Origin of the sequence: Nocardia niigatensis NBRC 100131 (genome assembly GCF_000308655.1) — a bacterium.
GTDB classification, from domain to species: domain Bacteria; phylum Actinomycetota; class Actinomycetes; order Mycobacteriales; family Mycobacteriaceae; genus Nocardia; species Nocardia niigatensis.
Genome location: NZ_BAGC01000044.1, coordinates 287,570 through 345,240 on the forward strand (window position 1 = coordinate 287,570; position 57,671 = coordinate 345,240).

A 57,671-nucleotide genomic window follows, 5' to 3' on the forward strand; every position below is an offset into this window, starting at 1 on the left:
GCGATTTCGTAGGGCTCAGAGCTGGCGGTCTGCGACCACAGCACCGCCATCGGGCTCAGATCGCCGAACGGCTCCACCAGCCGGTCCAGCGCGAACGCCATCTGCGAGGGCAGCAGTTTCGTAACGCCGTACAGCAGGAGGGCGCTCATCAGAGCCAGGCGCAGCACCAAACGGAACCACGCGTACAGGCGCGCATAGTCCGGCCGCCGCCGATCCAGCACCGACCACATCACCGCGATCGGCGCCGCGACGACCAGCAGGGTGAATATCGACACCCAGTTCGCGGCGGTATCACCGCTTCCCGTGAACGACCAGTCGACGCGGACGCCGAACACCCGCTCGCCCACCTGGTCCGTGAGCGGATGCAGTGCCGTCCATTTCGCCACGCCCATCACGGCCTGCTGCGAGACTCCCACCGACCGGAGCAGCATGTGCAGCACCCACACCCCGGCCATGCCCACACCCAGCACCACGAATGCGTACCGGAACATCATCCGCCGCCAGGGACTCCAGCAAGGCTCCGCCGGCTCAACCGCCGCCCCGGCCCCCGCTTCGACGTCCAATCGCACAACCACGCCGATCCCTTCGACAGCTACCGCAACCGATTACCTTGCGGCGCTGAACGTTAGGTCAGCGAACAGCCGGGGCGTACCCGGCAAATCCATTGCCACCACACCCCCTGCCCCCGGAACCGGGGCCAAGGGGGTGCGTGACTGACTGGGCGCTTCGCGTGTCCGAGGCTGCCGCGCTAGACCTTCGCGCGGGCGTCCCGCTTCGAGCGGGCGAAGTTGCGCATGATGGGCAGATCGACCCAGTGGTAGAGCAGTGCGGCGAGGGCGGTCGACACGACCAGGCACAGCAGGGAGAAGCCGGACCAGCCGAGGATGCCGAACTCCCTGCCGCCGATCAGGAATCGGGTGACCAGGACCATGACCGGGAACTGGATGAGGTAGAAGGCGAAGGAGACATTGCCGAGCCACACCATGCGCGGGTGGGAGTTGAGGCCGCGAATGCCGGCCAGGTCCCGGGCGGCCATGGTGGCCACCACCGCGGTCATCGGGGGCAGCAGCAGCACCGACATCTTGTAGTTCACCGGCACCACCCAGGTCGCCGCGTACGCGATGGTCAGCGCGACCAGCGGCCAGGCGAGATTGGTGTTGCGCCAACGACCTTCGAGCACCATGCGGGCCGCCAGCACGCCGAGGAAGAACTCCGGCAGGCGGGACAGCGGGAAGGTGTAGCTGAGCCAGTACGACGGGGACACCGGGATGTCGGGCTGCTGGAACCAGGCCGGGGAGGCGTGCAGTTCGTAGTGCGGCGACGCGTTGCCCGGAACCAGCCGCGGCGCAAAGGCATTCGCGATGCCCTTCGGGCCGTCCACCCACAGGAAGTACGAGGTGTGCAGCAGGGCGATGCCCAGCATCAGCAGGCCGGCGGCCAGCAGCAGCCGGCGGGTCGGGATCCGCATGACCAGTGGCAGCAGCAGCGGAAAGCTCAGGTAGAACAGCACTTCCGCGGCCAGCGACCAGGACGGGACATTCAGCCCGCCGACCGTGGTCCATTTCGGCACCCAGGTGTGCACCAGCAGCAGGTTCGGCACCCACACCACCGCGCGGTGCAGGGGCACGCTCGCCACCACGATGAAGGCGGCGGCGGCCAGCAGGTGCGTCGGATAGATCTTGAGCACCCGCCGCCGATAGAAGGCGCGCACCGACATGCCCGGCCGGAACGACCAGTAGATGATGAAGCCGGACAGCACGAAGAAGAAGGTGACGCCCGCGGCCCCGAGCTGCATCGGGATCCACTCGTGGATGTGGCGGAACAGCGCCGACTTCTGGAACGGGTAGACCGGCAGGAACACCAAGGCGTGCAATACGAATACCGCGAACGCCGCCCACCACCGCGCGCCGGTCAGCGAGGGCAGCGCGGGCCGCTCCCGCCGGGCGCGCTCGGCGACGGACTCGGTGAGGCCCTTCGTCCGGACCGGCTCGGCCGTCCGGACGGGCTCGGCGGCTCGGACCGGTTCGGCGGCCCGCGTGGACTGGGCCGGCTGGAGAAGCTGGGTGGTGTACTGCTCCACCCCGAGCGCGGCGGCGGCCTCGCGCGGGGCGACTTCGGGTGGGAGGGTCATCGTGCATACCTCTCGTACAGTGCGTTTGCTACCACGGCGTCGCCCTGCGGAGCGGGGTGGAACGGCAGCCCGGTGATATTGACTTTCGGGTCGAGCACTCCGTTGACCCACTGCTGCGGCGTGCACAGCCCGTGCCCGGCGGTGAGCGCGCGGGCGTCCAGATATTCCAGGTTCAGCTGCGTGGCGGCTTCACGCCCGGCCTGGTCGAGGCGATTGAGGTACTCGACGACGGTGCGGCCGCGCGGCTGGGTGGCCGGGATGCCCGCGATGTCGTAACAGATCGAGTCCTGGTCGGGCCGGAACAGTTCCGGGTAGCCGACGATCACGATGTGCGCGTTGCGGGCGTAGTACCGGATGTAGGTGATGATCTTGCTGATGCGGGCGGCGTACTCGGCGCCGGTCACGTTCTGCGGGTCGGTCATCCGGCCGGCGGCCACCGCGTCGGGACCGCAGCCGCCGAGGACGTCGTAGAAGCAGCCCTCGATCGAACTCCACGGGGACTGCTTCGCGCCGCCCCAGAAGTCGTTGAGCCCGAACTGCAATGTCACCAGTTTGGTGTTCGGCCCGAACGCGCCCGCCTTGTCGGCATTGGCCGCCTGAACCTTCAGGGTGTACCCGTCCCCGGTGTCGAACGACGCGCCCGGACACGACTGGTTCCACATCTGATCCGTGCCCTGCACGCCCATCCGCTCGCCCAGTTGCACCGGCCACGCGGTGTCGCCGTGGTCGCACTTCTTCTCCTGGGACAGCGGGTTCCAGCCGTTGGCCGTGAACGAATCGCCCAGGATGACGAGTTCCTTGCCCTGCGGAGCCGAATCCGCTTGCGCTCCAGCCGTTCCCGTCAGGGCCGCGGCGACGGCGACCACGGCGGCACACAGCCACCGACCGTTGTTTCCCGACACGTGCATACTCCGGTTTCGTCAGTAGCCGGCGCGGGGCTCGAACCCGGGGGCGTCCAGGGTCGGCGGCGCGGGCTTGGGCGCCTGCTGGGTCTGCGGCGCGAGCTTGGGCGCAACCGGTTGTGCCGCAGGGGCTTCGGGCGCCACGGGGGCGACCGGCTGCGGAGCGGGCGCCTCGGTGGCGGGCTCCGGGGCCGCGGCCGGTGCGGGGGCGGCGCTCGGAGCGGGGGCGGCGGTGCTCGCCGGGGCGGTGGTGCTGCTGACGACGGCGACAGTGGTGGTGCTCGCCGGGGTGGCGGGCGTGTCGGCGGCCTTGTCGCTTCCGCACGCCGCCAGCGCGCCGATCAGCAAGACCCCGCCGATGGCGGCCGCCGCGGTGCGCGCGGCCGGAGCGCCTGGGATACGGAACTTCATGGAACCCTCGAATCGCAAATTGAACGGTGAGCTTTTCACTTTTGCGCGGAGTGTACAAGAGGCCCCGAGGGCCAGGCCGCGGCAAGAGCAAACCGCAAAACCCCTGGGCAATCGGGAAACTCGACGAGGACGCTATCAGCGGTCAAACAGCCGATCGGCGGGCGCTGGATAGCATCAGCGCCCGTATCGGTCGTAGATGGCATTGGCGACCACGGCGTCACCCTGGGTGGACGGATGGAAGAACAGGCCGTCGATATCGGTCCGTGGATCGAAGACGCCGTTGAGCCAGGGCTGCGACGAGCAGAGCCCATGACCGGTGGTGAGCGCGCGGGAATCGAGAAACTCGATGCCCAGCAGCTGGGCGGCTTCCCGCTGCGCCTGGTCGATACGGTAGAAGTACTCCACCACCGCGCGACCACGTGACTGGATGAACGGCACCACGCCGCCGATGCTGAGACAGACCGTGCTGGTGCCCGGGGTGAACAACTCCGGATAGCCGACGAACACAATGCGGGCGTTGGGCGCGTAGTACCGGATGTAGGTGACGGCGTTGCTCATGCGCTTGGCCATCAGCGCCCCGGACACGCCGTTGTAGTCGGGCATCCGGCCCTGATCGACAGACTCCGGATCGCAGCCGTCGGCCAGGTTGAACACGCAGCCCTGCAACGACTTCCAGAGCGTCTGGTCGTTCTTGCCCCACTTGTCGTTGAGCCCGAACTGCAGCGTGACGAGCTTGGTGTTCGGCCCGAAAGCGCCTGCCTTGTCCGCTTTCTGGGCCTCCTGGGCCAGGCTCCACCCCGGCCCGCTGTCGATCGACGCGCCCGGGCAGGAGGGATCGGCCATCTCGTCGGTCCCGTACACGCCCATGAGCCGGCCCAGCTGTACCGGCCAGGCCGTGCGGCCGTGACGCAGACAGCTGTTGTCCTGGTCCAGGAAGTCCCAGGCGTTCGCGGAGAACGAATCGCCCAGCACCACCAGCTCTTTGCCCGCGGGGGCGGAATCCGGCGAGGCCGGATCCGCGTTCGCGGCGGTCACGCTCGAGACCGAGGCCACAGTCGAGACCGAGGCCGCGAGCGCCACCGCGGCGGCGCGAAGCCACCGCCCACCATTACCCAGCACGAGACGATCCAGCTTCCTCAGTAACCCGCACGCGGCTCGAACCCGGGCGCGTCCAGCGTCGGCGGCGCGGGCTTCTGCTGCTGCTGCGTCTGCGGCGCGGGCTTGGGAGCCACCGGCTGGGGCGCGACGACTTCGGGAGCCACCGGCTGCGGCGCGACCGGTTCCGTTGCGGCCGGCTGCGGAGCGGGCGCCTCGGTGGTGGGTGCGGGCGCGACGGTGGTCGGCGCGGGAGCGGCCGTCGAACTCGCGGCGGGCGCCGAAGTGACGGCCGAACTACTGGTGCCGCTCTGCGACCCGTCGGACGACTTGTCGCTGCCGCATCCTGTGACCCCCGCCAACAGCAACGTTCCGCCGATCAGCGCCGCGGCGGCACGGACTACGAACTCCCCCGGTGTAGCAGACTTCATGGGTACCTCGAATCTGGATCTGAAGTGTGATCTATTCACTTCAGCGGGCAGTGTACAAAACCCATTCACCCCGCCTGCCCCGATTCGGGAAACTGCCCCGGATACTCGGGGCAGCGAAACCGATAATCCCTGGTCAGGACCACATCACCGAGTGAAACCTGTTCCAGATGGAAGGTCGCCCCGGACCGCCGGTCCGGCCGCCCGGGTCCGCGTATCCAAACACAGATCCCACGCGGGCGGGCCGGTATCGACATCCCCGCCGGGGGCCCGCACCACCCGGGCAACCCTGCCCGATTTGAAGCAATGACACTTCATACCGAGCTCTTACGAACCACAGTGTTCGCGGCCGCCGCGCCCCCTCCCGAGCTCAGCCTGCGAGCTTCGCCAAGTTGGGGAAGTTGCTCAGTTCCCAGCCGCCGTCCACCACCATGTCGATGCCGGTGATGTAGGAGGCGTCCTCGGAGGCGAGGAACAGGCAGGGGCCCGCGATCTGTTCCGGGGTGGCGGGGGCGCCCATCGGGATGCGGTCCAGGAACATCTGTTTGGCGGGCTCATAGCCCATGACCGCGGCGACCAGCGGGGTGTCCACCAGGCCGGGGAGGATGGCGTTCACACGGATGCGGTGCTGGGCCAGTTCCAGGGCCGCGTTCTTGGTGAACATCACCACGCCCGCCTTGCCGGTGGCGTAGGGGCTGCCACCGGGCATGGGGACGCGCGCGTCCAGAGAGGAGATGTTGACGATCGATCCGCCGCCCGTCGACTTCATCAGGCGCGCTTCGTGTTTGGTGCACAGGAAGACGCTCTTCTGGATCAGGTCGATGGTGAAGTCCCAGTCGGCCTCGGTGAGGTCGGTGACCGCGCCGATACGGGACGCGCCCGCCGCGTTGAAGGCGGCGTCGAGACGGCCGAAACGGGTTGCGGCGGTGCCGACTCCGGCCTCGACCTGGGCCTCGTCGGTGACATCGGTGACCACGGGAACGAAGGCCTCGCCGAGCTCGGCGGCCTTCTTCTGCAGGCCGGCCTCGTCGAGATCGAGGCCGACGACATTCGCGCCCTCGGCGATCAGCGCGGCCGCGATGGCCGCGCCGATGCCGGAGGCCGCCCCGGTGACGACCGCGGCGCGGCCGTCGAATCTACGGGCGTTCATAACTATTGCTCCTCAGGGGATTTCGAGGTCGATCGGGGCGGTCAGCGCCGTCCCGCGCGCAGGAACTCGCCGGCGCGTTCCCGGCCCAGGGTATCGGCCTTCTCGCCCAGCCCGAAGACGAACGCGCCGTTCACCAGCACCGCGGTGACGGTCTCGTCATTGCGGTTGACCATGCGGGAGAGATTGTCGAACTCCGGGATCGGGTTCTCGGCATAGGCCTCCAGGCTGTCATCCAGGCGCGCCGGATCGATGATCAGCACATCGGCCCGGTCGCCCTCGCGCAGGTGCCCGGCGTCCAGGTCGTACCAGTCCGCCAGCTCACCGGACACCCGGTGCACGGCGCGCTCGACCGTCATGAACGGCCGACCCGCCTGCTGCGCCTGGTACACCCGCTTCAGCAGCCGCAGCCCGAAGTTGTAGAAGGCCATGTTCCGCAGATGCGCGCCCGCGTCCGAGAATCCCAGTTGCACAGTGGGATCCGCGGCCAGGATATCCAGCACCTCGGGCCGGTGATTGGAGATGGTGGTGCGCCAGCGCACCTTCGGCCCGTACTCCACCACCAGATCCAGGAAGGCGTCCACCGGGTGCACGCCGCCGCGATCCACGCCGACCTGACCGAAGGTCTTGCCGATCACGCTCTCGTCCGGGCACTCGGTGATCTCGGCGTCGAAGAAGTCCCGGTGCCAGACCCGCGGGCCCCACTTCTTGTCGTAGTCCTTGCGGAACCAGCGACGGTAGTTCTCGTCGGCCAGCAATGCCCGCCGCTCCTCCAGCTGGTTCGACAGGTGCAGGGCCGCCGCACCGGAACCGAACTCCTCGAAGACCGGCAGGTCGATGCCGTCGGAGTACACCTCGAACGGCACCGGCAGATGCTGCCAGCGGAAGTCGCCGCCCAGCCCGTTGATGATCTTGCCCAGCAGCGGGAAGATCTTCACAACACCGGGAATCGCCTTGATGTCGGCCGCCGAGAGCAGGCTCACCTTCAGCTTGGGCCGGAAGAAGCCCAGGCTGCTCGCCGCCATGGCGACCAGACTCTGCGGCTTGGCCACGTCGGGACCGCCCTGCAGCGCCCGCTTGCGGTCGCGCAGAATGCGATTCAGCCGCCGCCGCTCCGTGGTGGTGGCATAGGTGGAGGGCAGCGTCCGCGACCGGCACACCTCGCCGTCCAGCTTGTCGAACAGCAGCTGCTGCGAGGACATGCCGACGAACCCGGCGTCCAGCGCCTCGGTCAGCTTGTGCTCCATGGCCGTCAGCTCGGACTCGGTCGGCTTCACGTCCGGGTCGGTGGCCCGCTGCAAACCGAGTTGGGAGGCCCGGATGTCCGAATGCCCGATGAAGGCAGCGACATTCGGGCCGAGCGGCAGCGACTCCAGCGCCGCCACATATCCGTGCGCACTGTTCCAGGTCTTCAGCGCCTCGACCGCCTCGACCACATGCTTGCGCGGGATCGCCTCCACCCGGCCGAACAGGTCACCGGCATCCGAGCCGCCGACATGCACGGTGGACAGCGAGCACGACCCGAGCAGCAAGGTGGTGACGCCGTGCCGCAGCGACTCCGACAGGGTCGGATCCAGCAGCACCTCCACGTCGTAGTGGGTGTGGATGTCGATCATGCCCGGCATCACCCAGCGGCCGGTCGCGTCGATCACCCGGCCGCACCCGGTCTCGTCCAGCGGCGCGGACGACACGGTCGCCACCCGGCCGTCACGGATGCCGAGATTGCGGATAGCCGAGGGCGCCCCGGTGCCGTCGAACCAGCGTCCGTTCTTGATGATGGTGTCGTACACAGGAATTCACTTCCCCAAAGAGAGGTCGCGGCGCAGCACCTTGCCGGTGGCATTGCGCGGCAACGGATCCGCGGTGACCAGCCAGCGGGCAGGCACCTTGAAGTAGGCCAGCTGCCCGGCCACGTGATCGCGCAACTCGTCCTCGGACAGCTGCTCCGGGTCGTCGACCACCACGATGGCGGCGACCTCCTGGCCGAGATCCTCGTGCGGGACACCGATCACGGCCGACTCCCGCACCAGCGGGTGCTCGTCGAGCACGTTCTCGATCTCCTGCGGGTAGACGTTCTCGCCACCGCGCAGGATGAGATCCGAACGGCGGCCGGAGATGTAGAGCTTGCCCGCCCGCAGGGTGCCGTAATCGCCCGTGCGCAGCCAGCGGTTCTCGTCGATGGACGCCTTGGTGGCATCCTCGTTGTTCCAGTAGCCGAGCATGACGTATGGGCTGCGGATGCAGATCTCGCCCTCTTCACCGTCGGGCACGGGCTTGCCGTCGGGGTCGCGAACCTCGAGGGAGACGCCGACCACGGCACGGCCCACGGTTTCGTTGTCGGCGGCCAGTTCCGGCGGGGTCGCGACGGTCGCGGCGGTACCGGACTCGGTGCAGCCGTAGCTGGTGGTGAGGCCCTGCAACGCGACCGGGAACCGCTCACGCAGCCGCTGCACCAGAATCGGCGAGGACGGCGCGGAGTTGAGCGAGAAGGCGGTCAGCGAGGACAGGTCGTACTTCGAGATGTCCACGGCCAGAATACGAGTCGCCAAGGTCGGCACGGCCGCCCAGTTGGTGACCCGCTCCGTCTCGACCAGCTTCAGCAGTGATTCGGCGTCGAACTCGCCCGAGGTCGGGAAGATGACGGCGTCACCGGTGGTGAGGCGCGGGACCGACAGGTTGTGCAGGCTCGCGATGTGGAACAGCGGCATCGTGGCCAGGTAGCGGCGGCCTGCCGGGGAACCGTCCCAGTCCTGGCCACGGAAACCGGCGGCCAGGGCGTCCATGAACCGGTGGTAGTCGGCCACGGCGACCATGTTCTGCTGGGTGTGCACCACACCCTTGGGGCGACCGGTCGTGCCGGACGTGTAGAGGATGATCGCCGGATCGTCCTCGCCCACTTCCGCGCTCGGATTGCCGCCGGTGAACTCCGCGACCAGCGCTGGCAGGTCGGTTTCCATGGTCAGCACCGGAATATCCGTGCCGGTCTCCGCGGCCAGCGCAGCGCGCTTGGCATCGGCGATGACGACCTTCGGGGCGGAGTGCTCGAGGCCGTAGGCGATCTCGCGCGGCACCCACCACGCGTTGAAACCGACCGGGATCGCCCCCAGCCGCTGCGCAGCCCAGAAGGTCAGCACCCATTCGGGGTTGTTGGCGGCCAGGATGCCGACGCGGTCGCCCTTGCCGACGCCGTAGCGCTCGGCCAGCGCGGCAGCGAGCGCGCCGGCGGCGGCGTAATGCTCGGCGAAGGTGTAGTGGGTCCGCGCGGACACGAGATAGTCGCGATCGCCCAGCTCACGGGACGCCTCCAGCAACTCCAGCAGCGATCGGTGGCGATGTTTGAACACCGGCAGCGGTGCGCCGAGCACCGGCTCGACTGTCATCTCGAACGGCCCGCCCGGCCCGGTCAGCTTCCCGGCCACCTGGGCGGCCAGAGCCTGGAGATCAACAGCATTGGTCATGAATCAAGTCCTCGAATCCGATTGCGCGAACCCTCGCAGCTTGCCCGAGTGAGGCCCGTCACGCACGTCCCCTCACTGTGTCGAAGGTCGCCTTCATGTAGGCGTCGGCCCGCTCGGAGCCGATCAGGCCGGGGGCCATGCGGTTCATGGCGTAGGCGAAGGTGACGCGGTGGTCCAGGTCGTTGACGACGTGCGCGCCGCCCAGCCCGTTCCACCAGCAGACGCGGCCGTCCGGCACCTGCGGCGCGGTCTGCGGGTGCGGCAGGCCGTAGCCGATGCCGAAGCGCAGCGGCAGCAGGATGGCCAGGTCCACCCCGTCGGACTGCTGCTCGAAGATGAGGTCGATCGTCTTGTCCGACAGGAACTTCCGGCCGGCCAGCTCGCCGCCATTGCTGATCACCGACTGCAGCCAGGCGATGGAACGGGCATTGCCGTGACCGCCCATGCCGCCCAGCTCCGCCTGCCGCCAGCCCGGGGTCGCGCACTCGGCGAAGTCGAGCAGAGGCTGGAACAGCGTCTTGAACATGACGCTGTCCTGCGGCAGCAGCGACTGGTCGAACTCGGGAAGATCCGGCGGGACGAGGGTGGCGATCCGGTCGAAATCCGCTGCGGGCGTGCCGATGTGGAAGTCAGCGCCCAGCGGCTGCGCCAGCTCCTCCGCGAAGAAGCGGCCCAGCGGGCGGCCGGTGACACGCTTGACCACCGCGCCCAGCAGGTGCCCGTAGTTCATGGCGTGATAGCCCGAGACGGTGCCCGGCTCCCACCAGGGCGCTTGCGCCGCAAGGCGATCCGTGGCCGCGTCGATGTCGTAGATGTCCGGCAGCACGATCGGAGCCTCCCAGCCGGAGACGCCGGAGGTGTGCGAAAGCAGATGCCGCACTTCGATATCGGCCTTGCCGTTGGCCGCGAACTCCGGCCAATAGTGGGCTACCTTCTGGTACACGTCCAGCTCACCGCGGTCGACCAGCAGCAGCACGCTCAGCGCGACCATGGTCTTGGTGATGGAGAAGGTGTTCACCAGGGTGTCCGAGGTCCACGGCCGGGTCTGCTCCGGGTCGGCCCAGCCGCCCCAGAGATCTACCACCGTTTCGCCGTTCACGGTCACGCACACCGAGGCGCCCAGTTCCGCGCCCGACTCCACCTGCTCGGTGAAAGCCGTACGGACCGACTCGAATTCGTCGGCACAGAATCCAGCCACGGTGCGCCCGCCCGTTGCCCCATCGCCGCCCCGATGGGAATCGCTTTGCGATGCCGTGTTCATTTCTCCCCCTCTACGCCCGCGCCAGCGCGCGACTGCGCACCGGCAGCGTGTTGCCCGCGGCGGCGGCCCGGCGCGCGCCGTCGGCGAGTTCCTTCTTCAGCTCGCGGACGTAGACGTCGAAGTCGATCTGAATGGTGTGCCGCGGCGAGTTGTAGTAGCGCTCGGCGCGTTCGGCCTCGGCCTTCGCCATCGCGGTGGTCATATCCGCCTGCGACGGGAAGCGGTAGTTGCCCGACAGATACGCCGCGACCAGCTTGGACTGCTGCTCGGCGAAGTTCACCAGGGTCGGCATCGGCTGCGCCAGGCCGAGATAGAAGAGATTGTCGATGTCCGGCTTCAGTATCTGACGCCACAGCGGCAGCTTGTTGCTCGCGTCCGGCCGCAGCGCCGGATCGGTGAAGAACGGGAAGCTGATGTGATAGCCGGTGGCGCACACCACCACATCCACCTCTTCGGACGAACCGTCGGCGAAGTGCACGGTCTTGCCGTCCAGACGGGTGATGGCCGGCTTGAAATCGATGTCGCCGCAACCGACCCGGTGCAGGAACTCCTCACTCGCCGACGGATGCGCCTCGAAGGGCAGGTGATCGGGCTTGGGCAGGCCGTAATCCTCCATGCGGCCGCGGTTCTTGACCACGAAGCGCTGCTTGAGCTTGAGCGCCACCTTGGGCGGCATCCACGCGGGCACCACCTGCGTGTCGCCGACCTTGCCGCCGACGTACTTGGGCAGCACCCACACACCGCGGCGGGCCGAAACCCACAGCTTCGAGGCGAGGAACGTCTGCGACAGCTCCGAGGCGATGTCCAGGCCGGAATTGCCCATGCCCACCACGACGACTCGCTTGCCGCGCATGTCGATCGGGTCGAACGGGTCGTTGTAGGCGTGCGAATGGATCAGCGTGCCGTCGAACTCACCCGGGTAGTCGGGGGTGCGCGGATCCCAGTGGTGACCGTTGGCCACGATCAGCGCGTCGTAGGTCTCGACGCGGCCCTGATCGGTGGTGAGGGTCCACAGGCCGTCGGCGCCCCGCTCGGCCGAGGTCACCTTGTTGTTGAAGATGATCCGGTCGCGGATGTCGAAGTGGTCGACGTAATCCTTGAAGTACTGGTGCAACTGGCTGTGGTGCGGGAAGTCCGGCCATTCCGCGGGCGCCGGGAAGTCCTCGAATTGCAGCCGGAACTTCGAGGTGTCGATGTGCAGGCTCTGGTAGCAGGCCGACATCCCGTTCGGGTTCTTGTAGTACCAGTTGCCGCCCACCTCGTCGGAGGCTTCGTAGCAGTCGAAGGGAATGCCGTATTCGGCGAGCCGTTTCGCGGCGGTGATGCCGGACGGGCCGGCGCCGATGATGGCGACCCGGGGCAGCTCACGATTTTGTGCAGATAGCGCAGCCAATTCACTCTCCTGGTTCGGCGACGGGCCATTGAGCCCTGCCGGACGTGACGTGCCACACACGCTAACACTCGCTAGACAGTGTGTCTAGTGAGTGAACTTGCGTCTATTATTCAAGCGTGACCCGATCCGATGTAGACCCCGACGCACCCCGGCGCACCTCGCTGCGCGACGAACAGAAGCGGCTCACCCGCAGCCGGCTCATCGACGCGGCCAAACAGCTGTTCACCACGGAGGGTTACGCGCCGGTCCGCGTCGACGACATCGCCGCCGCCGTGGGCTGCAGCCGCGCCACCTTCTACCTGCACTTCACCGGCAAACCCGATGTGCTGCGGGCAATCGCCGAACAGGGCACACTGCCCAGCGTCCAGCACTTCTACGAGGACCTCGACCATGTGCTCGACACCGGCTCACGCGAGGAATTCGCCGCCTGGATGCGCCGCGCCATCGACTGGTTCCAGGAATACAAGGACCTACTCCCCGCGTGGGACGAGGCGACCACCCTCGAACCCGAGTTCCGCGAGGTGGCCAGGGAAGGCATCATGGCCCTCCCCAACGTCATGAGCTCCTACCTCTCCCGCTGGCCCGCCGACCGCCAGGACGAAGCCCACCTGCGCGTGGAACTCCTTGTCGCCCAACTGGAACGCTTCTTCACCCGGTGGGCCATGCAGGGCACCATCGACGTCTCCGCCGAGGAGGCCGCGAACGTCCTCACCGACATCTGGTACCCGGCCCTGCAGACCCCCGGAAAGTAGTACCGGGAGGCAGTCCCTTTGCGCTGACGCCGTGCTGCAACAGAATGTCGACGGCTCGACCGGTCAACAGTCGGCCGACTCCAGGTATAACGGCACCACCGGATTCATTGCCGGAAGTTCGTCCACTGAAAGCTCCGGCCTGAATGCGATCGAAGCGTTCCTGAACGGCTTTCAGACCGGCAGCACCGGCGGCCAGGTCGTTTCCCACTGCGCCGGCGTGACACGGGCTCGGTCCAGTTCCCAGAATGCGCGCAGCGCAAGGATTTTGCCGTCGGAATTCACGCGGTAGACGGCGACGAGATCGACCTCGACGGCAATGTCCGGGCGGGTGCTGCGGATGGTGCCGGTGAAGGCGGCTTCGTCGCCGCAGGCGAAAGAATCCGTCCAGGTGAATTCGATGCGGCTGGGGGCGATTGCCTTGTCCCAGAAGGCCGCGATGGCTTCCTGGCCCGAATGGCCCTCGCCGATCGGGTCGTACGGGGAGATACCGACCGGGTCCTCGACACGGGCGTCCGGCGCGAAGAGTGACAGCCACTCGTCCTTGCGCTGGGCGCGCACTGCCGCCTGCGAGGCGAGGCCGGCGCGGCGGGCGGGGTGTTCGGGCGGCATTCCGCCATCCTCACCGGCGGTGGGGTGGGCGGGGGCGGCGAATACCGGTGAGCGGGATATTCGAAGGCCGACGCGGCGATCGGGCCCGCCCGTGCGAATTGCGGGCGTCAGGCGGCCCGGACGCGCGGGGTGAGAGGTCACCGGCGGAGAACGAGAACTCCGGTCATACCGTGGCGTGTCTCACACGGGGAGAAATGACTCGGGCCGACGCCATTTCGACGTCGGCCCGGAATCTGAAATCTAATTGTTTAGGAATGGGAGGCGGCGGAACCGGTCCAGCCGAAACCCGCGCCCTGATCGGTCGGCTGGGTGTTGTTGACCAGCGCCTGGCACTGGTCGTAGGTCTGGCCCGACTGGATGCACGCCGTCCACGGGTCGTAGATCGTGGGGAAATCGGCGGCCGCGGTGGCGGCCGGGCCGGCGATACCGCCCGCGATCACAGCGGCGACGACAAGCTTCTTCACGTGGGGTCCTCCAAAGTCTCGACCGAATTCCGGTAAAGGTTGCCACGCGAATCGAAAATCACCAAGCGATAGGGGAATTGGTCAAGTCGATTCGGGCCGGGCCCCTAACGAGCCGGGGTGAACCCCTAACGCGGCGGGCCCGGACCGTACCGATCAGGCGGCGCGAGCGGCCGCCAGCGAATCGCTCGCCGCATAGTAGCGATCGGTCAGCAAGCGCACCACGGCCGGATGCACACCGATCGGCTCGGCGACACCGTCCGCGCCCGCCTCGTGCAGGCGCTGCTGGAACAGGCCGTGCGCGAGCAGATAGGAGGCCACGAAGACCCGGCGCGCACCCGAGGCCCGCACCGCCGCAACCACTTCCGGCACCTTCGGCTCACCGGTCGCGATATAGGCCAAGTGGGCGGTCGTGCCGACCCGGTCGGAGAGCAGGTTGGCCGCGCGCTGCACATCCCGGCGCGCCCGCGCGTCGGAGGAACCCGCGGCGGCGAACACCACCGCGTCCCCCGGCCGCCAGCCCGCCGTCAGCAGCCGCAGGTGCATGACCTCGGCCAGCGCCGGGTCGGGCCCCATGGCCTGGGTGACCGCGACCGCGTTGTGCGCACTCGCGGCCACCTCTCGAGGCACGTCCTGATACACGTGGTAGCCCGAGGCCAGGAAGGCCGGAACCACCACGGCGGGAACCGGATCCAGATCCCGCAGCACCTCGGCCGGGGCGGGCCCCAGCACATCCACGAACGCGGTGCGCACCCGCGGCGCGACCGCGATCTCACGCAACGATGCCGATGCGGCCCCGAAATCGGCACCGGCACCTGTCTCGGTCATGACACCGCGGGCTCCGTGCGCGTGCGCACTCAGCTCCCGTGCCACCGCATCCGCCAGTTCGGCGATCATCTCGACGCCTCGCGCGCTCCGGGTGCCGTGTGCCACCAGCACCAGCGCGGGCGCGCTCACCACGCACCCCCGGCTGGACGGATGGGACGCGCGGCCGCCACGGGGGCGGGACGGGCGGCCGAGGCCGCCTGCGCCGGGAAGCCCACGGGGCGGGCCGAGCCGTTCACCGGAGTCACCGGGCGGCGGGCCGCGACGGCGGTCGGCGGAACGTCCGCGTGCGGCGCACGGGCACCGGGAATGCGCGCCGGCGCCTCGCGGCGCGCGCCCAGACCCTGGGTGTGCGCCGGAACCGGTTGGCGCGCAGCCGGAACCGCGGGCTCCGGGTGCGGGTTGTCGGTGCACTCGGCGGGGTCCAGGGCCAGCCGGTAGCCGCGCTTGACGACGGTCTGGATGGACTTGGGGGCGCCCAGGCCCGCGCGCAGACGGGCGATGGCGGTCTCCACGGCGTGGGTGTCGTCGCCCCCACCGGGGAGGGCGGCGAGCAGATCCTCGCGGGAGACGACCCGGCCCGGCTGCCGGGCCAGGGAACGCATGAGCGCCATGGGCGCGGGAGCCAGCTGCCGCACCTGACCGTCCACCACGACGCAGGCGCCGCGCACGCTGAGGACGTGGCCCGCGGCCTGAATCCGGTTGGCGCGCCGGGGAAGTTCCTCGGCGACGTGGCGGGCCAGCGCGCCCAGGCGGGCCCGGCCGGGCATGGAGGTGGGCACGCCCAGCTCCTCCAGCGGCGCGGCGGTGATGGGACCGACGCAGGCCGGCAGCACCCGGGTGCGGAAGGCGTGCAGTACGGCCTCCAGCAGCCCGGTTTCCTTGGCGCGCATGAGAAGTGACGCCACGGCCGGGGCGCTGGTGAAGGTCACGCAGTCCAGTCCGGCGGTGACGATCCCCTCGATGAGGCGATCCATGGGGGTGCGGTCGTCCGGCGGAATCCACCGGTAGACCGGAACCGGGACCACATCGGCTCCGGCACAGCGCAATACCTCGCAGAAGTCCGGCACCGGCTCCCACTCGGTGGTGGCGCCGTGCAGCTGCACCGCGATCCGGACCCCCTCGACCCCCTGGGCCAGCAGGTGGTCCAGCACCTCGGCGCTGGATTCCGAAGCGGGAGACCATTCTTCGCGCAGCTCGGCCGCGCGGATGGCGCCCTTGGCCTTGGGTCCGCGGGCCAGCATGCGGGTCGAGGCCAGGGTGGTGCGCAGGTCCTCGGCCAGGCCCCAGCCCTCCGCGGCCTCCATCCAGCCGCGGAAGCCGATGCCGGTGGTAGCCACCGAGATCCGCGGCGGGTCCGCGACCAGCTGCCGCGTCACCCGCTCCAGCTCGGTGTCGTCGGCCAGTGGGATGATCCGGATGGCCGGGGCGGCAATGACATTCGCGCCGCGCCGGGCCAGCAGGGTGCCGAGTTCCTCGGCGCGCCGGGCGGCCGTGATGCCGACCGTGAATCCGGCCAGGGGGGTACCGCCGTCAACCTCGGTCATGCCGTACCGCCGACGAATTGGACGGGGTCGTTGGACACCGCGACCACGCCGTCCGACACCTGGACGGCGTAGATCGGCAGGGAGATGGTGTCATCGTCCAGGCACCGCCCATCGATCAGCGAGAAGGCCTGCTTGAGCAGGGGCGAAGCCACCACCGGCACCCCGCCGCGGTCGCCCACCAGGCCGCGCGACATGACCGCCGCGCGTCCGAAGGGATCGATATTGCCGACGGCGAACAGCGTCCCGTCGGCGGTGAGGAACAGGGCTGCCTGACGGCCGCCCTTGAGCAGGACCGCCACGCCGCGGCCGGGAATCAGATAGTCCTGCCGGCAGGCCTGTGTCCAACCGGAAACTGCGGTGACTGCGGTGCTGGGTGTGTCGATCACGGTCATCGGTAACTCTCCTCCGAACGCCTTATCTATTGGTACCGGCGTCCTGTTTCCTCGCGGTTAAGCAGTCATTTCCCGTGCGTGGCGGTCTCTGTGGCACTGGTCGCATTGACCGGAATGTCCGGAATTCCCAGCAGGACAGGCACCTTGCGCTCACCGGTCTCGTCGAACCCGATGGTCGGGTCGGACTCCTCCGGCGCGTTCACGAAGGACACGAAGCGCGACAGCTTGCCCTCGTCCTCGAGCACCGCGGCCCACTCGTCCTTGTACCCTTCGACGTGCTTGGCCATGGCCGCCTCCAAATCAGCGGCGATACCCAGGCTGTCCTCGCAGACCACCTGCTTGAGGTAGTCGATGCCGCCCTCCAGGGCCTCCTGCCACGGCGCGGTGCGCTGCAGCCGGTCCGCGGTGCGGATGTAGAACATCAGGTAGCGGTCGATGTAGCGGATCAGCGTCTCATCGTCGAGCTCACCGGCCAGCAGCACCGCGTGCTTCGGGGTCAGACCACCGTTGCCGCCGACATACAGGTTCCAGCCGTTCTCGGTGGCGATGACGCCGACGTCCTTGCCGCGCGCCTCCGCGCACTCCCGGGCGCAACCCGAGACCGCCAGCTTCAGCTTGTGCGGGGAACGCAAACCGCGGTAACGCTTTTCGAGCAGTACGGCCATGCCGACCGAGTCCTGCTGGCCGTAGCGGCACCAGGTCGAGCCCACGCAGGACTTCACGGTGCGCAGCGACTTGCCGTAGGCGTGACCGGACTCCATGCCCGCGTCGACCAGGCGCTTCCAGATCAGCGGCAGCTGCTCCACGCGGGCGCCGAACAGGTCGATGCGCTGACCGCCGGTGACCTTCACGTACAGGTCGAACTCCTTGGCCACCTCACCGATGGTGATGAGCTGCTCGGCGGTCACCTCACCGCCGGGCATGCGCGGCACCACCGAGTAGGTGCCGTTCTTCTGCAGGTTGGCCAGGAAGTGGTCGTTGGTGTCCTGCAGCGAGGCCTGCTCGCCGTCGAGGATGTGATCGCTCGAGGTGGACGCCAGGATGGAGGCGACGGTCGGCTTGCAGATGTCGCAGCCGGTTCCGGTGCCGTACTTGGCGATCAGGCCCGAGAAGGTGCGGATGCCGGTCGACTGGATGATGTGGAACAGCTCGGCCCGCGACTGCGTGAAGTGCTCGCACAGCGACTTGGAGACCGCCACACCTGACTGCTCCAGCAGCTTCTTGAGCATGGGAACGCAACCGCCGCAGGAGGTTCCGGCATTGGTGCAGCTCTTGATGGCCGGCACGTCGCAGGCGCCGTCGGCGATGGCGCCGCAGATCGAGCCCTTGGACACGTTGTTGCAGGAGCAGATCTGCGCGTCGTCGGGCAGCGCGTCCGCGCCGAGTTCCGCACCGGCCGGGGAGATCAGCGCGGCCGGATCGGCCGGCAGCGGACGGCCGACCAGCGGGCGCAGCGCCGAGTACTGGGTCGCGTCACCGACCAGCACACCGCCGAGCAGGGTCTGCGCGTCATCGGAGACGACCAGCTTGGCGTAGGTGCCCTTGGCCGCGTCGTGCAGCACCACCGACAGCGCGCCCTCGGTGCGGCCGTGCGCGTCACCGAAGGACGCCACGTCCACACCCAGCAGCTTCAGCTTGGTGGACAGGTCCGCGCCCGGAAACTCGCCCGCGCCGCCGAGCAGACGGTCGGCGACCACCTCGGCGGTGTTGTAGCCGGGGGCGACCAGGCCGTAGCAGACACCCTCGACCGCCGCGACCTCGCCGATCGCGTAGATGTTCGGGTCCGAGGTCTGCAGGCCCAGGTCGGTGATGACACCGCCGCGCTCGCCGACCGCCAGGCCCGCACCGCGGGCGATTTCGTCACGTGGACGGACACCCGCCGCGAAAACCACCAGGGCGGAACGCAATTCGCTGCCGTCGGAGAAGCTGACCTTGAGCTTCTCGGCCAGCGGCGCGTCCTCGACGGTCTCGATGGAGGAGGTGCCGACACCGGTGTGCACGGCCAGACCCAGCTCGGTCACCAGCTTCTCGAGGATGGCGCCGCCGCCCTCGTCGATCTGGGCCGGCATCAGCCACTTGTTGAACTCGACCACGTGCGGGGTCATGCCCAGCAGGCGCAGCGCGTTGGCCGCCTCCAGGCCGAGCAGACCGCCGCCGACCACGATGCCGACCGCGCCCGGACCGGCCGCCTCGGCCGCGGCCCGGATGCCGTCCAGGTCGTCGATGGTGCGGTAGACGAAGCAGCCATCCGCGTCGTGGCCCGGCACCGGCGGCACGAAGGCGTAGGAGCCGGTCGCGAGAACCAGTGCGTCGTAACCGATCACCTCACCGCTGGAGGTGGTGACCTTGCGGGCGGTGCGGTCGATGACGTCGGCCTTCACACCGAGCCGGACGTCGACCAGGGAGTCGCCCTCGTACTCGTTGCCGGGCAGCGCCAGCGCGGACGCCTCCCAGATGCCGACGTAGGAGGACAGGCCGACGCGGTCGTAGGCGGCCAGCTTCTCCTCGCTGAGGACGATGACCTGCCAGGTCCCGGCCTCGTCACGAGAGCGCAGCGCCTCCACGAAGCGGTGCCCGACCATGCCGTGGCCGACCACTACGACGGTCTTGCGTTCGATGCTGTGGGTCATGACGGTCCCTTTCGCGGATGGGGAAGTCAGGCGCGAGCCGACGTAGTGGACTGGGAATCGGTTGCGGTGGAACCGGTTTCGGCTTCGAGCACCAGGGCTTCGGCCTCGATGACGACAGCGGCGTCGGCAGTTTCGGGAGTGAGCGCCCGCAGGCTCGGGCGGCGCATGAAGACCGCCCAGCAGACCACGCCGCACAGCACATAGAAGGCCATGAAGACCCAGAACGCGGTGGTCGCGGACTTGGTGGAGGCGTAGGAGGAGCGCAGCACCAGGTTGATGCCGACACCGCCCAGCGCGCCGATGGCGCCGACGAAGCCGATGAGCGCACCCGAGGTATTGCGGGCCCAGGCCGCGCGGGTGGCCGAATCACCTTCCAGGGAGCGGGATTTCGCCTCGAAGACCGACGGGATGATCTTGGTGACCGCGCCGTTGCCGAAACCCGAGATGACGAACAGCGCGGTGAAGCCGATGATCATGGCCACCAGCACGCCGCCCTTCGGATGTCCGGCGTGGTCACCCATGCTCGAGGCCACCGTGACCACCAGGGCCGCCACGGTCATGGCGCCGAAGGTGAACAGCGTGACCTTGCTGCCGCCGATGCGATCGGCCCACTTGCCGCCGTAGGGGCGGGCCAGCGAACCCAGCAGCGGGCCGATGAAGGCGATCTGCGCGGCGTGCAGGGTGGCCGCCGCGACGCTCGCGCCGCCGGCCTTGAAACTGATCTGCAGCACCTGGCCGAAGGCGAAGCTGTAACCGATGAAGGAACCGAAGGTGCCGATGTAGAGGAACGCGATGGCCCAGGACTGCGGCACCCGCAGCGCCTTGATCATGTAGGACAGGTCGGCCTTCTGGTTCTTGACGTTGTCCATGTAGAGCGCCGCGCCCAGCGCCGCCACCACGATCAGGGCCAGGTAGATCGCGCACACCACCGAGGCGTTGCCGTAGGCGTTGCCCAGGGTCGCGATCACCGCGAGGCCGATCAACTGCACCACCGGCACGCCGATATTGCCGCCGCCCGCGTTGACGCCCAGCGCCCAGCCCTTGAGCCGCTGCGGGTAGAAGACGTTGATATTGGACATCGACGAGGAGAAGTTGCCGCCGCCGAAGCCCGCGAAGGCCGCCACGACCAGGAAGGTCGTGTAGGAGGTGCCCGGCTGGTTGATGAAGTACAGCGCGAGCAGCGTCGGGATGAGCAGCAGCAGCGCGCTCACGATGGTCCAGTTGCGACCGCCGAACTTCGCGGTGGCGACGGTGTACGGGATCCGCATGAAGCCGCCGACCAGGGTGGGCATCGCGCCCAGGAAGAACTTGCCGGCCGGGTCGATGCCGAACTTGTCGGTGGGCATGAACAGCACCATCACCGACCAGATCGACCACACCGAGAACCCGACATGCTCGGCGAACACCGACCAGATCAGATTGCGGCGCGCGATGTCCTTACCACCGGCTTCCCAAGCCACGACATCCTCGGCATCCCAATGCTCGATGTCGCGCTTGCGGGTCAGCGTCGTCAACAAGAGGCCCTCCTGAAATCTGGATGGCCCCAAGGTAGAAAACGGGTATTGCGGCGATGCTGCGCGAAATGACCGATAAATCAACGGTTGCTCACGAAATCCCAGCAAAGGGCGTGAGAACTCGCGTTATGTTTCGAGCATGTGACACAAGGGTTTCCGGCAGCCACAAATCGCCAGAAAACGCCTGAAAACACGAAACCGAGCCGGTAGGTGAGAGCCTTGCCACAAAAGCATGGCCCGAACCTCACGGCTCGGCAACTCGAACGGTGAATTTATTTCCAGGTGTCTTCCAGCATCTGCGGCTTGCACGCCACCCAGGCGCCCGCCATCAGGATCAGGACCGCCACCACCAGGAAGGCGAACGGCGCCGGCCAACCCCCGGTCATCGTGTGCAGCGTGCCGAACAGCAGCGGACCCACGCATGCCACGGTGTAGCCGACGCCCTGGGTGAACCCGGACAGCGCGGCCGAACCGGCGCCGGTGCGGGTCCGCAGATTGATCAGGGTCAGCGCCATCGGGAAGGTCGACGGGCCCAGACCCACCGCCAGCACCCACAGCAGCGGGGCGCTCATGGGCGCGAGCAGCAGACCGGCGAACCCGATGTAGAAGAACACCGCGCAGCCGATCACGACCGGGAACGGATTGGCCATGCGGCCCACCACGATCGGCGCGCTCAGCGCGGCCACCAGGCCGATGAGGGCGAAGATGCCGACCATGCTGCCGCCGAAGGAGGCACTGGCGCCGGCATCGCTGAAGATCGTCGGCATCCAGGTGAACAGCGAATAGGTGATCAGCGAGGTCATGCCGAACATGAAGGCCATGCCCCAGGCCACCGGCGAGCGCCACACCTTGCCCGTGGATTCGACCGCGTCCGAAGGCAATTCGGTGGTGTCCACGCGAGCGTGGTCACGCCGCACCCGCAGCACCGCGATCCACGGCAGCGCGGCGGCGAAGGCCAGCGCGGCCCACATGCCCAGCGACAGCCGCCAGCCGTGCGCATCCGCCACCGGCACCGCGATCAGGGCCGGGAAGACGGTGCCCAGCTGCACCATCACGATGTAGACCGAACTGAGCACGGCCAGCCGATCCGAGAAGTACCGCTTCACCAGCGGCGGGATCACGACATTGCCGATACCCATGCCGGCCAGGGCCAGCGCGGAGAAGGCGAGCAGTTCCCAGGTGGCGGGCACCAGGGCGCGGATCACCGAGCCGATGCCGGTCACGACCATGGCCACCAGGGCCGTGGCCTCCAGGCCCAGGCGCCGCGACAGCACCGGGGTCAGCAGCCCACCGAGGGCGAACATCGCGGTCGGCAGCATGCCGAACACACCGACCACCGCGGTGGAGTAGCCGATGTCATCGCCGATGCGGGCGGCGAGGGGCGTGAATGCGGTGACGGCGACACGGAGGGTGAGGGCGGACACGACGATGGCGACGAGCACGAGCAGGCGGCCCTCGAACAGGGCGCGCTTCGACATTTCGGGGCGGAACCCGGTCGTCTCGGCGGGGGCATTGATAAGGCCCCGCTCGGGGGCCTTCGTCTCATCCATCGTCGCAGTCACCGACAAATCATAGGATGACCCGATGATATGATGCAACGAATGTGAGGCAAGGTACGCTGTCACCCGTGCAACCAGTCCGGCGCACGAGCCTCATCGCCCAGGTGACCGAGCAGCTTCGTGCCGAAATCCGTTCCGGCCGTTGGGCCGTCGGCTCGCGTATCCCCACCGAACCCGAGCTCACCGAACTCACCGGCACCGGCCGCAATACCGTCCGCGAGGCCGTCCAGGCCCTCGTGCACGCCGGCATGCTCGAGCGCAGACAGGGTTCGGGCACCTACGTCATCTCCACCTCCACCCTCGGCGGCACCCTCACCGAGTACTTCGCCGACGCCCAGCAGCGCGACGTCCTGGAACTCCGGCGGGCCCTCGACACCACCGCCGCCCGGCTCGCCGCCGAACGCCGCGACGAGACCGACATCGCCACCCTGCGGCGCGTACTCGACGAGCGAACCCGCAACTGGGACACCGACTTCGACGCCGCCATCGAGGCCGACGTGCAACTGCACCGCGCTATCGTGGTCGCCAGCCACAATGCGGTGTACCTCGAGTTCTACGACTCGTTGCTGCCCGTCATCGCGGCCGGCATCCGGTTCCGTTCCGAGCGCGAGGGCGAGACCTACCACGACGAGCACGCCGACCTGGTGCAGGCGGTCATCGACGGCGACCCCGAGCGGGCGGCCCGCACCGCCAACTGCTTCCTCGACTCGCTCATGGCCGAATACCGGACGCTTGATACGAATTTCGAGTAACCGAAAGGTCACCACGCGACGCGCGGCCGGGTGAGGGCGAATTACCGTCTCCGTCACGGAAAAACACTCGGACGTAAAACGCGCTTCCTACGGTTGGACGCGACCGCAGCGGTTCCCCATACGACTCGGGGAACCCGTGATGAGGGCGGTCGTGACAGCCGAGAGGACAGGCGCTCATGGCAACCGTAGTAGAGGCACCCGAAACCGCCATCACCTTCCAGAGACGCGGGCGGTGGATAGACCACTGGGAACCGGACAACACGGAATTCTGGGAAAACGGCGGCAAGCAAACCGCCCGTAAGAATTTGATGTTCTCGGTATTCGCCGAGAACCTCGGATTCAGCGTCTGGGTGCTGTGGGCCAGTGTGGTCACCGCCATGGGCTCGGCCGGATTCGCCTTCCTGAGCGCGAAGAATCCCGACTCGGTCAACAACGCGCTGCTGCTCACCTCCACCCCGACCCTGGTCGGCGCAGCCCTGCGCGTGCCCTACACCTTCGCCATCCCACGATTCGGCGGCCGCGCGTTCACCGCCTTCAGCGCCGCCATGCTGCTGGTACCCACCCTGGGCCTGGCGTATTTCATCAACCAGCCCTCGACCCCCATGTGGGTGTTCATGGTGCTGGCCGCGATCGCCGGTGTCGGCGGCGGCAACTTCTCGTCCTCCATGGCCAACATCAACTTCTTCTTCCCCGAGGGCAAGAAGGGCGCGGCGCTCGGCATCAATGCCGCGGGCGGCAATCTCGGTGTGGCACAGACACAATTGTTCGTGCCGCTCATCATCACGCTCGGCACCCACATCATGGCCAAGGACGCGGCCGGCTACCGGTTCGGAATCACCCTCGCGGTGCTGGTGTGGATTCCGTTCATCCTGATCGCCCTCGCCGGCGCGCTGCGCTACATGGATTCGCTGTCCGGCGCGAAATCCGATGGCACGTCCTACAAGCGGGCCCTGGCCAACCGCCACACCTGGGTGATGGCCATCCTCTACATCGGCACCTTCGGTTCCTTCATCGGGTTCTCCTTCGCCTTCCCGACCCTGCTCAAGGCCAACTTCCCCAGCCTCGCCAAGATCGGCTGGATGGGCACGCTGGGCAACCTGGCCTTCCTCGGCGCGCTCGTCGGATCCATGAGCCGGCCCCTCGGCGGCTGGATCGCCGACAAGCTCAGCGGCGCGAAGATCACGCTGTACGTGTTCGGCGGCATGGCCGTCGCCACCGCGCTCATCGTGGCGTCGTTGTCCGCCAAGAACTTCCCGCTCTACCTGATCTCGTTCTTGCTGCTGTTCGTGCTCAGCGGCATCGGCAACGGCTCGACCTACCGGATGATCCCGATGATCTTCACCGCCGAGGCGCGGCGGCGGGCCGCGGAGACCGGGCAGGACATCGGTGAGGCGCTGATCTCCGCGAAACGGCAGGCGGGCGCGGCCATCGGCGTCATCGGCGCGGTCGGCGCGGCGGGTGGCTGGATTCTGCAGCAGGCCCTGCGACTGTCGAACACGCACTACCACAGCATGAATCCGGCCTTCTGGGGTTATGTCGTGGCCTATCTCGCCATGGGCGCGATCTGCTGGTGGTTCTACCTGCGCTCGTCCTTCGCGGTCGGACGCGCTCCCTCCCTGGCCCACGCCAACGTCTGAGCAGGCCCAGCTCTCGGGGCCCCAGGTGAAAGCTTCGGAAGCACGGTATTCCGAAGATCCCCATCCTCAGGGGAAGTGAAAGGCCGCGCCGGATTCGTCACCCGGCGCGGCCTTTTCGCGTGTCACGGCCATCTCGTGTGTTCCGTCCCCTAGAGCAGCAGGCGGATCATGTCGGCCGTACGGGCCAGACCCGGGAACGCCTCGGGGGTCGACCGCGGGTGCAGGGCGTGCACGGCCAGGCGGAACATGACCGCGCGCACCAGCATCTGCGGCCACTCCGGCAGCTCACCCCAGCGCTCCAGCAGGCCGTCGTCGGCCCCGCCCCAGGACAGGGCGTCGACCACGATGACCGCCGCCGCCCACGGGGCCGGCCGCCAATACGGGGTGATGTCGGTGAGGCCCGGCGCGAAAGCGCCCGAGAACAGGACGGTTCCGAACAGATCGCCGTGCACCAGCTGCGGCGGCGTGGCCACCGGCTTGCGCAGGGTGGACAGCTGGGTGATCAGGATCTGGCTACGGTCGCCGTCCGGGGAGGTGGCCGGCAGCATGCCGCCCATCTTGAGACTGCGCAGCGGAACCGCTTCCCACGCAGCGCGATCCGCGGCCGCGAACACATCCACGTCCGCCCACGGCGCGACCGGCTGCGCGGCCAGGAAACGCGGGCGCTCGAGATGCGCGGTGACCTGGTGCAGGCGCAGTGACACCGACACCACTTCGTCGTGCCGCGGCTCCGGGACACCCTCGAGGTAGGTGTCGGCGCGCCAACCGGATACGACATACCGTCCATCGGTGGCCCGCACCGGCCGCGCCAGGCGCAGCCCGTCGACCCGCAGCGTCTCGCGCACCTTCGCCGACCACGCGGCACGCGCGTGATCGGTCACCGGGCTCAACACCACATCGCCACAACGCCAGCCGCCGTCCCAGTTCCCCAGCGGAACCGGCACTTCCTCGCGCAGCCCGAAGGTCGAGCGCACATGCTCGGGAGGTTCCACAGCAGTCATGGTCACGCGCGTACGGTACCGCTGTGAAGAGGCGGAAATCGGACGCCACGCTGTCCCGCCTCCCCGCGACCCGAGGCCGGACTCAGGTGCCGTCGGAGTGCCGTTGTCGACCGCCGGCGCGGCGCACAACCGATTTCGGAGGTACCCGGATCCTTCCGAAATCAGTTGTCGCCTCCCGATCGATCGACGTTCCTGGTCAGTAGACCGGCAAGGACGGGTCGACCTGGTTGGCCCAGGCGACGATTCCGCCCTGAAGGTGGGTCGCGTCCGAGAAGCCGGCGTTCTTCAGGGCCGCGAGGGCCTCGGCGGAACGGATCCCGGTCTTGCAGTGCAGGACGATCGGGGTGTTCTGCGGGAGCTCGGACAGCGCCTCACCGGAGAGGATGCGGTCCTTGGGAATCAGGGTCGCGCCCTCGATGCGGACGATGTCCCACTCCACCGGCTCGCGGACGTCGATGATCGCCACATCTTTGCCCGCGTCGAGCATCTCCTTGAGTTCACGGGCTGTGACGGTCGAGCCGATAGCCGCGGCCTGGCCCTCCTCCGACACCACGCCGCAGAACGCGTCGTAGTCGATGAGCTCGGTGATGAGCTGACGCTCGGGGTCGCGGCGCAGCTTGATGGTTCGGTAGGTCATGTCCAGTGCGTCGTACACCATGAGCCGGCCCAGCAGCGGGTCGCCGATACCTGTGATCAGCTTGATCGCCTCGGTCACCATGATCGAGCCGATCGAGGCGCACAGCACGCCCAGCACGCCGCCCTCGGCGCAGGACGGGACCATGCCCGGCGGCGGCGCCTCCGGGTACAGGTCGCGGTAGTTGATGCCGCGGCCGTCGGGGGCATCCTCCCAGAACACCGAGACCTGGCCCTCGAACCGGTAGATGGAACCCCACACGTAGGGCTTGCCGGCCAGCACCGCGGCATCGTTCACCAGGTAGCGGGTGGCGAAGTTGTCGGTGCCGTCGACGATCAGGTCGTAACGGCTGAACAGCTCGACCGCATTGTCGGGTTCGAGGCGAATCTTGTGCAGCACCACGGTGATTCCGGAATTGATCTCCAGAATCGAATCGCGGGCGCTGTCCGCCTTCGAACGGCCGATATCGGACTCGCCGTGAATGATCTGACGCTGCAGGTTGGAGGCGTCGACCTCGTCGAACTCCACGATGCCGAGCGTGCCGACACCCGCCGCCGCCAGATACAGCAGCGCGGGCGAACCCAGCCCGCCGGCGCCGATCACCAGCACCTTGGCGTTCTTCAAACGTTTCTGACCGTCCACCCCGAGGTCCGGGATGATCAGGTGGCGGCTGTAGCGGGCGACCTCGTCCCGGGTCAGCTCCGCCGCCGGCTCCACCAGGGGCGGCAGGGAGGGATGCGATGACACGTCTTCGGACTCCTCAATCGAATTCGCCGGAAACTCGCGGCCATTGCTGCAACACCGCAAGGCGGGTCGTTCTTCCCCAGCCTAGGTGAGGTACGACTCTCGACGCTCTCAGGGGCTGACGCCCCGGAAAGCCGGGCGATCGGAGCAGCCTCAGACCCGGGCGGGGAGGTCGAAGAGGCGGAAGAGGTCCGGGGAGTGGCAGAGGTCCACGCGGGGGACACCGTCGCGATCGAGGGTGAGGACGTGGAGGTTGGCGGCTTCGACGACGTCGTGCCGTTGCCCGGCACCGGGGTTCGGCCGCAACGGAATCCGCCGAGCCCGAGGTGGTTCAGGCGCGCGGGTAGGGCCAGGGGTTGAAGCGGCAGGTCTTGCCGTCCATCGGCACCACGCCTTCGGGATCGAGCTTCGCGATGTCGTTGTTCTTGGTCCCGAAGGTCTGCTGCATCATGACCGGCGCCAGGCCGCCGTCGACCTCACACGGCTGATGCTCGTGATAGCCGATGGCGTGTCCCACCTCATGATTGATCTGATACTGCCGGTAGGAGCCGACATCGCCCTCGAAGGCCAGTGCCCCGCGCACCCACCGCACCTCCGAGAGCAGCACGCGGCCCAGATCGGCGTTGTAGCAGGAAGAGTCGACCGGGATCTCGAACCCGCAGGACTTGCGGGTGGTGTCGCGGGAGGTCAGCGAGACGCGGAAATCCGGATTGCCGGTATCCACCCGGCGGAACGCGAACTTCGGATCATGGGTCCAGGACTTGGGATTGGCGAGCGTGGCGTCGATCATCTGGCCGATGGCCGGATCACCGCCGAGGCTGGCGGTGTCGACGCCGTCCTCGATCTCCACGGTGTAGGTGAACACGTGCTGGGAGCCGGCGCCGACCTGAGCGGTGTTGCCGGGCACCACGTGCCAGTTCCCGGTGCCGGTGTCGGTGTAGGGCCCGCCGGGCGGGACGGCTCCGGTGGGCAGGTCGGCGGCGTAATTGCCATCGCCCTTGGGTGCGCCGCCGATGATGCCGCTGGGCTTGTCGGTGTGCTCGCTGAGGCGGCCGAAGCCGGGCAGTCCGGTGTCGCTGTCGCCGGTGTGGCGCAGGGCGTCCACCGCGACCAGCACGGTGATGATCAACAGGACGGGCAGGGCGTAGGCGCGCCAGCCGTAGGTGTTCACGAACCGGCCCAGCGGACTCTGCTTCTTGGTCTCGCGGTCCGGGCGCTGCCGGTTGCGGGCGTCGGCGGGCGGGGCGGTGGGGTCCCAGCGGGCGCGCAGCGGCTGGTGCGGCAGCGGCAGCTGGTCGCCGGCGGGCTGACTCGGATCGGGTACGGGTGCGGGCGGTGTGATGAGCCCGGAAGATACCGATGGGCCGGTCTGCGACGCCTGGTCACCGACGTACAGACCGAGCGGATCGTAGACCGGTCCGCTGGGTCTTCCCCGTCGCTTGTCTCCGGTGGCCTTCGGCACACCGGCCCCCACGGGGCGGCGCGCATCGCGCCCGCCGGAACTACTGCCCCCATGGTCGGTCACGCCTGACAGACTCTCACAGCCCGGCCCCACGCACGGAAGGGCCGTACCCGGGCGGCGCTATTGCTGCGAGATATCTCACGTCAATGCGGCAGAGCTCACAATTCGGAACATGTGCTACACAGTTGTGATCGGTCTCGCATAATCGACGCGAGGACCCACTCGACCATCACAGGTGCTGATCGACAACAACCAGCACACCAATATTCGGAACCTGGATCGGCACGGGCCCCATGAGCGAGTATCGTTCGTGGGATACCGGTGACATCCTTCCCACCGGGAATCAACTGGGAGAAAAGGCAATGACTGACCTCGTGGACCGGATGACGTCGCACCGCACGTCATCCGAGGCCATGGCGGCAAGCAAGCGTGGCACCCGCCTGCCCCGCGAGGCGCGCCGGGCGCAGCTACTCGCCGCAGCCAGCGAGGTCTTCGTGCTACGTGGCTATCACGCCTCGGGCATGGATGAGATCTCGCAGTGCGCCGGCGTCAGCAAACCGGTGCTCTACCAGCACTTCTCGAGCAAGCTCGAACTGTATCTGGCCGTCCTGCAGAACTATGTCGACGCCCTGGTGTCGAGCGTGCGCCAGGCGCTGCGCTCCACCACCGACAACAAGCAGCGTGTGCGCGCCGCCGTGCAGGCCTACTTCGATTTCGTCGATCACGAAACCCAGGGCTTCCGATTGGTTTTCGAATCCGACCTGACCAACGAGCCGCAGGTGCAGCGCCGCGTCGAGCAGGCCACCGAGGCCTGCGTGGACGCCGTCTTCGACCTGGTCGCCCACGACTCCGGCCTGGAGCCCTACCGAGCCCGCGTGCTCGCCGTCGGCCTGGTCGGCGCCAGCCAGCTCAGCGCCCGCTACTGGCTCGAGGCGGACCGGCCGATCACCAAGGACGACGCGGTCGACACCACCGTCGCGCTGTGCTGGGGTGGTCTGAAGCACGTGCCGTTGCATCCGATGGATTGAGAGAAAAATTCTCTCGCTTCTCGCGACTCGGGGGTAATCCCTCGAATCCCGAACAACGCTAAAAGAATTGCCCCGCCGAGTCGCTCGGCGGGGCAATTCTTTTATGCCACTAGGGGTTTCGGGAATCTCCTAGAGTTCGGTCAGACGGCCGCGAAGCCGACGCGACCCGAAGAGGGGGTGCCGATCTCGACATAGGCGACCTTCGCGGCCTGGATCAGGAACTTGCGGCCCTTCTCGTCGGTCAGCGTCACGACGCCCCCATCGCCCTGGAGCGCGCCGGTGACGGCCGCCTCGACCTCGGCGGGAGACTGCGAGCTGTTGATGACGAGTTCACGCGGGCTATCCGAAATGCCGATCTTGACCTCCACGGCCAACCTCCGAACCTAGAGTTCTGTGCTGTCCTGATCACGCTAGCGCAGCCGGGACAGCGTCCGGCCGCGACCGCCTGCGCTGTCAGCGAACAGCACAGGCGGGCGGGGAGCAAGCCGGGCGTCAGCTCAGGCCGAGGACCCGCATGCGCTCGGCGTGACTGTTCTGCATGTGCTCGAACAGGGTGACGATGCCGTTCAGATCGCCGGTGGCGGTGAGCACCAGCTCGGTCAGCTCGTCGCGCTGCGCCATCACGTACTGCGCCTGGGTGATGGCCTCGCCGAGTAGGCGGCGGCCCCACAGCGCCAGGCGGTCCCGCTCGGACCGGTTCTGGGCGACCGCGGTGCGCACCTCCTCGATCACGAATTCGGAGTGACTGGTCTCGGCCAGCACATCGCGCACCACGTCGGCGACTTCGGGAGCCAGGGCGCCGGCGATCTCGGTGTAGAAGTCGGCGGCGATGCCGTCGCCGACATAGAACTTGACCATCGACTCCAGCCAGGTGGAGGGGTCGGTGGAGGCGTGATAGGCGTCCAGGGCGCGCACGAACGGGGCCATGGCGTCGAAGATGTCGACACCGTGATCGGCCAGCGCCCGCTCCAGGGTCTTGAAATGTTCCATCTCGTTGCCCGCCATCTTGGCGACGGCGACCCGCCCGCGCAGCGTGGGCGACAGCTTGGCTTCCTCGGCGAGACGGTAGAAGGCGGAGATCTCACCGTAGGCGAGCACCGCGAACAGGTCGGTGACTCCGGGGTGTTCGGGGGAAATACGGCCGTCGGAGGATGTGGAAAAACTGTCGTCAGAGGACTCCGAGGCAGCGCCGAGCGCGGTGGACGAGTTTGCTCCCATGGGACCCCACCCTAGCGGCAGAAAACGACGCGCATTCACCCATCGACCACCCCGGGCGAGGCGCGCCCTCGTCCCGTTCATAACGCCATGCGACACAACGCAATCCAGAACCTCGTCGCGCTCGGCGACGGCCGTTCCCGCAGATTGCCCGCCGCCGAGGGATCCCGCGGTCAGGGCTGATCGCGCAGGAATTTGTCCAGGTAGGTCCAGGTGGTGTCACGGGCGATGAGAATGCCGAGGTGAGATCCGGGTGCGGTCTCGTATCGCACGTCCGTCGAGCCGGTCAGCGTCGTGGTGCCGTGTTTCACGGCGCCGGCCGGGGTGATGGCGTCGTTGGGCCCGCCGACGAGCAGTACCGGCTGGGTGATGTCGGCCAGCGCGATCTCGCGATCACCGAGCCGCAGGCCGCCCTTGCCGATGTCGTCGTTGAGGAGCAGGCGGCCGAAGAGCTGGTTGTAGAAGCGGCCCGGATAGCCGGGCAGCGAATTCTGGAAGCGGTCGATGGTCTCCATACGGGCGAGGGTCGCGGTATCCGCGAGATTGCTCGCAATGAAGTACGGCCGCTTGAGTTCCCGGTCCCACGCGGTGGCGCGGTAGGCGATCCGGGTCATCTGCGCTGGGACGCCGCCGAGCGCGCGAATGGCGGTGGTCGTGGCGAGGCCGCCCTCGACGCGGGACAGGACGCGCAGTTCACGCGCACCGAACATGCGGGCGTAGCTCAGCGGCGCGCCGACTGCGGTGACGGACCGGATGGGCAGGGTCTGGTCGGCCGCGGCGGTCAGCAGGGACAGGACGCCGCCGATGGACCAGCCCACCAGATCCACCGGGCGGCCGCCGCGATCGGCGGAGACCTGGCGGATGGCCTCGGGCAGGATGTCGTCGATCCAGCTTTCGAAGCCCATGCGGCGGTCGTCGAAGGTGATGTCGCCGTAGTCGACCAGGAAGGGCGCGCGACCGGTGTCGAGCAGGAACCGGGCCAGGCTCTGGTCGGGGCGCAGGTCGAAGCAGAAAGCGGGCGCGGCCAGCGGCGGGACCAGCAGCACGGCCGGATCGTCGGGGCCCGCGCCATCGTAGCGGCGCAGTTCGCGATGCGGCGCCTCGGACAGCACCGTCGACGGGGTCGGTTCGGGTGTTTCGATGCCGTCGCCGAAGGTCAGAGCCCACATATTGCGGGCAGCGGTGGTCACGGTGTCTGCCAAACTCACGGCACCACCTTCGCAGATGGTGGTACATGGTGTAACACATATGTGAGCAACTCAACTGTCCGCACGGCCGGCTCGACCGCCCACGGGCCGGCAGACACGGTTGCCCCCGGGCGAATTATGGTGCGCCACAATCATTAACGGCAATGCGAAACCCCGGATCAGGCCGCCTTTCGCTACCGATAAGCGCGCCCACCAGCGCAATAACGCCACACATTAGCGGTGGCGGAAATCGGAGCGAAGGCCGTATCACGCTACAATCTCCGCGGGCGGCGGAATTTCATACCCGTAGCCCATGGAAAATGTGCGCGCACTCCGATCCGCAGCACTGCACCGCCGCGCCAGGTCGACGCCCATCCACCGGAGAGGCATCCCGCAGCGGCGAGAACGGATCAAGTGGTCGTCGCGGACCGTCCGGGTCCGCCCCACGCCTCGTGCGCGCGAGACGCGATTAACGAGGAAAGGCAAGAACCTGAGCAAGATCACCGTAGAGCAGGAACCGGGTGTGGCGGACACGCTGCTGACCGCGGAACTCGACGACACCCACCTCGCTCCCTCTTTCGCCGAATTGGGCGTGCGGCCGGAAATCGTCCGGGCCCTCGCCGAGATCGGCATCGAACGCACTTTCGCCATTCAGGAACTCACGCTGCCGCTCGCGCTGGCCGGTGAGGATCTGATCGGCCAGGCCCGTACCGGTATGGGCAAGACCTTCGGCTTCGGCGTCCCGTTGCTGCACCGCATCGCTACCGGCGACTCCGGCACCAAGGCCCTGGACGGCACCCCGCGCGCGCTGGTCATCGTGCCCACCCGCGAGCTGTGCATCCAGGTCACCCAGGATCTGGAGAACGCCGCCAAGTACCTGGACGACAGCACCGGAACCAAGGTGCGCATCACCTCGATCTACGGCGGCCGTCCGTACGAGTCGCAGATCGAAGCGCTGCGCGCCGGCGTCGACGTGGTCGTCGGCACCCCGGGCCGCCTGCTGGATCTCGCCGAACAGCAGCATCTGATCCTGGGCAAGGTGCAGGTGCTGGTCCTCGACGAGGCCGACGAAATGCTCGACCTGGGCTTCCTGCCCGATATCGAGCGCATCCTCAATATGGTTCCCGAGCAGCGGCAGACCATGCTGTTCTCGGCCACCATGCCGGGCCCGATCATCACGCTGGCCCGCACCTTCCTGAACCGGCCCACCCACATCCGCGCCGAGGAGCACCACGAATCCGCGGTGCACGATCGCATCGCGCAGTTCATCTACCGGGCGCACGCGCTCGACAAGAGCGAGCTGGTCGCGCGCATCCTCCAGGCCGAAACCCGTGGCGCGACAATGATTTTCGCGCGCACCAAGCGGACCGCGCAGAAGGTCGCCGACGATCTGGCCGAGCGCGGCTTCGCGGTCGGCGCGGTGCACGGCGACCTGGGCCAGATCGCGCGCGAGAAGGCGCTCAAGAAGTTCCGCGAGGGCAAGACCGACGTGCTGGTCGCCACCGACGTGGCCGCCCGCGGTATCGATATCGACGACGTCACCCACGTCGTCAACTACCAGTGCCCGGAGGACGAGAAGACCTACGTGCACCGCATCGGCCGTACCGGCCGAGCGGGCAAGACCGGCGTCGCGGTCACCCTGGTGGACTGGGACGAGCTGAACCGCTGGGCCATGATCGACAAGGCCCTCGACCTCGGCATCCCGGAACCGGTGGAGACCTACTCCCGCTCCCCGCACCTGTACGAGGAACTCGGCATTCCCGAGGGCGTCACCGGCGTCATCCGCAAGCGCAAGCCCGAGCGCGACGAGGACTCCGTCGTCGTCGAGCGCGAGGCCCGCACCCCGCGCAGCCGCAACCGCCGCCGCACCCGCGGTGGAAGGGCGGCCGAGGGCGAGGCCACCGTGGTGACCGCCGAAACCCCTGCCGCCGAGGCCGATTCGGCCGCCGGTGATCCGGAGAAGTCCGGTCGACGTCGCCGCCGTCGCCGCCGTGGCAAGGGCGGCAACACCCCGGCCGAGGCCACCGTCGCGACCACGGTCGAGACCGATGTCGACACCGAGGGCCCCGCGGCGGTTTCCGCCGACGCCCCGGAGGAGGCCGCGGACGGCGGTCGCCGCGGACGCAAGCGGACCCGTCGCGGCGGTAAGGGTGCCGCCGAGACCAACGGCGTGAGCGAGAGCGCCGCCGTCGTCACCGAAGCTGCCGTCACCGAAGCCGTGGTCGCCGAGGCGCCCGCGCCGGTCGAGGCGACCGTGGCCACCGCGGCGGTCGAGCCGGTCGAGCCGGTCACGGCCGAGGCGCCCCGCAAGCGCACCCGCCGCACCAAGGCAGCTGTCGAGGCCCCGGTTGCCATGGAGTCGGCCGAGGCCGTCGCCGAGACCACCGTCGCGGCAGCGGCTCCCGCGACCGAGGACGCGGAGGCGCCCCGCAAGCGCACCCGTCGAGCCAAGGCCGCCGTGGCCGAATCCGGTACCGGCGCAGCCGATTCCGCCACCCCGGTGGAATCGGCCGGCACCGACAGCGACTCGGCCGAGCCGGCCCTGCGGGCCCCGCGCAAGCGCACCAGCCGGGCCGCGAGCAAGCCGCAGACCATCGAAGAGACCGCCAGCGGCGGCGACGCCGAGGTCACGGCGGAGATCACGGCAGAGGCTCCGAAGAGCGCGCCGCGCAAGCGGACTCGCAAGGCCGCGGCTCCGGCCGAGGCCGCCAACGGCACCGCCGAGGTCGTCGCGGAAGCGGCGGACGACGCGGAAGCACCGAAGACCGCACCCCGCAAACGGACCCGCAAGGCCGCGGCTCCGGCCGAGGCCGCCAACAGCACCGCCGACGTCGTCGCGGAAGCGGCGGACGACGCGGAAGCACCGAAGACCGCACCCCGCAAACGGACCCGCAAGGCCGCGGCTCCGGCCGAGGACACCAACGGTGCGGCCGACGTGGTCGAGGCGGCGGACGCTGCGGAAGCCCCGAAGGCCGCGCCGCGCAAGCGCGTCCGCAAGGCCGTCAAGGCCGAGGACGAGGCGGTCGAGTCGGGTGCTGCGGCAGGCGGTTCCGACGAGGTCGCGGCGGCGGCTCCGGTGCGGCGGACGCGGCGCAAGAAGGCCGACGCGGACGCCGAGGCCACCGTGGTGGTGACCGACACCGCGGTCGCGGCCTCGGCCTAGCCGCACGGATCGGTTACTCTCGCTGTCGTGCTCGCACCCGAGCGGCGGACGCGCGCCGACATTCTCATCGCTGTCGCGATCGCCGCTCTGGTGGCGATCGCGACAGCGGTCGTGGTGCTGACCAGCGATGTGCGCGGCACCCACGCGCGGTCCGCGGACCACACCCTCGCTCCTCCGTCGGCGACCGATTCGCTGCCGGCGCAGGTCAAGGAGCTGTGGCAGGCGCCGGACGGTGCGGCCATGCGCTCGCTGACGGTGGGCGCGGTGGCCGTCACCGCCGACGACGGCACCGTCACCGGGCGGGATGCCCGCACCGGCGACGAGGTGTGGAAGTACCAGCGGGACATGCCGTTGTGCGCGGTGGAGGTCCAGTTCGGGACGGTCATCGCCACCTACCGCGATCAGCGCGGATGCAGTCAGACCACACTGCTGAACGCCGAGACCGGGTCCCGGGTGGCGGCGCGATCCAGCTACATGGACCACGACATCACCCTCGCCCCGGACGGCACCTACGTGCTCGCGCTGGGCGGCGACCGCCTGGAGATGTGGCGCTCGGATCTGGTCCGCACCCTCGAATACGGCTATGTGGACGCCCCGGTGAATCCGCACACCCAGCCGCGCGCCGACTGCCGGTTGCTCTCGGCGGGTTCGGCGCCCAGCCGGCTGGCGGTGCTGGAGCGCTGCCCGAAGGACTCCGCCGACCGGTTGTCCATCCTCAATCCCGCGCCCAAGGACGGCACGGTGCCGGAGGAGTACAGCACCCACGTACTCAACGAGCCCGGCGGCGCGGTGGACGGCGCGCGCGTGGTCGCGGTGTCCGACACCCGCACCGCGCTCTACCTGCCCGCCACCGCGACCACCCCGCCGGTCCTGACGATCTATGACGTCAGCGGCAATCTGCTTGCCTCCCACCAGGTTCCGGCTTTCACCGACCGCGCCATGGTGGCGCGCCTGTCGACCGGCTTCTTCGTCTTCACCGGCGACGCTCTGATCGCGCTGAACCCCACCACCCTCGACCCGCAGTGGGGCGCACAGCACGTGCTCGGCACCCCGGCGCTGATGGCCGGGCAGCTGGTGGCCCCGGTCCCGGACGGCCTGGCCGTGCTGGATCCCGCCACCGGCGCACAGCTCTCCCGAATCCCGCTGCAGCGCAGCGACTACCACAACGAACCCATCGGGCTGGCCGTCTCGGGCAATGTCTTCCTGGAGCGACGGGGCACCCGGGTGTTCGGCGTCGGCGCCGGATCCTGACCCCGGCCGCCCGATTCCGACGGCGCTCTGCCGCCCGCTAGGTATTCGGGGAGGCGGTGGAGCATGATCGATTTCATGAGCGGTGACGATTTCCGGTTGGTGGTCCTGCGACACGGGGAGACGGCCTGGTCGGCCGCGCGCCGCCACACCGGCCGCACCGACGTTCCGCTCACCGGTGCCGGCGAAGCCCAGGCCCGGGACGCCGGAAAACTGCTGTACGACATGGAATTGCGGAATCCGCTGGTGCTCAGCAGCCCCCGGCAGCGCGCGCTGCGCACCGCGGCGCTGGCCGGACTCCCCGGCGTCATCGTCGACGACAATCTGGTCGAGTGGGACTACGGCGAATACGAGGGCCTCACCACGCCCGAGATCCAGCAGGTGTCCCCCGGCTGGACCATCTGGACCGGCGCCACCCCCGAGGGCGAGACCGCCGAGCACATCCGCAAGCGCGCCGACCATGTGCTGGCCACCGTCATCCCCGAACTGGCCACCCGCGATGTGGTGCTGGTCGGCCACGGCCACTTCTCGCGCGCGATCATCGCCCGCTGGGCCGAGTTCGACGTGATCGAAGGCCGCCGATTCTTCCTGTCCACCGCCGCGGTTACCGTGCTGGGACACGACCACCAGGCCCGAACCGTGCTCGCGCACAATCTGGTTCCACCGCTCAACCTGTAGGAAAGGGGCGCCGAATGATCCGCCGCGCCACACCCGCCGACATCCCGGCGCTCGTGCAACTGGTCCACGACCTGGCCCTGTACGAGAAGGCTCCCGACGAGTGCACCCTCACCGAAGCCCAGCTCGGCACCGCCCTGTTCGGCCCGCAGCCCGCGCTGTACGCCCATGTCGCGGAGAGTGACCAGGGCGTAGTGGGCTGTGCCATCTGGTTCCTGAACTTCTCCACCTGGAAGGGCGTGCACGGGGTCTACCTGGAGGACCTCTACGTCAAGCCGGAGGTCCGCGGCCGCGGACTGGGCAAGAGCCTGCTCGCGACGCTGGCCCGCGAGGCGGTCGAGCAGGGGTACGCCCGCGTCGACTGGTCGGTGCTCACCTGGAACGCCCCGAGCATCGACTTCTACGAGTCCATCGGGGCCGAGCATCAGCACGAGTGGACCGGGTACCGCCTGAGCGGTTCCGCCCTGGCCCGCCTGGCGACGCACGCCGACGACTGACGTCGCCCGGCTCGATATCCCGACCGAATTCGCCGTAGCGGCGCCGGAAAGCGCTCGCTCACCCAAGGAGGTGGGCAAGCGTCCGAAAACTCGCCTGGGCGCCGCTCAGCAGCCGCTACGGAGGCGGCTACTCCTCGATGGAGCCGGAGCTACCCCTCGATCGAGCCGTAGCCCGCGGCCATCCACCGGTTCGAGGCCGGCGCGAACAGCGTGCCCAGCGCACCCAGCGCCAACAGGCCCAGCGGTGCGCCGAACTCCGGGCGGTCCGAGGTGAACATGTAGTACGCGACGCCCAGCAGCAACAGCTGGGTCAGCGTGGCGATGGCCCGCCCCCACCGCTTCCCGCGCATCAGCCCGATGCCCGCGGCGAGCACCGCACCGCCCAGGATGGCCGCGTACCCGGCGGTGAGATAGCTGTTCTTCGGGCTCTGCGCCGACCCGTTCACGCCGACGATGATCAGCACGACCATCGCGACCAGGCCCAGCGCGCCCTCGAGGGCGACCAGCGCCCCCGCGACGCGAACCGTCACCGGCACCACGTCGGTCGCGCCCGCGGGCTTCGTCTCGCCGTTGTTCTCCTCAGCCACCCGCCCAGCCTACGACCGAGCGTCGTTGCCCAGTGCACCCGTCCGGCCGAAATCAGTTCGGAACTGGCACTTCAAGGTTCGCGGCCCGTCTCGTTCCGGACTGACGGAGCGCGGGAGCGGAGGAGGGAAGAGCGAGACTTCGGGGCCGCGAACCCGCCGGAGCGAAGCGGAGGCAAAATAGGCACCGTGCGGACCCTGCTGATCGTGAACCCGAATGCCACTTCGACCACTCGGTCCACTCGCGATCTACTCGCTCACGCACTGGAAAGCCGCACCCAGCTGACCGTTCGCCAGACCGAGCACCGCGGGCACGCCGCCGAACTGGCGCGCTGGGCCGCCGACACCCGGATGGATCTGATCGTGGTGCACGGCGGGGACGGCACCGTGAACGAGACCGTCAACGGTTTCCTCCCGCTGCCGGGTGAACCGCAGCGGGAGTGGCTGCCGCGGCTCGGCGTCATTCCGGGCGGCTCGGCGAATGTGTTCGCGCGTTCGCTCGGCATCGAGCCGGATCCGGTGACCGCCACCAATCAGCTCATCGATCTGGTGGCCGATGACGCGGACCGCCGCATCGGGCTCGGCGTCGCCGACGGTCGCTGGTTCTGCTTCAGCGCCGGCGTCGGACTCGACGCGGATGTGTGCGAGGTCATCGACGCCAAACGTGCGGATGGCAAGGCCGCCACGCCCGCTCGCTATCTGCGCACCACGGTCCGGCAGTTCTTCCGTGCCAAACGGCATGCCCCGCAAGTTCGTCTGGACATTCCAGGTCACGAACCGGTCACAGATGTGCATTACGCATTCGTGACCAATGCCAGCCCCTGGACTTATCTCGACAACACGCCCGTGGTCACCAACCCGGGGACCACTTTCGAATCGGGTCTCGGGGTGTTTGCCATGCGAACAATGGGCGTTCTGCCCACCTTGATGGTCGCCCGGCAGTTGCTGGCAGCCCAAGGTGATCCCAAGGGCCACAGTTTGTTTCGCACCGACGACGTTCCCGCGGTGACCGTCACGGCCGCCGAGCCGATCGGGCTGCAAATCGACGGCGACTTCATCGGACGCCGCAACATGGTGAATTTCACAGCAGTCCCGGATATCCTCGATGTGGTCGCGCCGAAGCCCTAGCTGGTTCGACACACCTGAGAAACATCGCGGTTGCGCTGCGAAAACTGGCTCAACCGAGTAGAAATGACACGGCGGATCCCCATGTAGGGGTCTTACAGCGTGAGCTTCCCCACGGTGCACCGGGTATCTATTGACATCTACGGTGTTCGTGAAAGCATTCACAAGCAACCGTGCGGAAACATTCGAGTCGCACAAGTGAACGGACCACAAACCTAAGGGGCAGCGCCGTGCGCGCCCTAAGCAAAGGAGCAGAGGAATGGACTGGCGCCACAAGGCCATCTGTCGCGACGAGGACCCCGAGCTGTTCTTCCCGGTGGGTAACAGTGGTCCGGCGCTCGCCCAGATTGCCGATGCCAAGCTGGTCTGCGCTCGCTGCCCCGTCACTGCTGACTGCCTTTCCTGGGCCCTGAAGTCGGGCCAGGATGCCGGCGTGTGGGGTGGTATGAGCGAAGACGAGCGTCGTGCGCTGAAGCGCCGCAACGCGCGCACGCGTACCCGCACCGTCGTCTGACCCAGTCGGACGGCAGGCGTTACGGCCGACCCCAGCCTCGCGGCCGCAACGCAATTCGGCCCGGCACCAATACAGGTGCCGGGCTTCAGTGTGTTCAGGGCTCCGAACAGATCCGGGCTGTCCGGACAACCGATTTCGTAAGGCCGGGGTAACTCGCCGGGGGCGCCCGGAAGTGAGCGGGCACCCGGCCGCCGGTCCGCGAGGCGAATGGCCGGGCTCCCACTTATCGGCAAAAGGCGCGGAGAGGCGGATAAGCCGCAGCTTTTCAGCGGAGCCCGAACTTATGCGTCCGGCAATATCTTTCAGCGCGCGCAGCGGTCTTTCAGCGCGCGGAGCGCCGGCCGAGCGGAACTCGCAGGACCGCGTCGGTGCCGACATCCGCGCCGGGATGAAGCCCGATCGATCCGCCCAATTCCGCGGTGACGAGTGTGCGGACGATTTGCAGGCCCAACCGGTCGGAGGCTTCCAGGCTGAATCCGTCGGGCAGGCCGCGGCCGTCGTCGCTGATGATGACGTCGAGCCAGCGCGCCGAACGCTCGGAACGGATTGTGACCGTACCGTTCTCGCCGGCGTCGAAGGCGTGCTCGATGGCGTTCTGCACCAGTTCGGTCAGCACCATGACCAGCGGCGTCGCCCGCTCGGCGGAGAAGACGCCGAGCGATCCGGCGCGGCGCACCTTGATGCGGGCGGTGTGAACGGTCGCCACGTCGGCCATGATCGGCAGCAGGCGGTCCACCACCTCGTCCAGATCGACCTCTTCGTCAACCGACATGGACAACATTTCGTGCACCGAGGCGATGGAGGTGACGCGGCGGACCGATTCGGTCAGGGCCAGCCGGGCCTCCTCGTTCTCGGTGCGGCGAGCCTGCAGTCGCAACAGCGCGGCCACGGTCTGCAGATTGTTCTTCACCCGATGGTGGATCTCGCGGATCGTCGCGTCCTTGGACAGCAGCGCGCGGTCACGGCGCTTCACCTCGGTGACATCGCGGACCAGCACCGCGGCTCCGGCGAGTTCACCGTGCGGGCGCAGCACCAGGGTGCGCAGCAGCACGGTCGCCCCGCGCGCCTCGACTTCCATTCGGCGCCCGGCCTTTCCGGCCAGGGCCGCCTGGATGTCGCCGACCACCTCCTGCGCGTCGAACGGATCGGTGATCAGCGAGCGGGTGGTCAGCGCCAGATCCTGGCCGACCAGATCGTTCTGCAAACCCATCCGGTGGTAGGCCGAGAGGGCATTGGGGCTGGCGTAGACGACGGTGCCCTCGGTGTCGAGGCGGATGAAACCGTCGCCCGCGCGGGGGCTGGAGTGCGCGCCGGTGCGGTCCTCGAGCGCGGGCCAGGTGCCGTCGGCGACCATCTGGCACAGGTCGTCCGCGCAGGACATGTAGGCGATCTCGAGGCTGGAGCGCATCTTGCGGCGCTGGGTATCGGTGTCGCGGCCGAGCACGGCGATGATGTCCTCGCCGACCCGCACCGGGATCGCCTCACGCATGGCGTGCACGGGATGCGGGTGGTAGACACCGGTCAGGGCGGTATCGGTTTCGAAGCGAGCGATATCGGCGGTATGCAGGGCCTCGAACACCTGCGGATTCGCCTCCGGGGTGGCGAGCGTGCCGACCAGATCCTCGAGGTGCACGGTAGGCGCGGTGGTGGGGCGGCACTGCGCCACGCACACCACCTCCGCGCCCTCACTGACCGGGCCGGTGCCCACCCACAACAGCAGATCCGCGAACGACAGATCCGCCAGCAACTGCCAGTCCCCCACCACCCGCTGCAAATGATCGACGGCCGCACCGGGTAGATCGGTATGTTCGGCCAGTAGCTCACTCAATGTCGACATTCACCCACGCTCCTCTGTTCCCACGTCGCGTGTATGTTCCCACGCGACACGGGCAAGGTGCGGCAAGAGCAGGCCGAGGGCTCGTTACCTCAGGCGATGACGGCGATCAGGTCACCCGGCTGCAGCACATCGCCGGGCTTGACGTTGATCGAGGCGACCGTGCCTTCGCCCTCGACGATGACCGGGATCTCCATCTTCATCGACTCGAGCATGACCACCGGGTCGTCGGCCTTCACCACGTCGCCGACGGAGACCAGGATCTCCTGCACGGTCGACACCATCTCGGCCAGCACTTCCTCAGCCATGAACACCTCTCGCTCTCGAGTGACCTGTAGCCCCTGAAGGTACAGCCAACCACACGTGAAAGAATGGCGGCCGACTGAAGGGAGATTACCTATGGGTAAGCGTGGACGTAAGAAGCGTGGCCGCAAGAAGAGTGCCGCCAACCACGGCAAGCGGCCGAACGCCTGAGCTGTAGCGAAAAGCTCGAAAACTGCTGAGCGGCACCACTTCCCGCTGGGAAGGGTGCCGCTCGGTTCCGCTTCTGCGGGACTTCAGCGGACGGCCGGATGCCGTCGCCACTGCCGCACCCGTACCGGCGGCCAAGTGCCGGACCCAGTTTGGACGTACCCGGTGAGTTGACCGGGTAGCCACCGAATCACTTCTCCGGTTCCGTCACGACGCGTGTGTCTACACGTGTGTAGCTGGTCCGGATCTCCAATGTCAGGCGCTGCCGCAGCGAATCCGGCGCGCGGTCGCCGCCGCACTTGCGGTTCAGCAGCGACTTCAGCTTCTCTTCCAGGCCGTAGGCCTCGACGCACGGCGAGCAACGGTCGATGTGCTCACGCAACCGTGCCTTCACGGTCTCGTCACACTCGTTGTCCAGGAGCAGCCAGACATCGGCGAGCACCGCCGAGCAGTCCAGTTCTTCCATCTCGTCGCTCACTGGGTTACCTCCTCGCGCGCCGCGTCGCTGCTCGACCGGTTGAATCCACGTTCCCGCGCCACGTCGGCGAGCAGGCCCTTGAGCTGCTTGCGCCCGCGGTGCAGCCGGGACATGACGGTACCGATGGGAGTTCCCATGATCTCGGCGATTTCCTTGTAGGGGAAGCCCTCCACGTCGGCGTAGTACACCGCCATCCGGAACTCCTCCGGAAGCGACTGCAGAGCGGCCTTGATGTCGTCGTCCGGCAGCGCCTCGAGCGCCTCCATCTCCGCGGAGCGCAGACCCGTGGAGGTGTGCTCGGCGGTGGAGGCCAGCTGCCAGTCGGTGATCTCGTCGGTCGGATACTGCGCGGGCTGGCGCTGCTTCTTCCGGTACGAGTTGATGTAGGTATTGGTGAGAATGCGGTACAGCCAGGCCCGCAGGTTGGTGCCCTCGCGGAACGAGCGGAAACCCTGATACGCCTTGGCGAAGGTCTCCTGCACCAGATCCTCGGCATCGGCCGGGTTGCGGGTCATGCGCAACGCCGCCCCGTAGAGCTGATCCAGCAGCGGGAGCGCGTCACGCTCGAATCGCGTGGCCAGTTCCGCAGCGGATTCGGTACTCCTGGCACCGGATTCGCTCACCTCGTCATAGTCGACCGCTTGGTCGTCGCCGGCGTCGATGCCCTCGCTGTCCGCGTCGTCATCACGCTGGCGATCGACCATGTCGTCGTCGCTCGTCACGCTAATCCCTTCGATCGCCGTAGCAATTGAATCTACCGCGAACAGGGATTCGGCCAGGAAACCGGCCGGGGCCGCGACGTCTGCCGCTGCCCTGCGGAACTGCGGCGGCCCGGTCCGCACCGGGGGTTCCTCGACCAGAACGGTCACCGACTCCTCCTTGGATGATTGGATGCGTGCACCCGGCAACCGTGGGCCCGGCGGCTGCTCCGAAGTGCGTACCGCATGCAACAGGTGTGGCGCTCACCCTGTTCCCAGCACCGGAAATCCGGTTGCGGCCGCTGGCTAGGGTGAGCCCATGGCTGCAGCTCCGACCCCCGCGATCAAGGCTCTGGTGCACGCGAAGGTGGACCACCGGGTGCACTCGTATACCCATGACCCGCGCAGTGATTCGTACGGCGTGGAGGCGGTGGAGGCGCTCGCGGGCGAGCTCGGGGTTACCGCCGGGCAGATCTTCAAGACGCTCGTGATCGAGCTGAGCTCGGGCGGATTGGCCATCGCGGTGCTGCCGGTGCCCACCACGCTGTCGCTGAAGGCGGCGGCCGCGGCGCTGGGCGGCGGCAAGGCGGCCATGGCCGACAAGGCCAGGGCGGAGCGGACGACGGGCTATGTGCTGGGCGGGATTTCGCCGCTGGGACAGAAGAAGCGGCTGCCGACCGTCGTCGACGAGTCGGCGCTGGAGTGGGACAGGGTGCTGTGCAGCGCGGGTAAGCGGGGGCTGGAGATCGAGCTCGCCCCGGCGGATCTGGTCCGGCTCACGGGGGCGGTGACCGCGGCGGTCGCGGTGGCCTGACCTGCCCATTCAGGGCGAATTGTCCGATTCGAACGTGAGTGGAGACACAACCTCCGGAAAAAACTTGCCCTGCGACAACTATGTCGGAATACTTGCGCCGTACAACTAGTTGACGCATACAAACAGTTGCCCCACGCAAGGAGGTGAGACCGACCGTGACCGACGATGACCCGGCGATTACCCCCACCGACATCGACGACGGCCTTGTCGACGCCATCGCCTACGAGATCGCCCGGCTCACCAAATTGCGCGACCGGACCAATGCGCAGATCGCGTCCATGACCCAGGGCGAGATCGAACCGGCCGCCTACAGCGTCCTGTTCCAGCTGATCCACTGCGGCCCGAAACGCTCGGGCGCACTGGCCGAGGCCCTCTACTCGGACGCCTCGACCATCAGCCGGCAGGTCGCGAGCCTGGTCAAGCGCGGACTCATCGAACGCCGCGCCGACCCGGCCGACGGCCGCGCCAGCGTCCTCGACGTGACCGACGCCGGCCGTGAGGTGGCCACCCAGATCCGGGCCCGCCGCAACGACTCGCTGCGCCACATGCTCCAGGACTGGGCGCCCCGCGAGCGGGAGACCTTCGCCGAACTGCTGACGCGCTTCGTCGACGGCTACGAGGAGACCCGGCAGCGCATGCTGGCCGATATCACGGCCCACAAAGACCTTCATTCCTATTACGCACCCGCGGAGAGCAATTCGTGACTACACAAGCGGAAGTGGCGGAGCCGGAACTCAATTCGGCCGGCTTCACCCACAAGCAGATCCTGGTCATCATGAGCGGCCTGATCATGGGCATGCTGCTGGCGGCCCTGGATCAGACCATCGTGTCGACCTCCATCCGCACCATCGCCGATGAGCTGCACGGCTATTCGGCCCAGGCGTGGGTGACCACCGCCTACCTGATCACCTCGACCCTGGCGACGCCGCTCTACGGCAAGCTCTCGGACATGTACGGCCGCAAGCCGTTCTACCTGGCCGCCATCACCATCTTCGTGATCGGCTCGCTGGCCTGTTCCATGGCGACCTCCATGTACGAGCTGGCCGCCTTCCGGGCTTTCCAGGGCCTGGGCGCGGGCGGTCTGATGTCGCTGGCGCTGACCATCATGGGCGACATCGTGTCCCCCCGGGAACGCGCCCGCTACCAGGGCTACTTCCTGGCCGTGTTCGGTACCTCCAGCGTGGTCGGCCCGGTCGTCGGCGGCATCCTGTCCGGCACCAACGAGATCCTGGGCGTCACCGGCTGGCGCTGGGTGTTCCTGGTGAACGTGCCGGTCGGCATCATCGCGCTGGCCGTGGTGACCCGCGTGCTCAAGCTGCCCAAGCGTCCCGTCACCAAGGTGCCGATCGACTGGATGGGCATCTCGGCGCTGATCGTCGGCCTGGTGCCGCTGCTGGTGGTCGCCGAGCAGGGCCGCGAATGGGGCTGGACCAGTAGCCACGCGCTCCTCTGCTACGCGCTGGGCGCGATCGGCGTGCTGTCCTTCATCACGGTCGAGGCCAAGCAGGGCGACGCCGCGCTGATCCCGCTGCGCATGTTCAAGAACTCCACCTTCGCCCTCGGCGTGGTCATCTCGGTGGTGGTCGGTGCGGCCATGTTCGGTGGCATCACCCTGCTGCCGCAGTACCTGCAGGTGGTGCAGGGCGCGAGCCCGACCAAGGCGGGTCTGCTGATGCTGCCGTTGGTGGCGGGCATGATGACCGGCTCGATCCTGGCCGGCCAGCTGATCGCCCGGACCGGACGGTACAAGTTCTTCCCGCCGGTGGGCGCGGCGCTGCTGACCTCGGGCCTGTTCCTGCTGCACCTGGTGTCGGCCGACACCGGGCTGTGGATCGTCATGATCTTCATGGCGGTCACCGGCTTCGGCCTCGGCAACCTGATGCAGCCGCTGACCCTGGCGCTGCAGAATGCGTTGCCGCCCAAGGACATGGGCGTGTCCACCGCGGCCGCGACCTTCTTCCGGCAGATCGGCGGCACCCTGGGTGTGGCGGTGTTCCTGTCCGTGCTGTTCACCCAGCTGGCGCCGAACATCACCACCTCGCTGCAGAGCGCCGGGCAGCCCGGCACGTCCTTCTCGGTCGCCGCCCAGAACGCCATGAAGGGCGAAGGCAGCGCGGTCGACAAGCGGGTCGTCACCCAGCTGTCGAACCCGGAGACCGCGCCGGCGGCCGTGGGCCAGGTGCTCAATGACAGCTCGGTCGTCCAGCAGCTGAACCCGGCGCTGGCCCACCCGTTCAAGGAGGGCTTCGCCAAGTCCATGGACCGGGTGTTCCTGTCGGCCACCTTCGTGGCGCTGCTCGGCTTCATCCTGGTGCTGTTCTGGAAGGAGGTGCCGCTGCGCAGCGCCGGCGGCATCCAGGCCCGGAAGGAAGCCATCGAGGAGGCGGACGCGGCCTCGGTCTGATCGGCCCGGCCGACGATCGAATAGACGGTGCCCCTGTCGCGGAGACGCGGCGGGGGCATTGTCATTTCACAATTCGGGCCGGACTCTGTGAGTTACTTGGGAACGAGCAGTGAGCTTGTTGTGAACCCTTTGTCCGGAAGGTCCTATTCGAACCCGAGGATGTGATGCGGTTTATGTCTCCCCATCGGCCCACGTTCTTCAATCGACGCAGTCGCGCGGCCCTCGCCGCCGGTGTACTCGCGCTGGCGCTGGGCGCTGGTCCCCTGACTGTCGCCACCGCGACCGCCCTGCCGGCGCCGGCGGCGCCGAGCCCGAACTTCCCCGACCCGGGCGCCCCGGGCGGCGGTCAGCAGAAGAAGGACGAGCGTCTCGAGAAGGGGGAGAGGCTCGGAGGCGGAATCATCACCAAGATGATCGACTCGATGGCCGACACCGTGAAGTGCATCCTGAACATCCCGCTGCCCACGGTGAAGTGCGGGTAGCGGCAGCCGAATGCCTTGCGGGCCGGTCAGATCAGACCGATCTGACCGGCCTGTGCGCCCACTTCCGCCAGCAGTTCGGGGCCGTTGTTCTTGACGCTGTTGACCAGCGACGGCACCTCACGCACCAGAATGTCCGAAACCACCGCGGGCGCAGGGGTTTCCAGCAACGACCCCGGCGCGGGATGGTCCGGGTCCAGCCAGGCGTCCCAATGCTCGCGCGGCATCGGCAGCGGCATACGGTCGTGGATCTTGGCCAGGTCGCCGACCGCGTCGGTGGTCAGGATCGTGCAGGACAGCAGCGGCCGCGCCTCGTCGCCTTGCTCGCGGTCGCGCCAGACCGACCAGAGACCCGCCATGTAGAGGCGCCCCCCGCCGGCGCGGGACATGAAATACGGCCGCTTGACGGCCTTTCCGAGCGAATCGGCCTCGGTGACCCACTCGTACCAGCCGTCCATGGGCACCAGGCAGCGGCGCTTCTTCACGGCATCACGGAAGGAGGCGGTGGTGGCGGCCTTGTCGGCGCGGGCGTTGAACAGGGGCTTACCCTTCACCGGGATGCCGGGCTCGGCGGCTTTGGTCCAGGGCGGGATGAGGCCCCAGCGCATGGCCCGGACGCGGAGCGTGGCCGGGTCCTCCGGGTGGTCGTGGTCGTGGCGTTCGACGACCGTGAGCACCTGATTGGTCGGCGCCACATTGTAATTGGGATCGAAGCCCTTGTCGCCGGTCTCGTCGATAGCATCGAGCTCGACGGCCAGTTTCGCGGGATTCGTCGTGGTCGCGTATCTACCGCACATGCCGACCATGCTGCCACCGCGTGCCGACAGTCACCAGAAGCGAATCGCACCCGATGTGATGGCAATTGACATCACTTGGACAGTATGAGACGTTCGTCTCATCACACTCTCATCAAGGGATCGCCGCCAATCATGACTGCAACCGAAACCGCCCCGCTCGATCAGGCCGACACGCTGACTTCCGTCAACCCCGCCACCGGCGAGACGCTCGCCACCTACCAGATCGACGATGAGGCGGCGGTGCGCGCGGCCGTCGCCAAGGCCCGGACCGCCGCCGCCACCTGGGGCGCGCTGACCTACGCCGAGCGCAAGAAGCACATCCTGCGCTGGGGCAGCAAGCTGGTAGAGAAGTCCGACGAGCTCAGCGAGCTCATCCACGCCGAGAACGGCAAGCCCCTCGACGACGCCTTCCTCGAGCTCATGCTGGCCCTCGAGCACATCAAGTGGGCCGCCTCCAACGCCGAGAAGGTGCTCAAGCCCAGGAAGGTCGCGCCCGGCGCGTTCATGGCCAACTTCGCCGCCCACCTGGAGTACCGCCCGCTGGGCGTGGTCGGCGTGATCGGGCCGTGGAACTACCCGATCTACACCCCGAACGGCTCCATCGCCTACGCGCTCGCGGCCGGCAACTGCGTGGTCTTCAAGCCGAGCGAATTCTCCACCGGCATCGGCAATTTCGTGGCCAAGGCGTTCGCCGAGGCGAATCCGGAACTGCCGGACGGCGTCTTCATCGCCATCAACGGCTACGGCGCCACCGGCGCGGCGCTGGTCAAGTCCGGCGTCGACAAGCTGGCCTTCACCGGATCCACCGCGACCGGCAAGAAGATCATGGCCGCGGCCGCCGAGAGCCTCACCCCGGTGCTGCTGGAATGCGGCGGCAAGGACGCGGTGATCGTGGCCGCGGACGCCGACGTCAAGGCCGCCGCCGACGCGGTCGCCTGGGGCGCCACCTCCAACTCCGGCCAGACCTGCGCCGGTGTCGAGCGGGTGTACGTGGACAAGTCCATCGCCGATGAGTTCGTCGCCGAGGTCAAGCGCATCCTCACCGACATCAAGCCCGGTTCGGACGGCAAGGCCGCCTACGGCCCGATGACCATGCCCGGCCAGATCGACATCGTGCGCCGGCACATCGACGACGCGCTGAAGAACGGCGGCAAGGCCGTGCTCGGCGGGCCCGAATCGGTCAAGGGGGCCTTCATCGAACCGGTCGTGCTGGTCGACGTGGACGAGTCGTCGGACGCGGTGTGCGAGGAGACCTTCGGGCCGACCGTCACCATCCGCACCGTCAACGGCGTGGACGAGGCGGTCGAGTTGACCAACAGGAGCAAGTACGGGCTCGGGTCGGCGGTGTACTCGAAGAAGCAGGGCATGGAGATCGCCCGCCGCCTCGAGGTCGGCTGCACCTCGGTGAACTCGGTGCTGTCCTACGCGGCCATCTCGGGTCTGCCCTTCGGTGGCGTGCGCGAGTCCGGCATCGGCCGCATCCACGGCGCGCCGGGCCTGCTGGAGTTCTCGCGGCCGCACTCGATCGCGGTGCAGCGCTTCGCGATTCCGGGCATGGCGCTGCTGTCCTACGCCCGCACCGACCGCACCATGAAGCTGCTGCGCAAGATCGTGCCGCTGGTCCACGGTCGCGCGAAGTAGAACCAGCCCCAGGGGGTATACGTACTCATGTGCGTATACCCCGAGTCCTTCCGATGCTCACCGAGCTACTGATTTCGCAAAGTTGGGTGTAACTCGCCGGGGACGGGCTCAGCCGGGTACGGCACCCGTCCGCCGGTCCGCAACGCGAGTCTCACGGCAATTTCTTGTCGGCAAAAGTCTCGGGGAGGCGGGAGTGCGAAGATGGGCCTTGTGACTTTCTGGCCCGCGCCCCACGTCCGAGTTCCCGTCCACGCGACCGTGACCCTGCCCGGGTCCAAATCCATTACCAATCGGGCGTTGATCCTCGCCGCGCTGGCGGATCGGCCGTCCACCATCACCGGCGCGCTGCGCAGCCGCGACACCGACCTCATGATCGCGGCCCTGCGGGCCATGGGCACCGGCATCGAGGGCGAGGGCGAGACGCTCACCGTCACCCCGCCGGCCGAATTCACCAGTGCCGTGGTCGATTGCGGGCTCGCGGGCACCGTCATGCGGTTCCTGCCGCCGGTGGCGGCGCTGGCGCGCGGCGATGTCGCCTTCGACGGCGACGAGCAGGCGCGGGTGCGGCCCCTCGGCACCATCCTGGACGCACTGCGCGCCCTGGGCCTCGACATCGACGGCAACCGGCTGCCCTTCGTGGTGCACGGTACGGGCACGCTGCGCGGCGGGCCGGTCACCATCGACGCCTCTGGCTCCTCGCAGTTCGTGTCCGGGCTGCTGCTGTCGGCGGCGCGGTTCGAGCAGGGCGTCACCGTGAACCACGACGGCGCCGCGCTGCCGTCCATGCCGCACATCGAGATGACCGTCGAGATGTTGCGGCGGGCCGATGTTCGCGTGGACGCGCCCAATGATCCGCGCAAGGCACAGACCTGGACGGTGGCCCCGGGCCCGATCCGGGCGGTGGACTGGGAGGTCGAACCGGACCTGTCCAACGCCACCCCGTTCCTGGCGGCGGCGGCCGTCACCGGCGGCGAGGTGAGCATTCCGCACTGGCCGCGGCTCACCACCCAGCCGGGCGACGTGATCCGGGAGATCCTGGTGCGCATGGGCGCCGAGGCGCGCTTCTTCGAGAACATACTGACCGTACGCGGCCCCGAGCGGCTGGCCGGCATCGACATCGACCTGCACGACGTGGGCGAGCTGACCCCGACCGTGGCCGCCCTTGCGGCACTGGCGGATTCGCCGTCGCGGCTGCGCGGCATCGCGCACCTGCGCGGCCACGAGACCGACCGCTTGGCCGCGCTGGCCACCGAGATCAACCGGCTCGGCGGCAAGGTCACCGAGACCGAGGACGGGCTGGCCATCGTGCCCAACCCGCTGACCGGTGGCCAGTGGCGCTCATACGCCGATCACCGGATGGCCACCGCGGGCGCGATCATCGGCCTGGTGACGCCGGGCGTGGAGATCGAGGACATCGGCACCACCGCCAAGACGCTGCCGAACTTCGTGGAACTGTGGGACGGGATGCTGGCCTCGCCGGGAGCAGGACACTGAGGCGCCGCGAGTACGACGAGTCCGATGTCCGGGTGCGCCCGGGCAAAGGCTCGCGCCCGCGCACGAAGACCCGGCCGCAGCATCTGGATGCCGAGGCGGCCATGGTGGTCTCGGTGGACCGGGGGCGCTGGGGGTGTGTGCTGGACGGGGATCCGGAGCGGCCGCTGACGGCCATGCGGGCGCGCGAGCTGGGCCGCACCCCGATCGTGGTCGGCGATCAGGTGGACGTGGTCGGGGATCTGTCCGGCAAGCCCGACACCCTGGCCCGCATCGTGCGTGTGGTGGATCGGCGAACGGTGCTGCGCCGCACCGCCGATGACACCGATCCGTTCGAGCGGGTGGTGGTGGCCAATGCCGAGCAGCTGTTCATCGTGGTGGCGCTGGCCGATCCGCCGCCGCGCACCGGGTTCGTGGAGCGGGCCATGGTGGCGGCGTATGTCGGTGGGCTGCAACCGATTCTGTGCCTGACCAAGCACGATCTGGCCGCCTACTCCGAATTCGCCTCGGCCTTCGAGGATCTGGATCTGACCATCGTCTACGGCGGGATCGAGGATCCGCTGGAGCCGGTGCTGGAGTTACTGGACGACAAGCTGACCGCCTTGATCGGGCATTCCGGGGTCGGCAAGTCGACCCTGGTGAACCGGTTGGTGCCGGACGCGGAGCGCGCGGTCGGCGAGGTGTCCGGGGTCGGCAAGGGCCGCCACACCTCGACCCAGTCGGTGGCGCTGCCGCTGCCCGAGGGCGGCTGGGTCATCGACACGCCCGGCGTGCGCTCGTTCGGCCTGGCCCACATCACGCCCGACGACGTCATCCAGGCGTTCTCCGATCTGGCCGACGCCATCGAGAACTGCCCGCGCGGCTGCACCCATCTCGGCCCGCCCGCCGACCCGGAATGCGCGCTCGACGAACTCCCCGGCAAGGAACTCCGGGTAGCGGCCATCCGACGCCTGCTCACCGCCCTGAATTCCAACGACCCGTGGTTCCGGGGCAGCAGCGACAGCTGACACGCGCGGGACGCCGACGGAGACTCGCGGTAGCCCAGAGGTAGCTGAGAATTCGCCCATTCGATACCTTTTGTGCATAACCGGCACGAAGGGATGTCATGAGCGAGGATCTCCCCGAGCTGCCGCCGGCCAATGCGCGGCGGCACGACGATGTCCGGCCCGCCCGCGATCAGGCCGGTCGGCCCGGAGCGGAACAGGGTGGTGAACGGCCGCGCGACAAGGACGAGAAGCTGCCGCCGGAGCATCCGGACGACCGGTCCCCCGCCGACCCGCACGACTGGCAGGAGGACTGGGATCGGGCGCGTTGGGCGCCCTGATCCCGGGAGCGACCTAGGCTCGGGACATGGCTTTCGCTGAATGGCGGCGCCGGCCCGAGGCGCCCGCCCGCTGGAATCCGCTGCCGCGACTGGGCCGCACCCTGGCCCGGCGCCGGACCGTCATGCGCACCGCGCCGGTGGTGTTCGCGCTGGAGCGCTTCACGCGGCGGGTGACCCACGGCCGCAAGGGAATCCTCGATGTCGCGGGACTGCCGGCACTGCAGCTCACGGTGGCCGGGCGCCGGACCGGCCTGCCCCGCACGGTCAGTCTGCTCTACATCCCGAATCCATACGACGAGAAGCGCTTTCTGATCGTCTCCTCGAATTGGGGAGGGCCGGAACAACCCTCGTGGTCGGCCAATCTGCGCGCCGCCGACCGCGCCGAACTGGTGGTGCGGGGTGAACGGTTCCCGGTCGAGGTGCGACAGCTGACGGGGGCCGAGCGGGATCGCGCCTGGCGGCGGGCGCTGGACTTCTGGCCCGGTTACGCCATGGAGCAGCGGCACGCGGGCATGCGTCGCTTCCGGCTGTTCGAGCTCGCCCGGCTCTGACGCGAAAACGGCTGCTGGATATTAGCCACTGCTTTTCTCGTCCACTGCGGACGCGGGCTCAGTGCGGGCGGGTCAGCCGCATGCCGTTGTCGAAATCGATGCCCTTCAGCTCGGAACGGCTGGTGAGACCGAGCTTTTCGAGAACGCGGGACATGTGGTGCCCGACCGTGCGCGGGCTGAGGAACAGTTCGGCGCCGATCTCCCGATTGGTGAGGCCCTGCGCGGCCAGCTTGGCCACCTGCGACTCCTGCGCGGTCAGCGGCGTGGAGCCGGTCCCGCTGGGCTTGGCGCCGGTGCCCGTCAGCTCCAGCTCGGACCGGGTGCGAACAGCCCAGGCGGTCGCGCCGATGAGGTCGAAAGCGTCCGCGGCGGAGCGCAATTGCTCGGCGGCGTCGCGGCGGCGGCGGACCCGGCGCAGCCACTTGCCGTAGAGCAGCTGGGCGCGGGCCCGGCCGAAACTGGTGTGCCGGGCGTCGCCGACCGCCACGGCCCGGCGGTAGTAGTGCTCGGCACGGTCCTCCTCGGCCAGCAGCGCCCGGCACGAGTAGGCGGTCGACAGCGCCCAGCGGGCCCGCGAGCGCCGCGCCCAATCCGCGATCAGCTCGGCGTACTCGGCGGCCTCGTCGACCCGCCCCACGCGGCAGGCGGCCTCGACCGTGTCGAGGGTGGCCAGCCGGGCCAGCGTGGGATGCGCGGCCTCGTGCCCGGGCAGGTACAGCGCGCGCAGGCGGCGATAGGCCGACTCGGCGTCGCCGGTGGTCAGCGAGTGGAAGCCGTGATGCCAGTAGGCGCCGCCGATCAGCACCGGCACGGCGTGCGGGCGGGCCAGGGCCAGCGCACGATCCACGCTGCCGGCGACCGTGTCCGCGTCACCGCGCTGGGCGGCCAGCCGGGCTCGCAGATTCCAGCAGTGGGCCAGGATATTGTCCGCGCCCGCACCGGTGGCCAGCTCGAACGCCTCGGCCAGGGTGCTCTCCCCCTCCTCCCAGTGGCCGGTCGCGAACTGCACCACGGCCAGTTGCGGCAGCAGGCCGAGCGCCGCCGGCCGATCACCCGAATTGCGCAGGCCCCCGGCCACTCTGAGATACGGCTCCAGGGCCCGCTCGGCCAGCCCCCACTCCAGCAGCTGCGCGGCCGGCGGCAGCAGATGCGCGGCCGCGATGGGCGCGGCCGCGGCCCCGACCGCCTCGAGCTGGCCGTCCAGCGGCAGGTCCGCGGCACGGCCCGCACACCAGTCCGCTCGGTCGGCGAGCAGCCGCAGCCCGGACGCCAGGTCGGGACCGCCACCCTTCCAGTGCGAATCCGCAACCGTGGCAGTGGTTTCCGGTCTTTCATCGATTGCCTCGGCGTCCCGCAGTAACAGGACGTGGGCCTTGGCCGGGTCGCCGGCGACGAATTCCAGCAGGCCGGGGAGGCCGCCGCTCGCGGCGGCGATCGCCACGGGAGCCGTGCGGGCCTCGGCGAGGGTGAGCAGGCGACGGGCCGACTCGACATCGCCGCCCTCCCAGGCGAATCGGGCCGCGCCGGCCAGTCGCACCCCGGCGGTGTCGGTGTCGGGGGTGATGGCCGCGGCGCGGCGCAGTACCGCGGCCGCGGCCAGCGCGCCGGCGCGGGCCCGCACTCGCTCGACACCGTCGGCGAGCCCCCGGGCCAGTGTGGGATTCGGACCGTCGAGCACGGCGGCCAGATGCCAGGTGCGCAGTTCGCCGTTCTCGGCGCCGTGCAGCGCATCTGCCAGGGCCAGGTGGACGGCCCGGCGCTCGGCGGTCGACGCGGCGTCGTAGGCCGCGCCGCAGAGCAGGCGGTGCCGCATCTCGGCGCGCCCGTCGGTGACCGTGAGCAGCCCGGCCGCCAGCGCCGACTCCCAATCCGCCGCGGTGACACCGAGTTCGGACGCGGCCGCGCTGATCGGGCACAGGGTGCCCCGGTCCTCGGCGGCCACCACGGTCAGCAGGGTGCGCACCCGCGGAGTCAGGGCGGCCAGCCGGTCGGCGAAGGCGGCACGTAGTCGGGGGCCGAAAGACACCGGACCACAGCCGATTCCGGCGCTGTCCTCGGAGTCGATGGGAAGTTCCCGCAGCGCCAGCGGATTACCGTCGGCCAGCCGCAGGATGCGTGCCGCGCGTGGCTCGCCGATGCCGCCGGAGCGCTGGGCCAGCAGCAGCCGCGCCTGTGCGTCGGTCAGCGGCGCGATGGGCAGCACCGGCAGCGCCTGCCACACCGCGGCGGCCGGGCATTCCCGCACCGCGGCCAGCAGCGCCACCCGGCTCGCGCTCAGGCGGCGCAGCGCGAAGGTGAGCGCCTGCCCGGTGGCGTCATCGACCCATTGGGCGTCGTCGACGATGAGCAGCAGCGGCCGCTCCCTCGCGGCCGTCGCGAGCAGAGTCACCAGGGCCGCCCCCACCAGGAACTGGTCGGCCGGGCCGGAGTCGCGGCCGAGGGCGGCGGACAGGGCGCGCGCCTGCGGGACGGGCAGCGAGGCGACCCGGTCGGTCAGCGAGAGCAGCAGTTCGTGCAATGCCCCGAAATCCAGCTCCGATTCGGCGGGAAATCCACGGCAGCCGATCACTCGGAAATCCGTGGCGCGCAGTTCGGCATCGCGCAGCAGCGCGGTTTTTCCGATCCCCGGTTCACCCCACAGCAGCAATCCCCCGCCGCGGCCTGCACGCGCCTCACTCAATACACGAGACAGTTCGGCCTGTTCTCGTTCCCTCCCCTGGAACACTCGAATCTCGCGCACATCGCAAGTTACCCCGGCCGCGGAGGGCCGGACAAATTCCGGCGTCACCGATGCCCCAGCGACTGAGATCGCATGGGGGATATGCGATTCCGAGTCTTTCATCGATGACCGATACGATGACCGATACAGCGACCGATTTTAATTCGCCCACTCTCGGCTAAAATGCGCGCGAATTCATTCCGCGAATGCGGACGACGCGCGATCGACATCCATTGCATTCCCCGAAGACTGCGTGCTAAACATTTTTCATCAGCTGAATTTCCTGCTCATTCGTTTGATTCCAAGGAGATTTAATGCGCAAGATCCGTGTTCCGGGTGTGGCCGCCGCTGCCACCGGCCTGCTGTTCGCCGGCACCGGCCTGGCCACCGCCGACACCACCACGCCGCCGACGACCACCCCGACCACCGGATCGGCCGAGAGCCTCACCAACGTCATCAAGGCGTTGATCACCGGCAGCGCGTCCACCCCGGGCACCACCACGCCCACCACCGGTAACTGATCCGAGCGGTTCCCGCGCCGTCCCGGATCGACGCCGCAGGGGATCGCCGATCCCGGCCGCCGGGGTGCGGACACTGCCGGAAATAGTTAGCCTGCCGAGGTGGAAGACCGTGAGCGCAAGGAATTTTCGCCGCTCCTCGACGATGCCCTCGGACCCGGCGCACCCGTCACCCCGGAAGTCCGGATAGGGCGCAACGACCCGGAAGGCACGTTGCCGGAATGCGTGCGCTGCGGCAAGCCCGCCGCCCTGCATCTGCGGGCGGTGTGGCTTTCCACCCGCGCCGTTCTCGCCGGCGACATCGATGTGGACAACGTGATCGAGGTACACGCCTGCGGCGGTTGCGCGGGCAGTGTCGCCGGAATGATCCTCATCAACTGGGACCCCCGGTATTGGGGCGAGTCCGTCCACCTGGAATGACGCCCCGGGCCTTGCTCCGAAACGAGAACTTCAGCGCGGCCGCACAATTCGCATGCCGTTGTCGAAATCCACGTCGATCAGATCGGCCCGGCCGCTGAGCCCGAGCTTGCCGAACACCCGCGACAGATGGTGACCCACCGTGCGCGGGCTCAGAAAGAGTTCGGTCCCGATCTCCCGATTGGTCAGGCCCTGCGCCGCCAGGCGCGCGACCCGCAGCTCCTGCGCCGTCAGCACCGAGGTCTCGCCGTGCGCGGTGACCGGCGCCGCCCGGCGGCCGGTGAGCTCCAGCTCCTGCCGGGCGCGCAGCACCCACGGGGCCGCGCCCATGGTCTCGAACGCGTCGGCGGCCGTGCGCAATTGCTCGGCGGCGTCGGCGCGCCGGCGGGCACGCCGCAGCCACTTGCCGTAGAGCAGCTGCGTACGCACATGATTCAGATCGTGGCGGGTGCGCCGGACGGCCAGCGCCCGCCGGAAATAGTGGTCGGCTCGCTGGTCGGAGCACAGCAGGGCCCGGCAGGTGTAGGCGGCCGAGAGCGCCCAGTCCGCGCGGGACCGCACCGCCCAATCCCGGATCTCGCCGTAGTACTCGAGCGCGTCGGCGTGCCGGCCGACCCGGGTGGCGGCCTCCACCAGCTCCACCGCGGCCAGCCGCGCGTAGGTCGGATGCCGGGCGTCGTGCCCCGGCTGGGCCAGAGTCCGCAGGCGCAGGTACGCGGTCTCCGGATCGCCCAGGCTGAGCGCGTGGAAACCCAGATGCCAGTGCGCCGACGCGATGAGCGCGTGCGACCGCCGCGGCCGCGCCAACGCCAGCACCCGGTCCGCGCTGTCCAGCACCGCATCCGAATCACCGTGCAGTGCCGCGATCTTCGCGCGCAGCGCCCAGCACTGGGCGAGCACGTTCTCCACCCCGCCCGCCTCGGCCAGCTCGAACGCCTCGGCCAGGGTCTGCTCGGCGGCCGCGAACCGGCCGTTGGCGAACTGCACGATCGCCAGCTGCGGCAGCAGCGACACCGCGGCCGGCGCCGAGCTGCCGCGCAGGTACGCCGCGGCC

General features: G+C 68.6%; 54 protein-coding genes and 2 pseudogenes (2 of these 56 running past the window's edge). 22 read left to right on the plus strand and 34 right to left on the minus strand.

Annotated elements, in window-relative coordinates; all coding sequences use genetic code 11:
• From ON33_RS22105 to ON33_RS22155, 11 genes are all read right to left on the minus strand, one after another.
• Positions 1–491 carry the 5' end (the start) of a DoxX family protein gene (locus tag ON33_RS22105; RefSeq protein ID WP_157184665.1) on the minus strand. Its footprint begins 796 nt before the window's first position, so the window shows 491 of its 1,287 coding nt (coding positions 1–491); its start codon is at positions 489–491; the stop codon falls past the left edge of the window.
• 257 nt (positions 492–748) lie between these two features.
• A complete protein-coding gene (locus tag ON33_RS22110) occupies positions 749–2,131 on the minus strand; it encodes an acyltransferase family protein (RefSeq protein ID WP_245550657.1) in 1,383 nt (460 codons plus the stop codon).
• Positions 2,128–3,033, minus strand: coding sequence for an SGNH/GDSL hydrolase family protein (locus ON33_RS22115; protein ID WP_157184666.1), 906 nt, complete (start codon positions 3,031–3,033; stop codon positions 2,128–2,130). The genes ON33_RS22110 and ON33_RS22115 overlap by 4 nt, the downstream gene beginning before the upstream one ends.
• 18 nt (positions 3,034–3,051) lie before the next feature.
• Entirely contained in the window at positions 3,052–3,444 is a 393-nt protein-coding gene (locus ON33_RS41490) for a hypothetical protein (protein WP_040860874.1), read from the minus strand.
• A gap of 174 nt (positions 3,445–3,618) precedes the next feature.
• Positions 3,619–4,563, minus strand: a complete 945-nt coding sequence (locus tag ON33_RS22125; RefSeq protein WP_157184667.1) for an SGNH/GDSL hydrolase family protein — start codon at positions 4,561–4,563, stop codon at positions 3,619–3,621.
• Positions 4,564–4,580: 17 nt separating this feature from the next.
• A complete protein-coding gene (locus ON33_RS22130) occupies positions 4,581–4,970 on the minus strand; it encodes a hypothetical protein (protein ID WP_040860875.1) in 390 nt (129 codons plus the stop codon).
• A gap of 367 nt (positions 4,971–5,337) precedes the next feature.
• A complete protein-coding gene (locus tag ON33_RS22135) occupies positions 5,338–6,117 on the minus strand; it encodes an SDR family NAD(P)-dependent oxidoreductase (RefSeq protein WP_040860876.1) in 780 nt (259 codons plus the stop codon).
• Positions 6,118–6,158: 41 nt separating this feature from the next.
• Positions 6,159–7,904, minus strand: coding sequence for an N-acyl-D-amino-acid deacylase family protein (locus ON33_RS22140; protein ID WP_040860877.1), 1,746 nt, complete (start codon positions 7,902–7,904; stop codon positions 6,159–6,161).
• A gap of 6 nt (positions 7,905–7,910) precedes the next feature.
• Complete coding sequence (casG, locus tag ON33_RS22145; protein WP_040860878.1) at positions 7,911–9,572, minus strand: steroid-24-oyl-CoA synthetase; 1,662 nt, start codon at positions 9,570–9,572, stop codon at positions 7,911–7,913.
• A 58-nt stretch (positions 9,573–9,630) separates the two neighbouring features.
• Positions 9,631–10,833 carry a serine hydrolase domain-containing protein gene (locus tag ON33_RS22150; protein ID WP_083869184.1) on the minus strand — a complete coding sequence of 401 codons (1,203 nt, stop codon included), beginning with the start codon at positions 10,831–10,833 and terminating at the stop codon, positions 9,631–9,633.
• 10 nt (positions 10,834–10,843) lie between these two features.
• On the minus strand, positions 10,844–12,226 hold the full coding sequence (locus tag ON33_RS22155; protein WP_040860880.1) for a flavin-containing monooxygenase: 1,383 nt from the start codon (positions 12,224–12,226) through the stop codon (positions 10,844–10,846).
• Between the two features lie 116 nt (positions 12,227–12,342).
• Here ON33_RS22155 and ON33_RS22160 point away from each other — a divergent pair, with 116 nt between their 5' ends.
• Positions 12,343–12,978: a TetR/AcrR family transcriptional regulator gene (locus ON33_RS22160; protein WP_040860881.1), complete on the plus strand. Its 636-nt coding sequence runs from the start codon at positions 12,343–12,345 to the stop codon at positions 12,976–12,978.
• 171 nt (positions 12,979–13,149) lie between these two features.
• On the opposite strand, the gene ON33_RS22165 is transcribed toward ON33_RS22160, so the two are convergent.
• The 8 genes and pseudogenes from ON33_RS22165 to ON33_RS22200 all read right to left on the minus strand — a co-directional run bounded on the left by ON33_RS22165 (position 13,150) and on the right by ON33_RS22200 (position 22,518).
• A complete protein-coding gene (locus ON33_RS22165; RefSeq protein WP_051152619.1) occupies positions 13,150–13,587 on the minus strand; it encodes a nuclear transport factor 2 family protein in 438 nt (145 codons plus the stop codon).
• 248 nt (positions 13,588–13,835) lie between these two features.
• Positions 13,836–14,051 (minus strand): hypothetical protein, encoded by a 216-nt coding sequence (locus ON33_RS22170; protein WP_040860882.1) that lies wholly within the window; start codon positions 14,049–14,051, stop codon positions 13,836–13,838.
• Positions 14,052–14,204: 153 nt separating this feature from the next.
• On the minus strand, positions 14,205–15,005 hold the full coding sequence (locus tag ON33_RS22175; RefSeq protein WP_040860997.1) for a sirohydrochlorin chelatase: 801 nt from the start codon (positions 15,003–15,005) through the stop codon (positions 14,205–14,207).
• Between the two features lie 269 nt (positions 15,006–15,274).
• Positions 15,275–16,420: pseudogene (locus tag ON33_RS22180) on the minus strand (uroporphyrinogen-III synthase); the annotation flags it as partial.
• Positions 16,417–16,812, minus strand: a complete 396-nt coding sequence (gene nirD / locus ON33_RS22185; protein WP_040860883.1) for a nitrite reductase small subunit NirD — start codon at positions 16,810–16,812, stop codon at positions 16,417–16,419. The pseudogene ON33_RS22180 and the gene nirD, both read right to left, overlap by 4 nt.
• Positions 16,813–16,877: 65 nt before the next feature.
• The gene (gene nirB, locus ON33_RS22190; protein ID WP_040860884.1) at positions 16,878–19,442 is read right to left on the minus strand and encodes a nitrite reductase large subunit NirB; all 2,565 of its coding nucleotides are present in this window, start codon (positions 19,440–19,442) and stop codon (positions 16,878–16,880) included.
• A gap of 26 nt (positions 19,443–19,468) precedes the next feature.
• On the minus strand, positions 19,469–20,959 hold the full coding sequence (locus ON33_RS22195) for a nitrate/nitrite transporter (protein ID WP_373281050.1): 1,491 nt from the start codon (positions 20,957–20,959) through the stop codon (positions 19,469–19,471).
• Positions 20,960–21,228: 269 nt separating this feature from the next.
• On the minus strand, positions 21,229–22,518 hold the full coding sequence (locus tag ON33_RS22200) for an MFS transporter (protein ID WP_373281051.1): 1,290 nt from the start codon (positions 22,516–22,518) through the stop codon (positions 21,229–21,231).
• 65 nt (positions 22,519–22,583) lie between these two features.
• On the opposite strand from ON33_RS22200, the gene ON33_RS22205 reads away from it, so the two are divergent.
• Together ON33_RS22205 and ON33_RS22210 are read left to right on the plus strand one after the other, a co-directional pair.
• A complete protein-coding gene (locus tag ON33_RS22205) occupies positions 22,584–23,267 on the plus strand; it encodes a FadR/GntR family transcriptional regulator (protein ID WP_040860886.1) in 684 nt (227 codons plus the stop codon).
• Positions 23,268–23,443: 176 nt separating this feature from the next.
• Positions 23,444–24,904, plus strand: coding sequence for an MFS transporter (locus tag ON33_RS22210; protein WP_040860887.1), 1,461 nt, complete (start codon positions 23,444–23,446; stop codon positions 24,902–24,904).
• Between the two features lie 149 nt (positions 24,905–25,053).
• Here ON33_RS22210 and ON33_RS22215 read toward each other — a convergent pair whose 3' ends face one another.
• The 4 genes from ON33_RS22215 to ON33_RS22225 all read right to left on the minus strand — a co-directional run bounded on the left by ON33_RS22215 (position 25,054) and on the right by ON33_RS22225 (position 28,808).
• Positions 25,054–25,905 (minus strand): TIGR02569 family protein, encoded by an 852-nt coding sequence (locus ON33_RS22215; RefSeq protein ID WP_040861000.1) that lies wholly within the window; start codon positions 25,903–25,905, stop codon positions 25,054–25,056.
• Positions 25,906–26,101: 196 nt separating this feature from the next.
• On the minus strand, positions 26,102–27,286 hold the full coding sequence (gene moeZ / locus ON33_RS22220; RefSeq protein WP_040860888.1) for an adenylyltransferase/sulfurtransferase MoeZ: 1,185 nt from the start codon (positions 27,284–27,286) through the stop codon (positions 26,102–26,104).
• Between the two features lie 150 nt (positions 27,287–27,436).
• On the minus strand, positions 27,437–27,589 hold the full coding sequence (locus ON33_RS41495; RefSeq protein ID WP_157184668.1) for a hypothetical protein: 153 nt from the start codon (positions 27,587–27,589) through the stop codon (positions 27,437–27,439).
• A gap of 25 nt (positions 27,590–27,614) precedes the next feature.
• Entirely contained in the window at positions 27,615–28,808 is a 1,194-nt protein-coding gene (locus ON33_RS22225; protein ID WP_373281052.1) for a DUF3152 domain-containing protein, read from the minus strand.
• 299 nt (positions 28,809–29,107) lie between these two features.
• Between ON33_RS22225 and fasR the strand changes: the two genes are divergently transcribed.
• Positions 29,108–29,773, plus strand: coding sequence for an HTH-type transcriptional activator FasR (gene fasR / locus ON33_RS22230; protein WP_040861002.1), 666 nt, complete (start codon positions 29,108–29,110; stop codon positions 29,771–29,773).
• A 140-nt stretch (positions 29,774–29,913) separates the two neighbouring features.
• On the opposite strand, the gene ON33_RS22235 is transcribed toward fasR, so the two are convergent.
• The 3 genes from ON33_RS22235 to ON33_RS22245 all read right to left on the minus strand — a co-directional run bounded on the left by ON33_RS22235 (position 29,914) and on the right by ON33_RS22245 (position 32,196).
• Complete coding sequence (locus ON33_RS22235; protein ID WP_040861003.1) at positions 29,914–30,141, minus strand: DUF3107 domain-containing protein; 228 nt, start codon at positions 30,139–30,141, stop codon at positions 29,914–29,916.
• Between the two features lie 124 nt (positions 30,142–30,265).
• On the minus strand, positions 30,266–30,991 hold the full coding sequence (locus ON33_RS22240) for a ferritin-like fold-containing protein (protein WP_083869185.1): 726 nt from the start codon (positions 30,989–30,991) through the stop codon (positions 30,266–30,268).
• Between the two features lie 170 nt (positions 30,992–31,161).
• Positions 31,162–32,196: a polyhydroxyalkanoate synthase family protein gene (locus ON33_RS22245; protein WP_040860889.1), complete on the minus strand. Its 1,035-nt coding sequence runs from the start codon at positions 32,194–32,196 to the stop codon at positions 31,162–31,164.
• 502 nt (positions 32,197–32,698) lie between these two features.
• On the opposite strand from ON33_RS22245, the pseudogene ON33_RS42835 reads away from it, so the two are divergent.
• The 4 genes and pseudogenes from ON33_RS42835 to ON33_RS22265 form a co-directional block, all read left to right on the plus strand.
• Positions 32,699–34,213, plus strand: a pseudogene (locus ON33_RS42835) (DEAD/DEAH box helicase); the annotation flags it as partial.
• A 1,152-nt stretch (positions 34,214–35,365) separates the two neighbouring features.
• Positions 35,366–36,589, plus strand: coding sequence for an Rv3212 family protein (locus tag ON33_RS22255; protein ID WP_040860890.1), 1,224 nt, complete (start codon positions 35,366–35,368; stop codon positions 36,587–36,589).
• A 75-nt stretch (positions 36,590–36,664) separates the two neighbouring features.
• On the plus strand, positions 36,665–37,264 hold the full coding sequence (locus tag ON33_RS22260) for an acid phosphatase (protein WP_245550659.1): 600 nt from the start codon (positions 36,665–36,667) through the stop codon (positions 37,262–37,264).
• 14 nt (positions 37,265–37,278) lie between these two features.
• Entirely contained in the window at positions 37,279–37,758 is a 480-nt protein-coding gene (locus tag ON33_RS22265) for a GNAT family N-acetyltransferase (RefSeq protein WP_040860891.1), read from the plus strand.
• Between the two features lie 149 nt (positions 37,759–37,907).
• Here the strand turns inward: ON33_RS22265 and ON33_RS22270 are convergent, their stop codons facing one another.
• A complete protein-coding gene (locus ON33_RS22270; protein ID WP_051152622.1) occupies positions 37,908–38,345 on the minus strand; it encodes a hypothetical protein in 438 nt (145 codons plus the stop codon).
• A 186-nt stretch (positions 38,346–38,531) separates the two neighbouring features.
• On the opposite strand from ON33_RS22270, the gene ON33_RS22275 reads away from it, so the two are divergent.
• Entirely contained in the window at positions 38,532–39,470 is a 939-nt protein-coding gene (locus ON33_RS22275) for a diacylglycerol/lipid kinase family protein (RefSeq protein ID WP_040860892.1), read from the plus strand.
• A 256-nt stretch (positions 39,471–39,726) separates the two neighbouring features.
• Positions 39,727–39,981: a WhiB family transcriptional regulator gene (locus ON33_RS22280; RefSeq protein WP_011211115.1), complete on the plus strand. Its 255-nt coding sequence runs from the start codon at positions 39,727–39,729 to the stop codon at positions 39,979–39,981.
• A 322-nt stretch (positions 39,982–40,303) separates the two neighbouring features.
• Here the strand turns inward: ON33_RS22280 and ON33_RS22285 are convergent, their stop codons facing one another.
• Together ON33_RS22285 and ON33_RS22290 are read right to left on the minus strand one after the other, a co-directional pair.
• Positions 40,304–41,818 (minus strand): sensor histidine kinase, encoded by a 1,515-nt coding sequence (locus ON33_RS22285; RefSeq protein ID WP_040860893.1) that lies wholly within the window; start codon positions 41,816–41,818, stop codon positions 40,304–40,306.
• 89 nt (positions 41,819–41,907) lie between these two features.
• Positions 41,908–42,123, minus strand: a complete 216-nt coding sequence (locus ON33_RS22290; RefSeq protein ID WP_040861008.1) for a biotin/lipoyl-binding carrier protein — start codon at positions 42,121–42,123, stop codon at positions 41,908–41,910.
• Positions 42,124–42,214: 91 nt separating this feature from the next.
• Between ON33_RS22290 and ON33_RS44465 the strand changes: the two genes are divergently transcribed.
• On the plus strand, positions 42,215–42,289 hold the full coding sequence (locus tag ON33_RS44465; protein WP_154787346.1) for a 50S ribosomal protein bL37: 75 nt from the start codon (positions 42,215–42,217) through the stop codon (positions 42,287–42,289).
• Positions 42,290–42,476: 187 nt separating this feature from the next.
• Here ON33_RS44465 and rsrA read toward each other — a convergent pair whose 3' ends face one another.
• A complete protein-coding gene (gene rsrA / locus ON33_RS22295; protein WP_040861009.1) occupies positions 42,477–42,752 on the minus strand; it encodes a mycothiol system anti-sigma-R factor in 276 nt (91 codons plus the stop codon).
• 8 nt (positions 42,753–42,760) lie between these two features.
• Entirely contained in the window at positions 42,761–43,468 is a 708-nt protein-coding gene (locus ON33_RS22300; protein WP_040861010.1) for a sigma-70 family RNA polymerase sigma factor, read from the minus strand.
• 313 nt (positions 43,469–43,781) lie between these two features.
• Between ON33_RS22300 and ybaK the strand changes: the two genes are divergently transcribed.
• From ybaK to ON33_RS22320, 4 genes are all read left to right on the plus strand, one after another.
• Positions 43,782–44,276: a Cys-tRNA(Pro) deacylase gene (gene ybaK / locus ON33_RS22305; RefSeq protein WP_040860894.1), complete on the plus strand. Its 495-nt coding sequence runs from the start codon at positions 43,782–43,784 to the stop codon at positions 44,274–44,276.
• Positions 44,277–44,431: 155 nt separating this feature from the next.
• Positions 44,432–44,980: a MarR family winged helix-turn-helix transcriptional regulator gene (locus ON33_RS22310; protein WP_051152623.1), complete on the plus strand. Its 549-nt coding sequence runs from the start codon at positions 44,432–44,434 to the stop codon at positions 44,978–44,980.
• A 71-nt stretch (positions 44,981–45,051) separates the two neighbouring features.
• Positions 45,052–46,680, plus strand: a complete 1,629-nt coding sequence (locus ON33_RS22315) for an MDR family MFS transporter (protein WP_051152647.1) — start codon at positions 45,052–45,054, stop codon at positions 46,678–46,680.
• A gap of 173 nt (positions 46,681–46,853) precedes the next feature.
• Positions 46,854–47,162, plus strand: a complete 309-nt coding sequence (locus ON33_RS22320; protein ID WP_040860896.1) for a hypothetical protein — start codon at positions 46,854–46,856, stop codon at positions 47,160–47,162.
• Positions 47,163–47,188: 26 nt separating this feature from the next.
• Here the strand turns inward: ON33_RS22320 and ON33_RS22325 are convergent, their stop codons facing one another.
• Positions 47,189–47,956: an SOS response-associated peptidase gene (locus ON33_RS22325; RefSeq protein ID WP_040861012.1), complete on the minus strand. Its 768-nt coding sequence runs from the start codon at positions 47,954–47,956 to the stop codon at positions 47,189–47,191.
• A 132-nt stretch (positions 47,957–48,088) separates the two neighbouring features.
• Between ON33_RS22325 and ON33_RS22330 the strand changes: the two genes are divergently transcribed.
• From ON33_RS22330 to ON33_RS22350, 5 genes are all read left to right on the plus strand, one after another.
• Complete coding sequence (locus ON33_RS22330; RefSeq protein ID WP_040860897.1) at positions 48,089–49,597, plus strand: aldehyde dehydrogenase family protein; 1,509 nt, start codon at positions 48,089–48,091, stop codon at positions 49,595–49,597.
• A gap of 201 nt (positions 49,598–49,798) precedes the next feature.
• The gene (gene aroA / locus ON33_RS22335) at positions 49,799–51,091 is read left to right on the plus strand and encodes a 3-phosphoshikimate 1-carboxyvinyltransferase (RefSeq protein WP_040860898.1); all 1,293 of its coding nucleotides are present in this window, start codon (positions 49,799–49,801) and stop codon (positions 51,089–51,091) included.
• A complete protein-coding gene (gene rsgA, locus ON33_RS22340) occupies positions 51,052–52,095 on the plus strand; it encodes a ribosome small subunit-dependent GTPase A (protein ID WP_083869188.1) in 1,044 nt (347 codons plus the stop codon). The genes aroA and rsgA overlap by 40 nt, the downstream gene beginning before the upstream one ends.
• 98 nt (positions 52,096–52,193) lie before the next feature.
• Positions 52,194–52,412: a hypothetical protein gene (locus ON33_RS22345; protein WP_040860899.1), complete on the plus strand. Its 219-nt coding sequence runs from the start codon at positions 52,194–52,196 to the stop codon at positions 52,410–52,412.
• 26 nt (positions 52,413–52,438) lie between these two features.
• Complete coding sequence (locus ON33_RS22350; RefSeq protein WP_051152624.1) at positions 52,439–52,963, plus strand: nitroreductase family deazaflavin-dependent oxidoreductase; 525 nt, start codon at positions 52,439–52,441, stop codon at positions 52,961–52,963.
• Positions 52,964–53,021: 58 nt separating this feature from the next.
• Here ON33_RS22350 and ON33_RS22355 read toward each other — a convergent pair whose 3' ends face one another.
• A complete protein-coding gene (locus tag ON33_RS22355; protein ID WP_083869189.1) occupies positions 53,022–55,805 on the minus strand; it encodes an AAA family ATPase in 2,784 nt (927 codons plus the stop codon).
• 191 nt (positions 55,806–55,996) lie between these two features.
• Between ON33_RS22355 and ON33_RS22360 the strand changes: the two genes are divergently transcribed.
• Both ON33_RS22360 and ON33_RS22365 read left to right on the plus strand, forming a co-directional pair.
• Positions 55,997–56,203: a hypothetical protein gene (locus tag ON33_RS22360; RefSeq protein WP_040860900.1), complete on the plus strand. Its 207-nt coding sequence runs from the start codon at positions 55,997–55,999 to the stop codon at positions 56,201–56,203.
• A 99-nt stretch (positions 56,204–56,302) separates the two neighbouring features.
• Entirely contained in the window at positions 56,303–56,620 is a 318-nt protein-coding gene (locus ON33_RS22365; protein ID WP_040860901.1) for a hypothetical protein, read from the plus strand.
• 30 nt (positions 56,621–56,650) lie between these two features.
• Here ON33_RS22365 and ON33_RS22370 read toward each other — a convergent pair.
• Positions 56,651–57,671, minus strand: part of the annotated coding region (locus tag ON33_RS22370; protein ID WP_218001488.1) for a LuxR family transcriptional regulator (this coding region is incomplete at its 5' end). 549 nt of the annotated region lie beyond the right edge of the window; 1,021 of its 1,570 annotated nt are in view.

Excerpts from the sequence above, each read along its gene's own strand:
- ON33_RS22135 (WP_040860876.1), bottom strand. The coding sequence starts at position 6,117 with ATGAACGCCCGTAGATTCGACGGCCGCGCCGCGGTCGTCACCGGGGCG.
- ON33_RS22215 (WP_040861000.1), bottom strand. The coding sequence starts at position 25,905 with ATGACTGCTGTGGAACCTCCCGAGCATGTGCGCTCGACCTTCGGGCTG.
- ON33_RS22320 (WP_040860896.1), top strand. The coding sequence starts at position 46,854 with ATGTCTCCCCATCGGCCCACGTTCTTCAATCGACGCAGTCGCGCGGCC.
- ON33_RS22110 (WP_245550657.1), bottom strand. The coding sequence starts at position 2,131 with ATGACCCTCCCACCCGAAGTCGCCCCGCGCGAGGCCGCCGCCGCGCTC.
- ON33_RS22260 (WP_245550659.1), top strand. The coding sequence starts at position 36,665 with ATGAGCGGTGACGATTTCCGGTTGGTGGTCCTGCGACACGGGGAGACG.
- ON33_RS22355 (WP_083869189.1), bottom strand. The coding sequence starts at position 55,805 with ATGAAAGACTCGGAATCGCATATCCCCCATGCGATCTCAGTCGCTGGG.
- ON33_RS22130 (WP_040860875.1), bottom strand. The coding sequence starts at position 4,970 with ATGAAGTCTGCTACACCGGGGGAGTTCGTAGTCCGTGCCGCCGCGGCG.
- ON33_RS22315 (WP_051152647.1), top strand. The coding sequence starts at position 45,052 with ATGAGCGGCCTGATCATGGGCATGCTGCTGGCGGCCCTGGATCAGACC.
- nirB (WP_040860884.1), bottom strand. The coding sequence starts at position 19,442 with ATGACCCACAGCATCGAACGCAAGACCGTCGTAGTGGTCGGCCACGGC.
- fasR (WP_040861002.1), top strand. The coding sequence starts at position 29,108 with ATGACTGACCTCGTGGACCGGATGACGTCGCACCGCACGTCATCCGAG.
- nirD (WP_040860883.1), bottom strand. The coding sequence starts at position 16,812 with ATGACCGTGATCGACACACCCAGCACCGCAGTCACCGCAGTTTCCGGT.
- ON33_RS22360 (WP_040860900.1), top strand. The coding sequence starts at position 55,997 with ATGCGCAAGATCCGTGTTCCGGGTGTGGCCGCCGCTGCCACCGGCCTG.
- ON33_RS22330 (WP_040860897.1), top strand. The coding sequence starts at position 48,089 with ATGACTGCAACCGAAACCGCCCCGCTCGATCAGGCCGACACGCTGACT.
- ON33_RS22285 (WP_040860893.1), bottom strand. The coding sequence starts at position 41,818 with ATGTCGACATTGAGTGAGCTACTGGCCGAACATACCGATCTACCCGGT.
- ON33_RS22300 (WP_040861010.1), bottom strand. The coding sequence starts at position 43,468 with ATGGTCGATCGCCAGCGTGATGACGACGCGGACAGCGAGGGCATCGAC.
- ON33_RS22280 (WP_011211115.1), top strand. The coding sequence starts at position 39,727 with ATGGACTGGCGCCACAAGGCCATCTGTCGCGACGAGGACCCCGAGCTG.
- ybaK (WP_040860894.1), top strand. The coding sequence starts at position 43,782 with ATGGCTGCAGCTCCGACCCCCGCGATCAAGGCTCTGGTGCACGCGAAG.
- ON33_RS22290 (WP_040861008.1), bottom strand. The coding sequence starts at position 42,123 with ATGGCTGAGGAAGTGCTGGCCGAGATGGTGTCGACCGTGCAGGAGATC.
- rsrA (WP_040861009.1), bottom strand. The coding sequence starts at position 42,752 with ATGGAAGAACTGGACTGCTCGGCGGTGCTCGCCGATGTCTGGCTGCTC.
- ON33_RS22350 (WP_051152624.1), top strand. The coding sequence starts at position 52,439 with ATGGCTTTCGCTGAATGGCGGCGCCGGCCCGAGGCGCCCGCCCGCTGG.
- ON33_RS22265 (WP_040860891.1), top strand. The coding sequence starts at position 37,279 with ATGATCCGCCGCGCCACACCCGCCGACATCCCGGCGCTCGTGCAACTG.
- ON33_RS22210 (WP_040860887.1), top strand. The coding sequence starts at position 23,444 with ATGGCAACCGTAGTAGAGGCACCCGAAACCGCCATCACCTTCCAGAGA.
- aroA (WP_040860898.1), top strand. The coding sequence starts at position 49,799 with ATGGGCCTTGTGACTTTCTGGCCCGCGCCCCACGTCCGAGTTCCCGTC.
- ON33_RS22345 (WP_040860899.1), top strand. The coding sequence starts at position 52,194 with ATGAGCGAGGATCTCCCCGAGCTGCCGCCGGCCAATGCGCGGCGGCAC.
- ON33_RS22240 (WP_083869185.1), bottom strand. The coding sequence starts at position 30,991 with ATGGGAGCAAACTCGTCCACCGCGCTCGGCGCTGCCTCGGAGTCCTCT.
- ON33_RS22150 (WP_083869184.1), bottom strand. The coding sequence starts at position 10,833 with ATGAACACGGCATCGCAAAGCGATTCCCATCGGGGCGGCGATGGGGCA.
- ON33_RS22325 (WP_040861012.1), bottom strand. The coding sequence starts at position 47,956 with ATGTGCGGTAGATACGCGACCACGACGAATCCCGCGAAACTGGCCGTC.
- casG (WP_040860878.1), bottom strand. The coding sequence starts at position 9,572 with ATGACCAATGCTGTTGATCTCCAGGCTCTGGCCGCCCAGGTGGCCGGG.
- ON33_RS41490 (WP_040860874.1), bottom strand. The coding sequence starts at position 3,444 with ATGAAGTTCCGTATCCCAGGCGCTCCGGCCGCGCGCACCGCGGCGGCC.
- ON33_RS22165 (WP_051152619.1), bottom strand. The coding sequence starts at position 13,587 with ATGCCGCCCGAACACCCCGCCCGCCGCGCCGGCCTCGCCTCGCAGGCG.